Origin of the sequence: Streptomyces sp. NPDC007905, assembly GCF_042959345.1 — a bacterium.
In the GTDB taxonomy this organism is placed as follows: domain Bacteria; phylum Actinomycetota; class Actinomycetes; order Streptomycetales; family Streptomycetaceae; genus Streptomyces.
This window is the reverse complement of record NZ_JBIBKS010000011.1, coordinates 227,351-285,021: the sequence shown is the minus strand read 5'-3', so window position 1 is coordinate 285,021 and position 57,671 is coordinate 227,351. Positions and strand designations below refer to the sequence as shown.

The 57,671-nt window shown below is 71.0% G+C and carries 44 protein-coding genes, 2 pseudogenes and 1 riboswitch (2 of these 47 running past the window's edge); of the genes and pseudogenes, 22 read left to right on the top strand and 24 right to left on the bottom strand.

All coding sequences use genetic code 11. The features are described from left to right. Positions 1–893, bottom strand: part of the annotated coding region (locus tag ACFZDC_RS21680; protein WP_391326083.1) for a maltotransferase domain-containing protein (this coding region is incomplete at its 3' end). 156 nt of the annotated region lie to the left of the window's left edge; 893 of its 1,049 annotated nt are in view. A 337-nt stretch (positions 894–1,230) separates the two neighbouring features. Here ACFZDC_RS21680 and ACFZDC_RS21675 point away from each other — a divergent pair. Next, positions 1,231–3,849: an alpha-glucan family phosphorylase gene (locus ACFZDC_RS21675; RefSeq protein WP_391326081.1), complete on the top strand. Its 2,619-nt coding sequence runs from the start codon at positions 1,231–1,233 to the stop codon at positions 3,847–3,849. 80 nt (positions 3,850–3,929) lie between these two features. Here ACFZDC_RS21675 and ACFZDC_RS21670 read toward each other — a convergent pair whose 3' ends face one another. The 7 genes from ACFZDC_RS21670 to ACFZDC_RS21640 all read right to left on the bottom strand — a co-directional run bounded on the left by ACFZDC_RS21670 (position 3,930) and on the right by ACFZDC_RS21640 (position 16,063). Continuing rightward, entirely contained in the window at positions 3,930–4,451 is a 522-nt protein-coding gene (locus tag ACFZDC_RS21670) for a DUF1990 family protein (protein ID WP_391326079.1), read from the bottom strand. Between the two features lie 74 nt (positions 4,452–4,525). Beyond that, positions 4,526–6,184: a M4 family metallopeptidase gene (locus ACFZDC_RS21665; protein ID WP_391326077.1), complete on the bottom strand. Its 1,659-nt coding sequence runs from the start codon at positions 6,182–6,184 to the stop codon at positions 4,526–4,528. Between the two features lie 251 nt (positions 6,185–6,435). Next, the gene (locus ACFZDC_RS21660; protein WP_391326075.1) at positions 6,436–8,490 is read right to left on the bottom strand and encodes a M4 family metallopeptidase; all 2,055 of its coding nucleotides are present in this window, start codon (positions 8,488–8,490) and stop codon (positions 6,436–6,438) included. Positions 8,491–8,893: 403 nt separating this feature from the next. Further along, a complete protein-coding gene (locus tag ACFZDC_RS21655) occupies positions 8,894–10,660 on the bottom strand; it encodes an ABC transporter transmembrane domain-containing protein (RefSeq protein WP_391326072.1) in 1,767 nt (588 codons plus the stop codon). After that, positions 10,657–12,390 carry an ABC transporter transmembrane domain-containing protein gene (locus ACFZDC_RS21650; protein WP_391326070.1) on the bottom strand — a complete coding sequence of 578 codons (1,734 nt, stop codon included), beginning with the start codon at positions 12,388–12,390 and terminating at the stop codon, positions 10,657–10,659. Before ACFZDC_RS21650 ends, ACFZDC_RS21655 begins: the two co-directional genes overlap by 4 nt. Positions 12,391–12,413: 23 nt before the next feature. After that, positions 12,414–14,270, bottom strand: coding sequence for an ABC transporter transmembrane domain-containing protein (locus tag ACFZDC_RS21645; RefSeq protein ID WP_391326068.1), 1,857 nt, complete (start codon positions 14,268–14,270; stop codon positions 12,414–12,416). Further along, on the bottom strand, positions 14,267–16,063 hold the full coding sequence (locus tag ACFZDC_RS21640) for an ABC transporter transmembrane domain-containing protein (protein WP_391326066.1): 1,797 nt from the start codon (positions 16,061–16,063) through the stop codon (positions 14,267–14,269). Before ACFZDC_RS21640 ends, ACFZDC_RS21645 begins: the two co-directional genes overlap by 4 nt. Positions 16,064–16,390: 327 nt before the next feature. Between ACFZDC_RS21640 and ACFZDC_RS21635 the strand changes: the two genes are divergently transcribed. Further along, on the top strand, positions 16,391–17,569 hold the full coding sequence (locus ACFZDC_RS21635) for a CapA family protein (protein WP_391326064.1): 1,179 nt from the start codon (positions 16,391–16,393) through the stop codon (positions 17,567–17,569). Positions 17,570–17,618: 49 nt separating this feature from the next. On the opposite strand, the gene ACFZDC_RS21630 is transcribed toward ACFZDC_RS21635, so the two are convergent. The 5 genes and pseudogenes from ACFZDC_RS21630 to glgX form a co-directional block, all read right to left on the bottom strand. Then, complete coding sequence (locus tag ACFZDC_RS21630; RefSeq protein ID WP_391326062.1) at positions 17,619–18,863, bottom strand: hypothetical protein; 1,245 nt, start codon at positions 18,861–18,863, stop codon at positions 17,619–17,621. A gap of 23 nt (positions 18,864–18,886) precedes the next feature. Next, positions 18,887–19,669: pseudogene (locus ACFZDC_RS21625) on the bottom strand (dolichyl-phosphate beta-glucosyltransferase); the annotation flags it as partial. An 89-nt stretch (positions 19,670–19,758) separates the two neighbouring features. After that, on the bottom strand, positions 19,759–20,295 hold the full coding sequence (locus tag ACFZDC_RS21620; RefSeq protein ID WP_391326060.1) for a hypothetical protein: 537 nt from the start codon (positions 20,293–20,295) through the stop codon (positions 19,759–19,761). Between the two features lie 11 nt (positions 20,296–20,306). After that, positions 20,307–20,813 carry a SigE family RNA polymerase sigma factor gene (locus ACFZDC_RS21615; protein ID WP_391326058.1) on the bottom strand — a complete coding sequence of 169 codons (507 nt, stop codon included), beginning with the start codon at positions 20,811–20,813 and terminating at the stop codon, positions 20,307–20,309. Between the two features lie 112 nt (positions 20,814–20,925). Further along, complete coding sequence (glgX, locus tag ACFZDC_RS21610; RefSeq protein ID WP_391326056.1) at positions 20,926–23,172, bottom strand: glycogen debranching protein GlgX; 2,247 nt, start codon at positions 23,170–23,172, stop codon at positions 20,926–20,928. A gap of 405 nt (positions 23,173–23,577) precedes the next feature. On the opposite strand from glgX, the gene ACFZDC_RS21605 reads away from it, so the two are divergent. From ACFZDC_RS21605 to ACFZDC_RS21580, 6 genes are all read left to right on the top strand, one after another. After that, complete coding sequence (locus tag ACFZDC_RS21605) at positions 23,578–24,801, top strand: Ig-like domain-containing protein (RefSeq protein ID WP_391326054.1); 1,224 nt, start codon at positions 23,578–23,580, stop codon at positions 24,799–24,801. Positions 24,802–24,959: 158 nt separating this feature from the next. Then, complete coding sequence (locus tag ACFZDC_RS21600; protein ID WP_391326053.1) at positions 24,960–26,201, top strand: Ig-like domain-containing protein; 1,242 nt, start codon at positions 24,960–24,962, stop codon at positions 26,199–26,201. A 193-nt stretch (positions 26,202–26,394) separates the two neighbouring features. Beyond that, positions 26,395–27,162: an enoyl-CoA hydratase-related protein gene (locus tag ACFZDC_RS21595; RefSeq protein WP_391326051.1), complete on the top strand. Its 768-nt coding sequence runs from the start codon at positions 26,395–26,397 to the stop codon at positions 27,160–27,162. Positions 27,163–27,450: 288 nt separating this feature from the next. Next, positions 27,451–27,954 carry an ATP-binding protein gene (locus ACFZDC_RS21590; RefSeq protein WP_391326049.1) on the top strand — a complete coding sequence of 168 codons (504 nt, stop codon included), beginning with the start codon at positions 27,451–27,453 and terminating at the stop codon, positions 27,952–27,954. A gap of 104 nt (positions 27,955–28,058) precedes the next feature. Next, the gene (locus ACFZDC_RS21585; RefSeq protein ID WP_391326047.1) at positions 28,059–28,856 is read left to right on the top strand and encodes a polysaccharide deacetylase family protein; all 798 of its coding nucleotides are present in this window, start codon (positions 28,059–28,061) and stop codon (positions 28,854–28,856) included. Next, positions 28,856–30,043: a hypothetical protein gene (locus ACFZDC_RS21580; RefSeq protein ID WP_391326045.1), complete on the top strand. Its 1,188-nt coding sequence runs from the start codon at positions 28,856–28,858 to the stop codon at positions 30,041–30,043. The genes ACFZDC_RS21585 and ACFZDC_RS21580 overlap by 1 nt, the downstream gene beginning before the upstream one ends. Here the strand turns inward: ACFZDC_RS21580 and ACFZDC_RS21575 are convergent. After that, positions 30,014–30,691 (bottom strand): GNAT family N-acetyltransferase, encoded by a 678-nt coding sequence (locus tag ACFZDC_RS21575; protein ID WP_391326043.1) that lies wholly within the window; start codon positions 30,689–30,691, stop codon positions 30,014–30,016. The two genes, ACFZDC_RS21580 and ACFZDC_RS21575, sit on opposite strands and share 30 nt — an antisense overlap. Before the next feature lie 49 nt (positions 30,692–30,740). On the opposite strand from ACFZDC_RS21575, the pseudogene ACFZDC_RS21570 reads away from it, so the two are divergent. From ACFZDC_RS21570 to ACFZDC_RS21560, 3 genes and pseudogenes are all read left to right on the top strand, one after another. Beyond that, positions 30,741–31,428: pseudogene (locus ACFZDC_RS21570) on the top strand (MerR family transcriptional regulator). A 60-nt stretch (positions 31,429–31,488) separates the two neighbouring features. Continuing rightward, positions 31,489–31,701: an EF-hand domain-containing protein gene (locus tag ACFZDC_RS21565; protein WP_391326041.1), complete on the top strand. Its 213-nt coding sequence runs from the start codon at positions 31,489–31,491 to the stop codon at positions 31,699–31,701. A 350-nt stretch (positions 31,702–32,051) separates the two neighbouring features. Then, entirely contained in the window at positions 32,052–32,714 is a 663-nt protein-coding gene (locus ACFZDC_RS21560) for an NAD(P)-binding domain-containing protein (protein WP_391326040.1), read from the top strand. A 13-nt stretch (positions 32,715–32,727) separates the two neighbouring features. Here ACFZDC_RS21560 and ACFZDC_RS21555 read toward each other — a convergent pair whose 3' ends face one another. The 8 genes from ACFZDC_RS21555 to gcvT all read right to left on the bottom strand — a co-directional run bounded on the left by ACFZDC_RS21555 (position 32,728) and on the right by gcvT (position 43,292). After that, positions 32,728–33,282 (bottom strand): GH25 family lysozyme, encoded by a 555-nt coding sequence (locus ACFZDC_RS21555; RefSeq protein WP_391326038.1) that lies wholly within the window; start codon positions 33,280–33,282, stop codon positions 32,728–32,730. 91 nt (positions 33,283–33,373) lie between these two features. Next, the gene (locus tag ACFZDC_RS21550; RefSeq protein WP_391326036.1) at positions 33,374–34,405 is read right to left on the bottom strand and encodes a Ca2+-dependent phosphoinositide-specific phospholipase C; all 1,032 of its coding nucleotides are present in this window, start codon (positions 34,403–34,405) and stop codon (positions 33,374–33,376) included. Between the two features lie 227 nt (positions 34,406–34,632). Further along, on the bottom strand, positions 34,633–35,931 hold the full coding sequence (locus ACFZDC_RS21545; RefSeq protein ID WP_391326034.1) for a hypothetical protein: 1,299 nt from the start codon (positions 35,929–35,931) through the stop codon (positions 34,633–34,635). Next, on the bottom strand, positions 35,928–38,756 hold the full coding sequence (locus tag ACFZDC_RS21540) for an SNF2-related protein (protein ID WP_391326032.1): 2,829 nt from the start codon (positions 38,754–38,756) through the stop codon (positions 35,928–35,930). The genes ACFZDC_RS21545 and ACFZDC_RS21540 overlap by 4 nt, the downstream gene beginning before the upstream one ends. Positions 38,757–38,909: 153 nt before the next feature. After that, positions 38,910–40,277, bottom strand: a complete 1,368-nt coding sequence (locus ACFZDC_RS21535) for an L-serine ammonia-lyase (protein ID WP_391326030.1) — start codon at positions 40,275–40,277, stop codon at positions 38,910–38,912. Positions 40,278–40,392: 115 nt separating this feature from the next. Next, positions 40,393–41,658: a serine hydroxymethyltransferase gene (gene glyA, locus ACFZDC_RS21530; protein ID WP_391326029.1), complete on the bottom strand. Its 1,266-nt coding sequence runs from the start codon at positions 41,656–41,658 to the stop codon at positions 40,393–40,395. Positions 41,659–41,672: 14 nt separating this feature from the next. Next, on the bottom strand, positions 41,673–42,050 hold the full coding sequence (gcvH, locus tag ACFZDC_RS21525) for a glycine cleavage system protein GcvH (RefSeq protein ID WP_391326027.1): 378 nt from the start codon (positions 42,048–42,050) through the stop codon (positions 41,673–41,675). A 114-nt stretch (positions 42,051–42,164) separates the two neighbouring features. Further along, the gene (gene gcvT, locus ACFZDC_RS21520; protein WP_391326025.1) at positions 42,165–43,292 is read right to left on the bottom strand and encodes a glycine cleavage system aminomethyltransferase GcvT; all 1,128 of its coding nucleotides are present in this window, start codon (positions 43,290–43,292) and stop codon (positions 42,165–42,167) included. Positions 43,293–43,451: 159 nt separating this feature from the next. Beyond that, positions 43,452–43,549, bottom strand: a riboswitch (glycine riboswitch). Positions 43,550–43,718: 169 nt separating this feature from the next. Here gcvT and ACFZDC_RS21515 point away from each other — a divergent pair. From ACFZDC_RS21515 to ACFZDC_RS21505, 3 genes are all read left to right on the top strand, one after another. Continuing rightward, positions 43,719–44,387 carry an AAA family ATPase gene (locus tag ACFZDC_RS21515; protein WP_391326023.1) on the top strand — a complete coding sequence of 223 codons (669 nt, stop codon included), beginning with the start codon at positions 43,719–43,721 and terminating at the stop codon, positions 44,385–44,387. A gap of 73 nt (positions 44,388–44,460) precedes the next feature. Next, on the top strand, positions 44,461–45,252 hold the full coding sequence (locus ACFZDC_RS21510) for an enhanced serine sensitivity protein SseB C-terminal domain-containing protein (RefSeq protein WP_391326021.1): 792 nt from the start codon (positions 44,461–44,463) through the stop codon (positions 45,250–45,252). A gap of 201 nt (positions 45,253–45,453) precedes the next feature. After that, positions 45,454–46,215 (top strand): enhanced serine sensitivity protein SseB C-terminal domain-containing protein, encoded by a 762-nt coding sequence (locus ACFZDC_RS21505; RefSeq protein ID WP_391326098.1) that lies wholly within the window; start codon positions 45,454–45,456, stop codon positions 46,213–46,215. An 84-nt stretch (positions 46,216–46,299) separates the two neighbouring features. Here ACFZDC_RS21505 and ACFZDC_RS21500 read toward each other — a convergent pair whose 3' ends face one another. Next, the gene (locus tag ACFZDC_RS21500; protein WP_391326019.1) at positions 46,300–46,863 is read right to left on the bottom strand and encodes a hypothetical protein; all 564 of its coding nucleotides are present in this window, start codon (positions 46,861–46,863) and stop codon (positions 46,300–46,302) included. A 595-nt stretch (positions 46,864–47,458) separates the two neighbouring features. Between ACFZDC_RS21500 and ACFZDC_RS21495 the strand changes: the two genes are divergently transcribed. From ACFZDC_RS21495 to ACFZDC_RS21465, 7 genes are all read left to right on the top strand, one after another. Further along, a complete protein-coding gene (locus tag ACFZDC_RS21495; RefSeq protein WP_391326018.1) occupies positions 47,459–48,466 on the top strand; it encodes an ABC transporter permease subunit in 1,008 nt (335 codons plus the stop codon). 69 nt (positions 48,467–48,535) lie between these two features. Beyond that, positions 48,536–50,332: an ABC transporter substrate-binding protein gene (locus tag ACFZDC_RS21490; RefSeq protein ID WP_391326016.1), complete on the top strand. Its 1,797-nt coding sequence runs from the start codon at positions 48,536–48,538 to the stop codon at positions 50,330–50,332. 110 nt (positions 50,333–50,442) lie between these two features. Beyond that, complete coding sequence (locus tag ACFZDC_RS21485; protein WP_391326014.1) at positions 50,443–51,438, top strand: ABC transporter permease subunit; 996 nt, start codon at positions 50,443–50,445, stop codon at positions 51,436–51,438. Next, positions 51,438–52,535, top strand: a complete 1,098-nt coding sequence (locus tag ACFZDC_RS21480; RefSeq protein WP_391326012.1) for an oligopeptide/dipeptide ABC transporter ATP-binding protein — start codon at positions 51,438–51,440, stop codon at positions 52,533–52,535. The genes ACFZDC_RS21485 and ACFZDC_RS21480 overlap by 1 nt, the downstream gene beginning before the upstream one ends. A gap of 23 nt (positions 52,536–52,558) precedes the next feature. Beyond that, the gene (locus ACFZDC_RS21475) at positions 52,559–53,860 is read left to right on the top strand and encodes a dipeptide ABC transporter ATP-binding protein (protein WP_391326010.1); all 1,302 of its coding nucleotides are present in this window, start codon (positions 52,559–52,561) and stop codon (positions 53,858–53,860) included. Between the two features lie 99 nt (positions 53,861–53,959). Beyond that, complete coding sequence (locus ACFZDC_RS21470) at positions 53,960–55,351, top strand: M1 family aminopeptidase (RefSeq protein ID WP_391326007.1); 1,392 nt, start codon at positions 53,960–53,962, stop codon at positions 55,349–55,351. Positions 55,352–55,380: 29 nt separating this feature from the next. Next, complete coding sequence (locus ACFZDC_RS21465; RefSeq protein ID WP_391326005.1) at positions 55,381–56,079, top strand: TRIC cation channel family protein; 699 nt, start codon at positions 55,381–55,383, stop codon at positions 56,077–56,079. On the opposite strand, the gene ACFZDC_RS21460 is transcribed toward ACFZDC_RS21465, so the two are convergent. Beyond that, entirely contained in the window at positions 55,967–57,226 is a 1,260-nt protein-coding gene (locus ACFZDC_RS21460; RefSeq protein WP_391326003.1) for an alpha/beta hydrolase-fold protein, read from the bottom strand. The two genes, ACFZDC_RS21465 and ACFZDC_RS21460, sit on opposite strands and share 113 nt — an antisense overlap. Before the next feature lie 174 nt (positions 57,227–57,400). Between ACFZDC_RS21460 and ACFZDC_RS21455 the strand changes: the two genes are divergently transcribed. Beyond that, positions 57,401–57,671 carry the start of an acyl-CoA thioesterase domain-containing protein gene (locus ACFZDC_RS21455; RefSeq protein WP_391326001.1) on the top strand. 590 nt of this gene lie beyond the right edge of the window, so 271 of the gene's 861 nt are visible here — the first part of the coding sequence; it begins with the start codon at positions 57,401–57,403; its stop codon lies off the right edge, out of view.

Sequence of the window (57,671 nt, the reverse complement as noted above, 5' to 3'; positions counted from 1 at the left end):
CGGCCCTTGCGGAAGGTCGTGCCGATCGGATGGACCGGGGGCAGGTAGACGACGTCGAAGCCCATCTCCGCGATGGCCGGCAGCCGCCGGGCGGCGGTCCGGAACGTGCCGTGCGGCCGCTCGGCCGTGCCCTCCGAGCGCGGGAAGAACTCGTACCAGGAGCCGTACAGGGCGCGTTCCCGCTCCACCAGCAGCGGCATCGCCTCGGAGGCGGTGACCAACTCCCGCAGCGGGAAACGGGCCAGTACCTCGTCCACCTCCGGTGACAGTGCCGCAGCGAGTCGCCAGGCGGCCGGGCGGTCCTCGTCCCGCAGCGCGTCAGCGGCCTCCCGTACGACCTCCCGCTGCTCCTCCGGGACCCCGGCGGCCGCGCGCTCGTACAGTCGTGCGCCCTCCTCCAGGACCAGGCCGGTGTCGATGCCCGCCGGGATCTTGATCTGCGCGTGGTGCCGCCAGGTGGAGACCGGGTCCGACCAGGCCTCCACCGTGTAGGTCCAGTGGCCGGGTTCGTCCGCCGTGACGGTGGCGCCCCAGCGGTCGGTGCCCGGGACCAGTTCGCGCATCGGGGTCCAGGGACCGGGGCGGCCCTGCGGATCGCGGAGCACGACGTTCGCGGCGACGGCGTCGTGCCCCTCCCGGAACACGGTGGCCGAGACCTCGAACGACTCCCCGGCCACGGACTTGGCGGGCCTGCGCCCGTGCTGGACCACGGGGCGTACGTCGAGGACGGGAATACGGCCGACGGCGGTGGTCTCGGCCGGGGCGGGGTGCTGCCGGGGCGGTGCCGGGTCGAGGACGTCCTCCACCGGCCTTCCCGTTTTCTTACCCGATGCTTTCTTTCCGGCTGTCCTGCTGCTTGTCGGAGGTGCTGACGAGTGGTGCGTGGCGGGCATGACCGCTCCTGTCCGCGTCAACGAGGGTGTGGGCGGATGGATATGGGGAGGTGGGTCCTGCGGAAGAGCTGTGGTACGGCTGTGGGGTCACCGAAGGAGCCTTCCCACCCTGTTCGGGTGGGCAATCCGGCACTTTGTTAACTACTCACGCGTATGTCTACGTGCAAGACCGGCCCCTTTTCCAAGTGCCCCCCACCATGACCTCCACGCCTCCGCCGCGCCCCGACACCCGCCCCCGGTAAGTCCCCACCGACCCCCCGGTAACCACTACCGTCGACACTGACGACGAGACGTACAGCGCCGTACGTCTCACCCCGTAACGCGTCCGAGGTGGAATGTGAAGGCGATCCGTCGGTTCACCGTCCGTCCCGTTCTCCCCGAACCCCTCCGGCCGCTGAGCGACCTGGCGCGCAATCTGCGCTGGTCCTGGCATGCGGAAACGCGCGACCTGTTCCAGTCCGTCGACCCCGAACGCTGGGCCGCCGCCGAAGGCGACCCGGTGCGGCTGCTGGGCGGGGTACGCCCGGGCCGGCTCGCCGAGCTGGCCGGGGACCGGCGGTTCCTGCGCCGGCTGACGGCGGTCGCCGACGACCTCAACGACTATGTGACCGGAGACCGTTGGTACCAGCACCAGGGCGAGGGGCTGCCCGCCGCCGTCGCCTACTTCTCCCCGGAGTTCGGCATCACGGCCGCGCTGCCCCAGTACTCCGGCGGCCTCGGCATCCTCGCCGGCGACCATCTCAAGGCGGCCAGCGACCTCGGGGTCCCGCTGATCGGTGTCGGACTGCTCTACCGGCACGGGTACTTCCGCCAGACCCTGTCCCGGGACGGCTGGCAGCAGGAGCACTATCCGGTGCTCGATCCGTATGAGCTGCCCGTCAGCCTGCTGAAGGAGGCCGACGGCACCCCGGCCCAGGTCTCCCTCGCCCTGCCCGGCGCAAAGGCGCTGCACGCCCGGATCTGGCTGGCGCAGGTGGGCCGGGTGCCGCTGCTGATGCTCGACTCGGACGTGGAGGAGAACGACCTCGGCGAACGCGGGGTGACCGACCGGCTGTACGGCGGCGGCAGCGAGCACCGGCTGCTGCAGGAGATGCTGCTGGGGATAGGGGGTGTCCGGGCCGTGCGGACGTACTGCCGGCTCACCGGGCACCCGGGGCCCGAGGTGTTCCACACCAACGAGGGGCACGCGGGCTTCCTCGGGCTGGAGCGGATCGCCGAACTGTGCGAGCAGGGCCTGGACTTCGACTCGGCGCTGGAAGCCGTACGGGGCGGGACCGTGTTCACGACGCACACCCCCGTGCCGGCCGGCATCGACCGGTTCGACCGGGAGCTGGTCGCCCGGCACTTCGGCCCGGACGCAGAACTCCCGCGCATCGACGTGCAGCGGATCCTGGCGCTGGGCATGGAGACGTACCCGGGCGGCGAGCCGAACCTGTTCAACATGGCCGTGATGGGGCTCAGGCTGGCCCAGCGGGCGAACGGAGTGTCGCTGCTGCACGGGCAGGTCAGCCGGGAGATGTTCGCGGGGCTGTGGCCGGGATTCGACGCCGAGGAGGTGCCGATCACCTCCGTGACCAACGGGGTGCACGCCCCGACCTGGGTCGCCCCCGAGGTGCTGCGGCTCGGCGCCCGGCAGATCGGCTCCCAGCGGGCCGAGGACGCGCTGACCGTCGGCGGCTTTGAGCGCTGGGACTCGGTCGCGGAGATCCCGGACCAGGAGATCTGGGAGCTGCGCCGCACCCTGCGCGAACAGCTGGTGCTGGAGGTACGCGAGCGGCTGCGGGCCTCCTGGCGGCAACGGGGCGCCGGGAACGCGGAGCTGGGCTGGATCGACGGGGTGCTCGACCCCGACGTCCTGACCATCGGGTTCGCGCGGCGCGTGCCGTCGTACAAGCGGCTCACGCTGATGCTGCGGGACCGGGACCGGCTGATGGAACTGCTGCTGCACCCGCAGCGGCCGATCCAGATCGTCGTGGCGGGCAAGGCGCACCCGGCGGACGACGGAGGCAAGCGGCTCGTCCAGGAGCTGGTGCGGTTCACCGACGATCCGCGGGTACGGCACCGGGTCGTCTTCCTGCCCGACTACGGCATGGCGATGGCGCAGAAGCTCTACCCGGGCTGCGACGTCTGGCTGAACAACCCCCTGCGCCCGCTGGAGGCCTGTGGCACCTCCGGGATGAAGGCCGCGCTCAACGGGTGCCTCAACCTCTCGGTGCTCGACGGCTGGTGGGACGAGTGGTTCCAGCCGGACTTCGGCTGGGCCATCCCGACCGCGGACGGTGCGGGCACCGATCCGGACCGCCGCGACGACATCGAGGCCGCGGCCCTGTACGACCTGTTGGAACAGCGGGTGACTCCGCGGTTCTACGAGCGCGGGCGGGACGGGCTGCCCGACCGCTGGATCGAGATGGTCCGGCAGACCCTCAGCCTGCTGGGCCCGAAGGTGCTGGCGGGCCGCATGGTCCGTGAGTACGTCGACCGCCTGTACGCCCCCGCCGCCCTGTCCCACCGCGCGCTGACCCCGGACACGGCCCGTGAACTGGCCGCCTGGAAGGCCAGGGTGCGTGCCGCCTGGGCCGGAGTGAGTGTCGACCACGTCGAGACGACGGCGGCGACGACCACGGCGGAACTCGGCACGACCGTGGGGTTGCGGGTCCGGGTGGGGCTGGGCGAGCTGGGACCGGACGACGTCGAGGTGCAGGCGGTGTCGGGCCGTGTCGACTCCGAGGACCGCATCACGGACGCGACGACGGTCCCCCTGAAGCCGGTGGGTGCCCCCGACCTGGAGGGCCGCCTGCTCTACGAGGGGCCCCTCTCTCTGGACCGCACCGGCCCCTACGGCTACACGGTCCGCATCCTCCCGGCCCACCGCCACCTCGCCTCGGGCGCGGAACCGGGGCTCGTGACCGTGCCCTCGGAGGAGGTGGTCGGGGGGGCGGGCGTGCTGCTGCGGTAGGAGCGGGGCGTGCCGGCTTCAGGGGTCGAGGTTCGTGGGCCGGACGCGTCCGGGCGCCGTCGCGCGGCGCCCGGGCGTGCTCACGCGTCGTCCAGCCCCGCGCACAGGTGCCTCAGCACCACCCCGCACCGTCGGGCGTAGGCGTGCTGCAGGCCCCGGGTGGCGGCGCCGCCCGCCTTCGCGTACCACTTGGCCGCCCGGCTGAAGGCCGCCACCGTCAGCCAGACGGTGCCGTCGCCCGTGCGGTCGACCACGAAGGCCTCCTCGCCGCACTCGGGGTGGCCTTCCAGGGTGCCGTAGGCCCAGCCGGCGCGTCGGGGTTCCTCGAGGGTCCAGACGACCCGGCAGGGTGCCGTGACCAGGCCGGCCAGGGTGACCGTGACCTCGGCGCCGGGGGCCGCGCGGTCGGCCGTGGCGTGGATGCCCACGCCCAGCGCGCGGTGCATCTCCCAGGTGAGGACCGCCTCGGCGGCCCGGCGGAAGACCTCGGGGCCCTCGCCGAGACGCGTGCGCACGAACAGCGGGTGGAAGCCGGACGGGCAGAACGTCAGGTCGTCGCGGGTCGCGCCGACCGGCTCGTAGGTGAAGGGCGCCGGGGACATGGGTCACAAGAGTAGGACGGCACCCGGGGAGCCTTCCGCCCGGGTACCGCCCTACTCGATCCGGCTGCCGGGGACTAGCTGACGTTGACCGCCGACCAGGCCGCCGCGACCGCGTTGTACTCGGTGCTGCCGGAGCCGTACAGCGCCGACGCCGCGTTCAGCGTCGCCGTGCGGGCTGCCTTGTAGTTGGTGGTGGACGTCATGTACGTCGTCAGCGCCTTGTACCAGATCTGCAGCGCCTTGGCGCGGCCGATGCCGGTGACCGTGGAGCCGTTGGAGGTCGGGGAGTTGTACGAGACCCCGTTGATCGTCTTGGAACCGCTGCCCTCCGACAGGAGGTAGAAGAAGTGGTTCGCGACGCCGGACGAGTAGTGGACGTCCTTGGTGCCGACGGAGGAGGACCAGTAGTCGGCGGAGCCGCCGTCCTTGCTGGGCTTGTCCATGTAACGCAGCGGGGTGCCGTCCCCGTTGATGTCGATCCTCTCGCCGATGAGGTAGTCACCGGGGTCGGAGGCGTTGTTGGCGTAGAACTCCACGCCGGTGCCGAAGATGTCCGAGGTGGCCTCGTTCAGACCGCCGGACTCGCCGGAGTAGTTCAGGCCCGCCGTGTTCGAGGTGACGCCGTGGCTCATCTCGTGGCCGGCCACGTCCAGCGAGGTCAGCGGGTGCGTGTTGCTCTCGCCGTCGCCGTAGGTCATGCAGAAGCAGCTGTCGTCCCAGAACGCGTTGACGTAGGAGCTGCCGTAGTGGACGCGCGAGTAGGCGCCGACGCCGTTGTTCTTGATGCCGCTGCGGCCGAAGGTGTTCTTGTAGAAGTCCCAGGTCTCCTGCGCGCCGTAGGCGGCGTCGGCGGCGGCGGTCTGGTCGGTGGTCGAGCTGGAGGCGGTGCCGGTGCCCCAGACGTTGTCCGAGTCGGTGAACAGGGTGCCGGTGCCCGAGGTTCCGTGCTTCAGGTTGTACGTCTTGTGGCCGCCGCGCGCGGTGTCGTACAGCTGGTAGGTCGAGCCCGACAGGGTGGTGTTCAGGCTGACGCTGCCCGAGTACAGCGTCTTGCCGGTGCCGGTCGCGTTCTCGATGCCCTGGTACTCGAAGAGCTTCTTGCCGGTGGCGGCGTCGGTGATGACGTGCAGCTGGTTCGGGGTGCCGTCGTCCTGCAGGCCGCCGACGACGGTCTCGTAGGCGAGGACGGGCTTGCCGGAGCCGGCCCAGATCACCTTGCGCGCGCCGTCCGCGGCGGACTTGGCGGAGCCCAGGGTCCTGGCGGCGCTCACGGCCTGCTTCTCCGCCGTGGCGGCGGTGATCTGCGGCTTGAGCGAGGCCACCTTGACGGCCGACTTGGTCGCCTTGGTGACGCCCTCGGTCTTCCCGGACTTGGCGGTGTGGACGACCAGGTCGCCGCCGAGCACCGGCAGGCCCGCGTAGGTGCGCTCGTAGCGGGTGTGGACGGTGCCGTCGACGTCCTTGACGACGTCCTTGACGACCAGCTTCTCCTTGGCCCCGAGGCCTATCTGCCCTGCGGTCCGGGCCGCGTCGGCCTGTGCCTGCTGGATCAGGGTGGTGCGGGCCGCGGCGGACAGCGTGGTCGGGGCGGCGGCCGGTGTCCTGGCGGCGGCCTCGGCCGGGGTCTGGGCACTGGCGCTGGTGGTGAGGCCGGTGGAGAGCAGGGCTCCGGCGGCGACAGCGGTGGCGATGGCCAGCGTGGTGCGCTTGTGACGCGCGTAGAGGGGGCTCACAGAAGCTCCTTCTTGTGGGGGAGTCCGGGCAGCGTGGGGTTACTGACCGGAACGTGTGGCGTTGCGAAGTTGCTGTGCTGCTGCGGCGGGTGAAGGAAGAGTGGCATCAGGGGCGCGTACATGTCAGGACCCTGAAGTGATGTTGGCCGAAACCCAACTGTCTGGTTAACGTTTCAGGCATGTGAACAGGCGCCGCCGGAGGGTGTCGAACCCCCCGACGGCGCCCTGGTTCCGAGCCTGTGGCGTGCGGTTTACGGGAACGTCAGCTTCCAGCTGTTGATCGTGCCGACGTCCTGCGCGGCCTGGTCCTGGACCTTCAACTTCCAGGGGCCATTGGCCGATTCGGAGGAAGCGTTGACCGTGTAGGTCTGCTTGACGTTGTCCGCCGAGTCGGAGGAGGAGAAGTTCTTCAGGCGGTACGAGGTGCCCGACGGGCCGACCAGATCGATCACCAGGTCACCCCGCCAGGTGTGCGTGATGTCCACGCTCACCTGAAGGTTGCTTGGCGCGTTTCCGCTCCTGCCGGAGACCGTGATGGACGAGGTCACCGCGGGCCCGTTGTCCGGGATGGACACCGGCGTGGTGTTCTCGTACGACGTCCCGCCGCCCCCGCCACCGCCGGAGCGCGAACCGACCGCGACGGCCGCCCAGGCGTCCTGCACCGCCTTGTACTCGGCGCTGGTGGTGCCGTACAGCTCGCCGGCCGCCGCGAGGGTGCCGGTGCGGGCGCCCGCGTAGTTGGTGGTGGACGTCCACTTGGTGGTCAGCGCCCGATACCAGATCTGCAGGGCCTTGTCGCGGCCGATGCCGGTGACCGGAAGGCCGTCCGCGGTGGGCGAGTTGTAGCTGACGCCGTTGATGACCTTGGCGCCGCTGCCCTCGCTCAGCAGGTAGAAGAAGTGGTTGGCGGGGCCGGAGGAGTAGTGCACGTCGAGGCCGCCGAGCCCCGAGTACCAGCTGTCCTTGGACGCGCCGTCCTTGCTGGGCTTGTCCATGTAGCGCAGCGGGGTGCCGTCGCCGTTGATGTCGATCTTCTCGCCGATGAGGTAGTCGCCGACGTCCGAGCTGTTGTTGGCGTAGAACTCCACGCCCGTGCCCATGATGTCGGAGGTCGCCTCGTTCAGGCCGCCGGACTCACCGCTGTAGTCGAGCCCCGCGGTGTTGGAGGTGACGCCGTGGCTCATCTCGTGCCCCGCGACGTCGAGGGAGGTCAGCGGGTCGGCGTTGCCGGAACCGTCGCCGTAGGTCATGCAGAAGCAGCTGTCGTCCCAGAAGGCGTTCACGTACGAGTTGCCGTAGTGCACGCGCGAGTAGGCGCCGACGCCGTTGTTCTTGATGCCGCTGCGGCCGAAGGCGTTCTTGTAGAAGTCCCAGGTGACCGCGGCGCCGTAGTGGGCGTCCGCGCCCGCCGTGGCGGCGTTGGACGTGGTGCCGTTGCCCCAGGTGTCGTTGGTCTGGGAGAACAGCGTGCCGGTGCCCGAGGTGCCGTGGTTCAGGTTGTACGTCTTGTGGCCGCCGCGCGCCCCGTCGGTCAGGGTGTAGTTCGACCCCGACTGGGTCGTGGTGAGCGTGACCTGGCCGCTGTACTGCGTGTTGCCGATGCCGGTCCTGATGCCCTGGTACTCGAAGAGCTTCTTGCCGGTGTCGGCGTCGGTGATGACGTGCAGCTGGTTCGGGGTGCCGTCGTCCTGCAGGCCGCCGACGACGGTCTCGTAGGCGAGGGCGGGCTTGCCGGAGCCGGCCCAGATCACCTTGCGCACGCTGTCCGCGGCGGACTTGGCGGAGCCGAGGGCCTTGGCCCGCTGCACGGCCTGCTTCTCGGCCGAGGCCTTCGACACGGCCGGGGTGAGGTCGGCGACCTTCAGCGAGGCGTTGCCGGCCTTGATGACGCTCTTGACCGCGCCCGACTTGGCGGTGTCGACGACGAGGTCGCCGCCGAGCACCGGCAGGCCCGCGTACGTCCGCTCGTAGCGGGTGTGCAGGGTGCCGTCCGCGTCCTTGACGACGTCGTGGACGACCAGCTTCTCCTCGGCCCCGAGGCCTATGGACCGCGCCGTCGCGGCCTTCTCGGCGTCCGCGTGCCGTATCAGCTCGGCGCGCTGCGAGGGCGAGAGCTTGAGGGCCACGTGGGCGGGATTCACCTTGCCGGCCTGCGGCTTGGCGGCCGGTGCGGCGCTGGCGGCGCCCGACTGCACGGCGGCGGCGATCAGGGCGGCGACGCCGGCGAGGGCGACGGTGGCGGTGCGGCGGTGCGGCGTGGAGCGCTGTGCTGTGTGGGAGGTGCGTCTGCGAGAGGTGCTGCTCACACTGACTCCTTCTGCGTGACCGCGGGTCGCGCGGCCAGGGGAGACCGGACGGTGGGTTGGGACGTCCGGGCAGAACAGGGCGTTACGCGGAACCACGTGCAGGTGCGGAGCCGGCTCACGCGAGCGTGCGCAAGCTGTGGGGTTGCTGTGAGTCGGCCGTGGGAAGAGTGGCAGGGGATCACGGCGTCTGTCAGGACCGCGTCACAAATTTGGCCGGAAATCGTTCGTTGACCGGTTGTTCATGTTCGGTATGCGAACTGTTGGTGGGTGGCCCGTTCGCGCCGCACGAGTGGCCTTGCATGCACAGCGCTCGAACCCAAGGGAGTACGGGCACGCGCCTGGTCCATGTGCCGGACCAGGCGTGCGAGAACCACACGCCGAGGAGCGGGGCCGACGGCGGACCTCAGGCCCCCTCGGACGCCTCGCCGTGCCAGGTCCGCCACAGGGCCGCGTACGCTCCGCCCGCCGCCACCAGCTCCTCGTGCGTGCCCAGTTCCGTCAGCCGGCCGTTCTCCATCACCGCCACCCGGTCCGCGTCGTGGGCCGTGTGGAGACGGTGGGCGATGGCGATGACCGTACGGCCCTCCAGGACCGCGGCCAGAGCACGTTCGGTGTGGCGGGCCGTGGTGGGGTCGAGCAGGGCGGTGGCCTCGTCGAGGATGAGGGTGTGCGGGTTGGCCAGGACGACCCGGGCCAGGGCCAGTTGCTGGGCCTGCGAGCCGTCGGTGGGGTGACCGTCGGGGCCCAGGGCGGTGTCGAGGGCGGACGGGAGGGCCCGGACCCAGTCGTCGGCGCCCACGGCGGCAAGGGCCGCCCACAAGTCGGCGTCGGCGGCGGTGGGTTCGGCGATCAGCAGGTTGTCACGGACCGTGCCGAGGAAGACGTGGTGTTCCTGGGTGACCAGGACGACCTGGCGGCGCAGCAGTTCCGGTTCCAGCGCGGCGACCGGTACGCCGCCGACCGTCACCGTGCCCGTCCCGGGGGTGTCGACGCCCGCGAGCAGCCTGCTCAATGTCGTCTTCCCGGCGCCGGACGGGCCGACCACGGCCAGGCGTTCGCCGGGACGCACCGTCAGGTTCACCCCGCGCAGCACCTCGCCGCCGCGCTCGTAGGCGTACCGCACCCCGCACACGTCGATCCGGTCGTCGGCCGGTTCCGGACAGCTGCCCTCCGCCTCGGCCCTCGGTGCCCGTGCCAGACCCTCGACCCGGGCGAACGAGGCGCCGCTGCTCTGCAGTTGCTCCACCCGCATCAGGATCTGGTCCAACGGTTCGGTGAACTGACGCAGGTACAGGGCCGCGGCCACCACCGCGCCCACCCCGACCGCACCCCGCGCGTGCAGCCACCCGCCGAGCAGCAGCACCCCCACCACGGGGACGGTGTACGTGACCTCGACCGCGGGGAAGAACACGGTCCGCAGCCGGAGCGTGTAGAAGCGGGTTCCGCGGGACCGCTCCAGCGCGTCCCGGCTCGCCGCGATCCGCCGCCGCCGGAGCCGGAAGGCCTCGACCGTGCGCGCCCCGGCCGCCGTCGCCGCGACGATCTCGGCGACCTGCGAGGTGGCCGCCCCCTCGGCGAGGTAACCGTCCCGGGCCCTGCGCAGATACCAGCGCAGCGCCAGCCAGATCGGGGTGAGGCACAGCACCCCGAACAGGCCCAGCAGCGGATCGAGCGCGAACACCGCGCCGAGCACGAACAGCGCCTGCACCGTGCACACCAGCAGCTCCGGGCCGACGTCCCGCAGTGTGGTGCCGACGGTGCCGACGTCGGCCGTGCCGCGCGCGGTCAGATCGCCGGTGCCGGCCCGCTCGACCGTCGAGGCGGGCAGCGCCAGCACCCGGTCGACGTACTCCTCGCGCACCCGGGCCAGCGTCCGCTCCCCGAACCGGTGCCCGCCATAGCGCGCCCAGCGCGCCAGCAGGAGTTGCGCCAGCGAGCAGAGCAGGATCCACAGCGCCAGCCGGTCCACCGCCCCGGCCCCGTGTCCCGCCCGCACGTCGTCGACGATCCGGCCGACCAGCCACGGCCCGGCGAGACCCGCCCCGGCCGACAGCGCGTTGAGCGCCAGCGCGGCGGCGAACGCCCGCCCGTCGGCCCGCACCAGCCGTACGGTCGCCCGCCGCACCGCGGCCCGGTCCGCGACCGGCAGCAGCCCCCTGTCCGTCGTCACCGTACGGCCTCCTCGGCGTCCACAGCGTCCACAGCGTCTTCGGTGTCTCGCGCCACCAGGGCCCGGTAACCCGGCTCCCGCGCCAGCAGCCGCCGGTGCGGGCCGCTCGCCGCCACCTTGCCGTCGACCAGGAACAGCACTGTGTCCGCGCGGTCCAGCACCAGCGGGGAGGTGCTCGTCACCAGCGTCGTACGGCCCTGCCGCGCCGCCCGCAGCCGCTCGGCGACCGTGGCCTCCGTGTGCGCGTCCAGCGCCGAGGTCGGCTCGACCGCGAGCAGCACCTCCGGGTCGGCCAGCAGCGCCCGCACCAGCCGGATCCGCTGCCGCTGCCCGCCGGAGAGGCTGCGGCCCTGCCCGGCCACGGCCGAGTCCATCCCGTCCGGCAGCCCGCGCACGACGTCCTCGGCTGCGGCCGCGTACACCGCACGGCGCAGCGCGGCCTCGTCGGCCCGGTGCTCGGCGGCCACGACCTCCCTCAGCGGCCCGGCGAACAGGTCCGCCTCGTTGTCCGCGACCAGGATCCGGGCCCGTACGTCGGGCAGCGGGACCGCGTCGAGCCGTACCCCGCCCCAGGTGGCGTCGGTGGGCCCGTACCGGCCCAGGCGGTCGACCACGGCGGCGGCCTCGGCGGGACGGCCGGCGGCCAGCGCGACAAGGCCGCCGGGCGCCACCCGCACCCCGGACGCCGGGTCGTGCAGCTCGGCAGGGCCGTCCGGGGCGGCCAGCGTGCCCTCGTCCGGCTCGGGCTCCAGGCGCAGCAGCCGCACGACCCGGCGGGCGGCCACCACCCCGCGGTTCAGCTCGTAGGCCATCTGCACGACGAACGCCACCGGCCCGATCAGCACCGCCACATAGCCGTACACCGACACCAGCTCACCCACGCTGATGGCGCCCTGGGCCGCCAGCCGGGCCGCGAGCCAGGTCACCACGGCCAGGAACAGCGTGGGCAGGCCCACCCCGAGCGCCTGCACCCAGCTGGCCACCGCGCCCACCCGGTAGCCCTGCTCGCGCAGCCGCTGCGAGTCCGTGCGGAAGGCGTCGGCGAACAGCCCCTTGCCGCCGAGGCCGTTGAGGACGCGCAGCCCGCCCGCGAGGTCCCCGATGCGGGCCGCCAGCACGCCCTGCCGCTCCCGGTACTCGCTCTCGGCACCCTGCAGCCGCAGCGTCAGCGGTCCGGTGAGCAGCGCGATCACCGGCACCCCGAGCAGCACCACGGCGGCGAGCGGTGCGGAGACGGACAGCAGCAGCGCGGCCACCACCACGTACACCGCGATCGAGCCGACCCCGGGGCCCACCACGGTCAACGCCTGGGCGAGGGTCTGCACGTCACCGACCCCGATCGTGACGACCTCCCCGGCCCCGGCCCGCCGGGACAGCACGGCCCCCAGCCGGGCCGCGTGCGCCACCACCAGTTTGACCGTGCGGAAGTTGGCGTCCATGCGCACCCGGGTCATCGTGCGGTGCCGCAGGATGCTCAGCCAGGCGGTGACGGCCCCGACCACGAACATCGTCACGGTCCACCGGGTCAGCACGCCCAGCCGTCCCGGTACCAGCCCGTCGTCCACCGCCCGGGCCATCATGTACGGCTGCGCGGCCATCAGCACCAGCCACACGCTGCCCAGCAGCGCGCCGGCCAGCGACCGGACCGGCTGGCGCAGCACCAGCCACCACAGGTAGTGCCATCCTCCGCGTGTGTCGGGCGTGCCCGGGTCCTCGTACGCGTCGATCACCGTTGCCCCCGTCCCTTCGGTTCCTAGGCCAGACTGTCCCGCCACGCCCGGTGCAGATCCGCGAACCTGCCCGTGCCCGCGAGGAGTTCGTCCGGGCGGCCGTCCTCGACGATCCGGCCGTGCTCCATGACCAGCACCCGGTCGGCGATCTCCACGGTGGACAGCCGGTGGGCGATCACCACGGCGGTACGGCCCCGCAGCACCGTCGACATCGCCTGCTGAACGGCCCGTTCCCCGGGGATGTCCAGGGAGCTGGTCGCCTCGTCCAGGATCAGCACCGCTGGGTCGGCCAGCAACGCGCGTGCGAACGCGACCAGTTGACGCTGCCCGGCCGAGATACGGCCGCCGCGCTTGCGTACGTCGGTGTCGTACCCGTCGGGCAGCGCGCTGATGAACTCGTGCGCGCCGATGGCCTTCGCGGCCCGCTCGATCTCCTCGCGGGTGGCGTCGGGCCGGCCGATCGCGATGTTGTCCGCGACCGTGCCCGAGAACAGGAACGCCTCCTGCGTCACCATGACCACCCCGCGCCGCAGTTCGGGCATCGCCAGCTCGCGCAGGTCCACGCCGTCCAGCAGCACGCGCCCGTCGGAGGGGTCGTAGAAGCGGGCCAGCAGCTTGGCCAGGGTCGACTTGCCCGCGCCCGTGGAGCCGACCACGGCGACGGTCTGCCCGGCCGGAAGCGTCAGGTCGAAGCGGGGCAGCACCTCGCCGCCGGTGCGGTAGGCGAAGCGGACTGCGTCGAAGACGACCTCGCGGCCCGGGAACCCGCTCTTCGACGGCGGGAGTTCGCCGGGAGCCGCCGGCTCCGGCACGGACGGCGTCTGCGCCAGCAACCCGGCGATCTTCTCCAGGGAGGCGGCCGCCGACTGGTAGGAGTTCAGGAACATGCCGAGCCGGTCGATCGGGTCGTACAGCCGCCGCAGATACAGCACCGCCGCCGCCAGCACACCCAGGGCGAGCGAGCCGGACGCCACCCGGGAGGCGCCCCACAGCACGATCCCCGCGACCGCCGTGTTGGCCACCAGCCGGGATCCGACGACGTACCGTGCCATCTCCAGCATCGCGTCACCGTTCGTCCGTTCGTGCCGCCCGTTGAGCACGGCGAACTCGGCGTCGTTCGCGGCCTCCCGGCGGAACGCGCGCACCGGCCGGATGCCGTTCATCGTCTCCACGAACTTCACGATCACCGCCGCGATCGCCGTTGACCGCGCGCGGTACACCCGTCCCGCGCGCCGCTGGTACACCCGGACGAGCAGGTACAACGGCACGAAGGAGGCCACCGCCACCACGCCGAGGCCGAGATCCAGCCACAGCAGCATCGCCGAGATGTAGACGAAGGACAGCACGACGGTCACCAGTTCCTGCAGCCCCTCGTTGAGGAGCTCGCGCAGCGACTCGACGTCCGTCGTGGAGCGGGAGATCAGCCGGCCGGAGGTGTAGCGCTCGTGGAAGTCGACGCTCAGCGCCTGCGCGTGCCGGAAGATGCGGCCGCGCAGGTCCAGCAGCACGTCCTGGCTCACCCGGGCGGAGGCCTCGATGAACGCGAACTGCAGCCCGCCGGAGAGCAGCGCGCACAGCAGATAGCCCACGGCGACCGCGACCAGCGGCCCGTGGTCGTGGTCCCGGAACGCGGGTACCGCGTTGTCGATGGCGTAGGCCACCAGCAGCGGGGTCGCCTGCACCGCCGCCTGCTGGAACAGCAGGAGGAGCGTGGTGAGGGCGACCCGGGCCTTCATGGGCGCGAGCAGCGAGCGCAGCAGGGACGCGGTGGCGCCGGGCGGGGTGGGCAGGACGTCGCGGTCGAAGGGGTCGCCGGAGTCCTGGGGGCGGGAGAGCCGATCGTCGTCCGTGGCCGGGGCGGCGGTCGTCGTCGTGGTCATCGCTCGTCCTCGTGGTCGCGGTGTTCGCCGGGTTCGCCGGACATCAGGTGTGCGTACTCGGCGTTGGTGCGCAGCAGTTCCTGGTGGGTGCCGACGGCGGTGATCCGGCCGCCCGAGAGCAGGGCGACCCGGTCGGCGAGCAGCACCGTGGACGGGCGGTGGGCCACGATCAGCGCGGTGGTGTCCGCGAGGACCTGCCGCAGCGCGGCCTCCACGGCGGCCTCCGTGTGTACGTCCAGAGCGGACAGCGGGTCGTCCAGCACGAGGAACCGCGGCCGGCCGACGACCGCGCGGGCCAGCGCGAGGCGTTGACGCTGGCCGCCGGACAGGCTCAGGCCCTGCTCGCCGACCTGGGTGCCGGTGCCCTGCGGGAGCGTGTGCGCGAACTCGGCCTGCGCCACGGCAAGGGCCCGGTCGAGGTCCGCTTCGCCGGCGTCGTCCGCCGCCCCCATGAGCACGTTCTCGCCGACGCCGGCCGAGAACAGGGTGGGTTCCTCGAAGGCGACGGCGACCTTGGTGCGGAGCTCCTCCCGGGACATCGCGGTGATGTCCACTCCGTCCAGGGTGATGTGACCGGAGGTGACCTCGTGGAGGCGGGGGACGAGGGCGGTGAGGGTCGTCTTCCCGCTGCCGGTGGCTCCGACGAGGGCCATGGACTCGCCGGGGCGGATGTGGAGGTCGATGCGGTCGAGGAGGGGCGGGGAGCCGGGTGGGGCGTCGGGGTACCGGAATCGGACGTTCTCGAACCGGAGTCCGGGCACCCGTTCGGGGCCGGCGGAGTCCGCGCTCACGTCGGTACTCTCCGGATCCTCGTCCATCACCTCGAAGTACCGCTCCGTGGCCGTGGCCGCCTCCTGGCTCATCGCCAGCAGGAAGCCGATGGAGTCGACGGGCCACCGCAGTGCGAGCGCCGTGCTCAGGAAGGCGACCAGCGTGCCCGTCGACAGGGCGCCGTCGGCCACCCGCAGGGCGCCCAGCACCAGCGCCGCCCCGATCGCCACCTCGGGCAGCGTCACGATGACGCCCCAGATCGCCGCCAGCAGCCGCGCCTTGCGCAGCTCCGTGCCGCGCAGCGTGCCCGACAGCTCCCGGAACGCGTGTGCCTGGCTGCGGTGCCGGCCGAAGCCCTTGATGATGCGGATGCCGAGCACGCTCTCCTCGACCACCGTCGTCAGGTCCCCGACCTGGTCCTGCGCACGCCGCGCCACCTCGGCGTAACGCCGCTCGAAGACCACGCAGGTCCACATCACCGGGACGGCCGGCCCGAGGATGACCAGGCCGAGCACCCAGTCCTGCATCAGCATGATCACCACACCGACGAGGATCGTCACCCCGTTGACCATCAGGAAGGTCAGCGGGAAGGCGAGGAACATGCGCAGCAGCATCAGGTCGGTGGTGCCCCGGGAGAGCAACTGGCCGGACGCCCACCGGTCGTGGAAGGCCACCGGCAGCCGTTGCAGCCGGCGGTAGAGCCCCGCTCGCATCTGCGCCTCGACGTGCGACAGGGGCCGGGCCACCAGCCAGCGCCGTATGCCGAACAGGACCGCCTCGGCGATGCCGAGCAGCAGCAGGTACAGCGCTCCGAGCCAGACCCCGGCCGAATCCCGGTGGGCGACCGGCCCGTCGACCATCCACTTCAGGACGAGCGGGATCACCAGTCCCGTACAGGAGGCGACGACCGCGACGAACGCGGCCGTGAACAGGCGGGCCCGCACGGGGCGGACGTACGGCCACAGCCGCAGCAGGGTGCGTACGGCGGAGCGGTCCTGGGTGGTTGCACGTGTCGTGGCCATCATCGCGAGCCTACGGATCCGCACTGACAACGCCCACCGAGTTTTGGCCGGACCCCGGTCGGTCGGTGGTCCTACGACCAGCGTGTTCGAGGGGCTGGACCGGGAGTCCTGGTGTGGCCGGGCGGGCGGGCCGAACGGTGACGGCGTTCCGTCCAGTTCCGCGATCATGAAGAAGGTCTCGACGGCCGGCTACGACGCCGGGACGGGAAAGACAGCTGCCGCGTCTTCCGGCTGCGGGTACCGCGCGCAGGGGAATGCGAGGCGTCGGGAACACGCCGGTGGATGACCCTGCGTGAAGGATGGGTGCCTGCTTCGTAGCATGAGCCGATGATCAGGTCCAGCGGACAGTGTCCTCAGCAGCGGCGCGAGCGGCAGAAGGCGGTGCGCCGTCACCGCCTGTTCGCCCTCGGCCTGGTCGGGACCGGTGTGGTGGTCGTTGCGGCGTTCGTGTTCCGTGTCGGCTCCGAGGGCGCGGCCTCCATCGGCTCCGCCCAGGCCCCTCAACGGACGACCGGGATCACGGCGTCCGGTGCACCGGCGGCGCCGCGTCCCGCAGGCGACGTGCGGATCGCTGCCGTGGGGGACATCGTGATGGGCTCGCTGCCGGACGACCTGCCGCCGGATGGCGGCGCCTCATTCTTCGACTCTGTCGACGACCTGCTCACCGGCGACGTGGTGCTCGGGAACCTGGAGGGCACACTCACCACCGGCGGCTCCAGCAAGTGCGAGGACAACGACAGCCCGAACTGCTTCGCGTTCCGCGCCCCGCCGTCCTACGGCCGCTGGTTCAAGAAGGCCGGGTTCACGGTCATGAACGTGGCGAACAATCACGTCGACGACTTCGGGGCGCAGGGGCGGCGCGAGACGTTCGCCGCCCTGCGCTCCGTGGGCCTGCCGTTCACCGGCCGCCTGGGCCAGATCACCATCCAGCGGGTACACGGCATCCGGGTCGCCCTGATCGGGTTCGCTCCCGACCGAGGGGCGAACGACCTCACGGACATCCCCGCCGCAAAACGACTCACCGCCCGCGCCGCAACGATGGCGGACATCGTGGTCGTCACGATGCACGCCGGCGCGGAGGGCTCGGACCGCACCCATGTGGAACCCGGCACCGAGTACTTCCTCGGCGAGAACCGCGGCGACAGCTACCGCTTCAGCCGTGCGGTGATCGACGCCGGCGCCGACCTGGTCGTGGGCAGCGGCCCGCACGTGATACGGGGAATGGAGTTCTACAAGGACCGGCTGATCGCCTACAGCCTGGGCAACTTCGGCGCCTACAAGGTGCTCGGCCTCGGCGGCACACTCTCGACCGGCGGCGTGCTGCAAGTCACCCTCCGCGCCGACGGCAGCTACGTGTCCGGGCGTCTGCGCCCGACCCAGATGGTGGAGCCCGGCACGCCGGAGCCGGGCGGCGAGGCGATCGACCTCGTCTCCAGCGTGGCGGAGGAGGACTTCGGTTCGCACGCCGCCCACATCACGGCGGACGGGACGATCCAGCGCCCGTAGTCGGGCACGGAACGCCCTCTCGGGACGGCCGTACTCACGTCGCCGGCCCTTACGGCACCCCGAGTTCGAACAGCGCGTACCCCGCGTACGAGCCGGAGGCCAGGGCGGCGATGCCGAGGACCGTGCACAGCACGCGCGGACTGAGCCGGCGCATCGCGACGGCCAGGGGGATGAACAGCGGGAAACAAGGGAGCAGGTAGCGCGAGACGTTGGCGAAGATCTGCTGGCTGCCGAGGACCAGGACGAGGGTCAGCACGGTGTGGACGACCAGCACCGCCGGTGGCCGCAGCCGCAGCAGCAGCGGGACGAGGGCGAAGGCCAGCAGGACGACCCCGACGCCGATGACGTCCGCGAAGGGGAACGCCGACAGGTACGTGAAGTGGCCCACCGGTACGGACGTCAGCACGTCGAGGGTCTGCTCGCCGTAGTCGAAGCTGTGCGCCCACGCGCCCGACTGGAGCGTGAAGTAGCCACCGTAGTCGCCCATCCGGTGGCCCACCCAGCCCAGGTAGCCGAGCAGGCCCAGCGGGGCCAGGGCCAGGGCGAGCAGCGGGCGCAGGACGCCGTCGCGGCGGTCGCGCAGCGCGCACAGCGCGGCCACGCCGAGCGCGGCGATCAGCGCCGCGGCCGTGGGGCGGTTGAGACCGGCCGCGAAGGTGAGGACCCCGGCCGTGAGCCAGCGGCGGGTCATGACGGCGTAGCAGACCCAGGCGGCGAGGGCGACGTAGAGGGAGTCGGAGTAGACCGCCCACTCCACCCCGGAGCCGGGCCACACCGCCCACAGCCCGGCCGCGGCGAGACCGGCACGCCGGCCGCCGAACCGGTCGGCGACGGCGTGGATCCCGAGGGCGGCCACGAAGGAGGCGGTGATCGAGACCAGCAGCCCGGCCCCGTACGGGCCGAGGCCGGTCACCTCCGATGTCATCCGCATCAGCGCCGGGTAGAGCGGGAAGAAGGCCGCCGAGTTGCCCTCCAGGGTGATCAGGCCGGTGGCGCCGGGGATGTGGACGAGTTTCGGGTCGTAGCCGTGCAGCGCGATCTGCTGATACCACCAGCCGTCCCAGGTGGCCAGCACGTCCCACGCGTGCGCTCCGCCACCGAAGCGGGGCTGCTTGGTGCGGAAGTCCCCTGCCGAGTGCAGCAGATACATGAAGGAGCAGAAGCCCGCGAGCTTCAGGGCGCCGTAGAAGGCGAGGACCGGGCCGTGACGGCGGGCGGCGGCACGCAGGCGCTCATGGGGGCCGGGCGCGCCCGCGGGGGCGGGTGCCGGTATGCGGTTCAGGGTCGCGCTCACCAGGCGGCCGATCCGGTACGGCGGCGGGCCAGTTCCCGGCGCATCCGGGCGATCCCGCGCAGGTCGGCCAGCGCGGTGGCGAGGATGTCGACCCGGCTGTCGGGGTCGTCCACCCAGTCCACGGGCACCTCGTGGATCCGCAGCCCCGCCCGCTCGGCGCGCACCAGCAACTCGGTGTCGAAGAACCACTCCCCGTCCCGCACCAGCGGCAGCAGCCGTTCGGCGACATCGCGCCGCACCGCCTTGAACCCGCACTGCGCGTCGGAGAAGCCGACGGCGAGTGTGCAGCGCAGCAGGACGTTGTAGCAGCGGGAGACGACCTCCCGCTTCGGGCCGCGCACCACCCGGGCGCCGGGGGCGAGGCGGGTGCCGATGGCCAGGTCGGAGTGGCCCGATATCAGCGGCGCGACGAGCGGCAGCAGCGCCGCGAGCCCGGTGGACAGGTCCACGTCGGTGTAGGCCAGCACGGGCGCCCGCGAGCCGGACCAGGCAGCGCGCAGCGCCCGCCCGCGCCCCTTCTCGGCCAGCCGCAGCCACTCCACCTCGGCCAGCTCGTCCGTGAGCCCGGCGGCGATGCGCGGGGTGCGGTCGGTGCTGGCGTTGTCGGCGACGGTGATCCGGAACGGGTAGGGGAAGGTGTCCCGCAGGTGCGCGTGCAGCCGCCGGACGTTCGGCTCCAGGTCCGTCTCCTCGTTGAACACCGGTACGGCCACGTCCAGGACGGGTTCCCCGTGGTGGGTGGTCAGGGGCACGCGCCTCGGCAGGGGCGACCTGGCCGGTGTCGTACGACCCGGGCGGAGATTCATCACGTAAGTCCCTTGTGTTCTCGTGCGTGAGGCGCACTGAAGGAAGGCGCGGCGATGACGTGCCGGGGGGAGAGGGGGAGGGCGGTCCGCTATCCGGTCGGATCGGCTGCCGAGGACGGGGTGTACGACGGATCGGCCGGCGGGCTCTCGGAGTCCGTGGGCGGCGGTGGCGAGGTGGCCGTGCCCCGGGAGGGGGCGGTGGCGGTGGCCGTGGCCGTGCCGGTGGGCGGTGCGCCGGAGGCAGGGTCGGAACTCCCCGACGTCCCGGGGGGTACGGAGGTCTCCGTGGTCCCGCCCGGGTTCGGCGACCGCGTCGCCGACGAACTGGGCGGCGGGCTCGGCGAGTCGTCCGGGGAGGGCGGCACGGTCGGGGTCGGCGCCGGGCTGACGGCGGGCCGCGGGTGGGGCGCGCTCGGCTGGTCGGTGCCCGGTGTGTGCGGCCACAGGAACAGTCCGAGGCCGAGCCCGGCGACCGCCAGGACGGAACCGGCGGCCCGGCGCGCCGCCCGCACCCGGCGCCGGGTGCGCACGCCCGCGTACAGCCGCTCCCGGTGCCCGGTCTCGAAGGGGCTGTGCTCCTGGGCGGTGTGCATCAGCTGCGTCAGCTGCCGCTCGAAGTGATCCATGGCTTCTTTCCTCACCTCACCGGCTCGATGACGTCGGCCAGGAGCCGGCGCAGCCGGGCCACCCCGCGCGCGGCATGGGACCGGGCCGTGCCCACCGGGCAGCCGAGGATCTCCGCGACCTGCCGGTCCGGCAGGTCCTGGTAGTAGCGCAGCACGACGGCGGCCCGCTGCTGCGGGCTCAGTTGCGCGAGCGCCGTCTCCAGCCGGGAGCGCTCCGCGACGGCCGCGGACATGTCGCCGGCCGCCGCCACCTCGGGCAGCTCCTCTACGGGCCGCTCGCCCCACCAGCGCCGGCGGGCCGAGCGGGCCGCGGCCCGGGCCAGCACCTTGCGCACATACGGCTCCGGCGCCTCGTCGGCGACCTTGGGCCAGACGAACCACAGCTTGACCAAGGACTCCTGCAACAGGTCCTCGGCCCGATGCCGATCCCCTCCGGTGAGCAGACGGGCCAGATGGAACAACACCGACCAGCGGGCCGCCACGAACGCGTCGTACTCACCGGCCCGAGCCTGCTCCATCCCCACGGTCCCCGTCCTCGCCGGCTGTCTACACAAGGGGAAAGGCCCTGGGCTCCCGCCCGCGCTGCACTCGGCGAGCGTGATCCGCGTCACGCACAGATGTCACACAGGGTCAGCCGACCCGCAGCAGCAGCACGGCCCGCCCCGGAACCGTGATCTGCGTACCCGCCGGGTGGACCGTACCCGGCGCCCCGGCCTGGTCCTCGCGGGAGGTGTCGACCACGACCTCGTAGCGCTCCGCCCAGGGCGGCCCCGGCAGGACGAAGCGCACCGGGCGGTCGCCCGCGTGCAGCACGGCGAGGAAGCTGTCGTCCAGGATGGGCGCGCCCCGCTCGTCCCGGCCCGGGATGTCCCGTCCGGACAGATACATGCCAAGCGTGGCGGCGGGTGCGTACCAGTCTCCCTCGGTCATCTCCGCGCCCCGGGAGGTGAACCAGGCCAGGTCCCGCAGTCCGTCCGCCGAGTGGGCGCGGCCGGAGAAGAAGGCGCGCCGGCGCAGCACCGGGTGCCGGTGGCGCAGGGCGATCAGCCGGGAGGTCAGGTCGAACAGGGGGCGCCAGGCCGGGTCGTCCAGCAGGGACCAGTCCAGCCAGCCGATCTCGTTGTCCTGGCAGTAGGCGTTGTTGTTGCCCCGCTGGGTGCGGCCGAGTTCGTCGCCGGCGACCAGCATGGGCACGCCGGTGGACAGCAGCAGGGTCGTCAGCAGGTTCCTGAGCTGCCTGCGCCGCAGGGCCCGTACCCGCTCGTCGTCGCTCTCGCCCTCCACCCCGCAGTTCCAGGAGCGGTTGTCGTTCGTGCCGTCCCGGTTGTTCTCGCCGTTGGCCTCGTTGTGCTTGGTCCCGTACGTCACCAGGTCGCGCAGGGTGAAACCGTCGTGCGCGGTGACGAAGTTGACGGAGGCGTAGGGGCGGCGGCCGCCCCAGGCGTACAGGTCGCTGGAGCCGGACAGGCGGTAGCCCATCTCCCGCACGTCGGGCAGCGCGCGGCGCCAGAAGTCGCGTACGGCATCGCGGTAGCGGTCGTTCCACTCCGTCCACAGCGGTGGGAAGGCGCCCACCTGGTAGCCGCCCGAGCCGATGTCCCACGGTTCGGCGATCAGCTTCACCCGGCGCAGCACCGGGTCCTGGGCGATGACCGCGAGGAAGGGGGACAGCATGTCGACGTCGTGCATCGAGCGGGCGAGCGCGGCCGCCAGGTCGAAGCGGAAGCCGTCCACGCCCATTTCGGTCACCCAGTAGCGCAGCGAGTCCGTGATCAGGCGCAGCACCTGGGGCTGGACGACGTGCAGGGTGTTGCCGCAGCCGGTGTAGTCGGCGTAGCGGCGGGCGTCGTTCTGGAGGCGGTAGTAGCCGCGGTTGTCGATGCCCTTCAGGGAGAGGGTCGGCCCCAGCTCGCCCGCCTCCGCCGTGTGGTTGTAGACCACGTCGAGGATGACCTCGATGCCGGCCGCGTGCAGCGCGCGGACCATCCGCTTGAACTCGCCGACCTGCCCGCCCGTCGTCCCGGAGGCCGCGTAGGCCGCGTGCGGGGCGAAGTAGCCGATGGAGTTGTAGCCCCAGTAGTTCCTCAGGCCGCGACGCAGCAGGTGGTCCTCGTGGGCGAACTGGTGGACGGGGAGCAGTTCCACTGCCGTGACGCCCAGCTGCACCAGGTGCTCTATCGCCGCCGGGTGCGCCAGGCCGGCGTACGTGCCGCGCAGGTCCTCCGGGATGCCGGGGTGCAGCTTGGTGAAGCCGCGCACGTGCAGCTCGTAGATCACCGAGTCCGCCCAGGGCGTCTTGGGGCGGCGGTCGTCCTCCCAGTCGTCGTCATCGTCGACGACGACGCCCTTGGGGACGTACGGCGCCGAGTCCCGGTCGTCACGCACGGTGTCGGCGACGTGCTGTTCCGGCCAGTCCCGGACGTGCCCGTACACCTCGGGAGGCAGGCCGAACTCCCCGTCCACCGCCCGGGCGTACGGGTCGAGCAGCAGTTTGGCCGGGTTCCAGCGGGCGCCGGTCCACGGGTCCCAGCGGCCGTCCACGCGGTAGCCGTAGCGCTGCCCGGGCATCACGCCCGGCACGAATCCGTGCCAGATCTCGTGCGTCAGTTCGGTCAGCGGGACCTGCGTCTCCCGGCCCCGCTCGTCGAAAAGGCACAGCCGGACCCCCTCCGCCCCGGCCGCCCACAACGCGAAGTTGGTGCCCGCGACCCCGTCCGGGCCGACCCGGAACCGGGCCCCCAGCGGAGTCGGCGCCCCCGGCCACACGGACGGGGCCGGCGGCATGGCGCGGCGGGCGCCGCTCACCACGGTGGCCGGGTGCCCGCTCTCGGCGGCCCGCCCCTCGGCCAGTGCCCGCTGCTCGGCTGCGCTCGTCACCTCTCGGCCCCTCTTTCGGTGGCTTGCCCCGGGGCGCGGCCGGCCGTGCCGAACGGCCGAGGGTGCCCTTCGGCACGCTCGGCCGCGCGGTACGGCTGCGCCCCGACGGCCAGGGGGGTTTCTTCCGGATCCTGCCGGCGTCGCGGGGGCCGGCACGCACATCCGCGGCGTAGCCGTCGGTCGCCGACGCCCCGCGTCGACTCCCTCCTCCGCCGTGCGGCTGCACGCACCAGCCCCCGCTCGGGCAGGCCGACCAGCTCTGCTCCTTTCGGGCGACCTGATCCAGAAGACACCCCCCTGACACGGGCGCGTCGGCTCCCCTTCGCGTCGTCCTCCCCACTGTTCTGCCCAGCCCGGGCGTCGCACTCACGTTTCCCCGGGGCGGGCACGGTCGTTGAGCTTCCCGTGAGGCACGTACAAGGACGCGCACGGCGCGCGGGCGCCGCGTTGGCCGCGGCACTGACATGGGCGGCACTGCTGGCCGGCTGCACCTCGGGCGGTTCCGGCGGACTGGACATCGACCGGGTCCTGGGCAAACCCCCTTCCCCCCAGGACGTCATCCGGGTCACCCCGGACGACGGCGGCAAGGACATCCGCCCGGGGGCGCGGCTGCGGGTGCGGGTGCCCGCCGGCCGCCTGGAGAAGGTGAGCGTCGTCAGATCCCAGGACGCCCAGGACTCCCCGGTTCCCGGGCACATCAGCACCGACGGGCTGACGTGGGAACCGGACGACAAACGGCTGGCACTGGCCGCCAAGTACACCGTCGACGCGGTCGCGCTGGACGCCCACGGCCGCCGCTCGGCCCGGCACACCACCTTCACCACCTACGTCCCCGAGGAGCGGTTCATCGGCTACGTCACCCCAGAGAACCGTTCCACCGTCGGCACCGGAATGATCGTCTCCCTCTCCTTCAACCGGGAGATCGTGAACCGCGCCGCCGTCGAACGCGCCGTACGGGTCACCGCGAAACCACCCGTGGAGATCCGCCCGCACTGGTTCGGCAACAACCGCCTGGACTTCCGCCCCGAGCGCTACTGGAAGCCCGGCACCGAGGTCACCGTCGACCTCGGCCTCAGGGACGTCGCGGGCGCGCCCGGCGTCTACGGACTGCAGGCCAAGACGTTCACCTTCACCGTCGGCCGCAGCCAGGTCTCCCTGGTCGACGCGGCCCGGCACATGATGGAGGTGCGGCGCGACGGCCGGCTGCTGACCACCGTGCCGATCACCGCGGGTGCCCCGAAGCACCCCACCTACAACGGGAAGATGGTGGTGATGGAGATGCTCGAGGTCACCCGCATGAACAGCCAGACGGTCGGCTTCGGCGGCGAGTACGACATCCCCGACGTCCCGCACGCCATGAGACTCACCGACTCCGGCACCTTCCTGCACGGCAACTACTGGTCCCCGGACTCCCCCGGGCACGTCAACGTCAGCCATGGCTGCGTGGGCCTGAGGGACGTCAAGGGCGGCAGCTCGGACACTCCGGCGGGCTGGTTCTTCGACCGCAGCCTGATCGGAGACGTGGTCGAGGTCGTCAACAGCAAGGACAAAACGGTCTCTCCCGACAACGGGCTCGGAGGGTGGAACATGGCGTGGAAGGAGTGGAAAGCGGGCAGTGCGCTCAAGTGACCCGGTGTGGGGCGGGGTTGCCGGTGCCGGTGGCCAGTTGAAGTTGCGACGGAACGGTGACCTTCGCCTGACACCTTGCTCAAAACCCTGCGGTTACCATGCGCACACCAAATGTGGTGGGGAGCGGGCCTGACCTGGTCCGGCGAGGGGAGAGCGACTTGAACGTGCGGCCGATATCGGGGGTGGCGTCGGCGGGGGGCCGGGGGAGGGGCCGCAAGGGGCTGGGGCTCATAGCCGGCGCCCTGTTGCTGTCGCTCACCGCGTGCGGCGGGGGCGGTGACTCGGGGTCCGGGTCCGGGGACGGAAAGGCCAAGGGCTCGGATACGCAGCAGGGCAAGCAGTCGACGGCCGCCGTCAGCATCTCGCCCAAGTCCGGTGCCACGGGCGTCGACACCAGCGGTGCCCTGAAGGTGAACGTCACCAAGGGCAAGCTGACCGAGGTCACCGTCAAGGACGCCAAGGGTGCGACGGTCGACGGCGCCATGTCCGGCGGCGGTGCCTCCTGGACGCCGTCGACCCACCTGGCCGCCGGCACCAAGTACACCGTGCACGCGGTCGCCAAGGACTCCGAGGGCCGTGAGGCCGCCGAGGACTCCAGCTTCACCACGCTGACCCCCAAGAACACCTTCGTCGGCTACTTCACCCCCGAGGACGGCTCCACCGTCGGCGTCGGCATGCCGTTCTCCATACGCTTCACCCGGGGCATCACCCACCCCGAGGACGTCGAGAAGGCCGTCAGTATCAAGACCGAGCCGGCCGTCGACGTCGAGGGCCACTGGTTCGGCAACGACCGCCTGGACTTCCGCCCCGAGAAGTACTGGAAGGACGGCACGAAGGTCACCGTCGACCTCAACCTCGACGGCGTCGAGGGCCGCGACGGCGTGTACGGCAAGCAGCGCAAGACGGTGAAGTTCACCATCGGCCGCAACCAGGTCTCCTACGTCGACGCCAAGAAGCACACGATGAAGGTCACCCAGGACGGCAAGGTCATCAAGACCATCCCGGTCACCACCGGCAAGCCCGGCTACGACACCTGGAACGGCCAGATGGTCATGAGTGAGAAGCTCACCGTGACCCGCATGAACGGCGAGACCGTCGGCTACGGCGGCGAGTACGACATCAAGGACGTCCCGCACGCCATCCGCCTCACCAACTCCGGCACCTTCATCCACGGCAACTACTGGGGCGGCGGCGCCTTCGGCAACTACAACGCCAGCCATGGCTGCGTCGGTCTGCGCGACGTGCGCGGCGGCCACGACAGCGGTGTCCCGGCCGCCTGGTTCTTCAACCACTCGATCATCGGCGACGTGGTGGTCGTCAAGCACTCCCACGACCGCACCGTGGACCCGGCCAACGGGCTCAACGGCTGGAACATGTCCTGGGCCGACTGGAAGAAGTGAGCTCCGGCCGACGAACGGGCCCGGTGCGCGTGAGGCTGTATTTTCCGGGGGGAACCCCCCAGACCTCCCGCGCACCGGGCCTGCTCCCGTTGGTCCCCGTGCTGTGCCTGCCGGGGGCAACCCCCAGACCCCCGGCCGAATGTGACCGACCGCACCGGGCCCGCTCCCGTTAGTCCCCGTTAACCTGCACCCCATGACCGTGAATCTCGAAGTCGCCGAAGGCGTCGGAACCCTGCGTCTCGACCGCCCTCCGATGAACGCGCTGGACGTCGCCACGCAGGACCGGCTGAAGGAACTCGCCGAGGAGGCCACGCGCCGCGAGGACGTGCGCGCTGTGGTGATCTACGGCGGCGAGCGGGTGTTCGCGGCGGGCGCGGACATCAAGGAGATGCAGGCCATGGACCACACCGCGATGGTCCTGCGCGCCCGCGCCCTGCAGGACTCCTTCACCGCCGTGGCCCGTATCCCCAAGCCCGTCGTCGCGGCCGTCACCGGGTACGCGCTCGGCGGCGGCTGCGAACTGGCCCTGTGCGCGGACTATCGCATCGCCGCCGAGAACGCCAAGCTGGGCCAGCCCGAGATCCTGCTGGGTCTCATCCCGGGCGCCGGCGGCACCCAGCGTCTGTCCCGGCTGATCGGTCCCTCCAAGGCCAAGGACCTGATCTTCACGGGCCGCCAGGTGAGGGCCGACGAGGCCCTCGCGCTCGGCCTGGTGGACCGGGTCGTCCCGGCCGCCGAGGTGTACGAGCAGGCGCACGCCTGGGCCGCGCGGCTCGCCCAGGGACCTGCGATCGCGCTGCGCGCGGCGAAGGAGTCCATCGACACCGGTCTGGAGACCGACATCGACACCGGGCTCGCCGTCGAGCGGAACTGGTTCGCGGGCCTGTTCGCCACCGAGGACCGTGAGCGGGGCATGCGCAGCTTCGTCGAGGAGGGGCCGGGCAAGGCCAAGTTCCTCTGAGCGTCACCCGGGCAACTCCCCGCAGGCGGCGTGCTGTTGACGCACCGTCCGATCCGAGTCCCTCGATGGGGCGGTTTACGGAAGCCTTAAGGCAACCTTAAGCCTGCCTCGTCGAGGGACTCTGTCCATTGCCCGGAAGTGAGCCGTCGTCGCAGGTCGGTCGGGCTGTTCCGAACCCTGGCATGCTGGCGGCATATGCCGATCGGCAGGAGCGTGAAGGGGGCGTGCGGGGGGCGCATTCCCCCGGAACGGCCACGGAGACCGCTCCGGACGGCCATCATGGGGGGCATGGCGGGGCTGGAGGGCATCGAACAGCCGCGGGGACACAGCCGTGCGGCCGCGGCGCGCTGGTCGCCCGCGGTCGAGGACGAACGGGCGCTCAAGGCACTCGAACTGTTCGGAAACCCGACGGAGGCGGAGGTGCCGCTGCCGTCCCGCCCGGAGTCCGCGGCCACCGCGCGCCGACTGGCCCAGGTCGTCGTGCTGCGTCATTGGGGGCTGACCCCCAAGATGACCGAGGACGCGGTCTTACTCGTTTCCGAACTCGTCGGCAACGCCGTACGGCACACCGGGGCCCGGGTCTTCGGCCTCCGGATGCGCCGCCGTCGCGGCTGGATCCGGGTCGAGGTCCGGGATCCCTCGCGCGGGCTGCCCTGTCTGATGCCGGTTCAGGAGATGGACGTCAGCGGCCGGGGCCTGTTCCTGGTGGACAAGCTCTCCGACCGCTGGGGCGTCGACCTCCTGCCCCGGGGAAAGACCACCTGGTTCGAGATGAGAGTCGCCGACCGATAGCGCCGATAACGCCGATAGTGCCGATGGCGGCGCGGCGACCCGAAAACCTCCGTAGATCGGGCCAATCGACGGTTTTCTTACCTCTCGCCCCTTAAATGGTGCGGGTGACCACGACCAACCGACGCGGGGTGCTGCGCGTGGGTGCCGGGCTCGTCGCCGGGGGCGCGCTCGCCGCCGGGTGCGAAGCCGGCCAGGACGCCCCGCCCGCCGCCGCGACCTCCGCGTCCGTCCCGACCGCTCCCGCGTCCGGCCATCCCGCGGCCACCGCCCACACCGCCCCCGCCCCCCGCGCCTATCCCGGGCAGCCCGCCCAGATCACCCACGGCCCGCGCACCCGCCCCCAGGTCGCCCTCACCTTCCACGGGCAGGGCGATCCCGGCCTCGCCGAGTCCCTGCTCCGCACGGCCGAACAGCGCGGCGCCCGGCTCACGGTGCTCGCCGTCGGCACCTGGCTGGACGAACACCCGGCGTTCGCCCGTCGCATCCTCGACGGCGGCCACGACCTCGGCAACCACACCCAGCGGCACGTCTCCGTCAACGCCATGGGCGAGACCGAGGCCCGCGAGGAGATCACCGGCTGCGCCGAACGCCTGAAGCGGCTCACCGGATCCATCGGCACCTGGTTCCGCCCCTCCCGATCCCCGACCGCCTCCCCGCTGGTCACCCGGCTCGCCCGCGCCGCGGGCTACCCGCACGTGCTGTCGTACGACGTCGACTCGCTCGACTACACCCGCCCCGGCGCCGACGCCATCACCCGCAAGGTCCTCGCCGAAGTGCGCAGCGGATCGGTGGTGAGCCTGCACTTCGGCTATCCCGACACGGTCGCCGCCCTTCCCGCCGTACTCCACGAACTCGACCAGCGCCGCCTGCGCGCGGTCACCACCACGGAGCTGCTGAGCTGATGCAATCCACACGAGCCGCCCGCCTCCTGGCCGCCGGTGCCGCCCTCACCGCCCTGACGCTGCTGTCCGCCTGCGGCGGCGGCGCCCAGCACCGCGAGAACGAGGCCATCGGCAGCAAGGCGCCGGTCCGGCCGCAGCCGAAGAAGCAGCGGATGAGCGTGTTGCCCGGGATGCCCCCGGTGCAGGACCCGGCCGACCTCTACGCCGCCGACCGCCCCAACCAGCTCTCGCCCGTCGTCAAGGACTTCCCGTCCCGGGTCTACGTCCCGAACACCAACTCCGACACCGTCACCGTCATCGACCCCGGGACCTACCGCATCATCGAGACCCTCCCGGTCGGCCGGCAGCCCCAGCACGTGGTGCCGTCCTGGGACCTGAAGACCCTCTGGGTCAACAACGACCTCGGCAACAGCCTCACCCCCATCGACCCGAGGACCGGGAAGGCCGGCAAGGCGGTCGACGTGCACGACCCCTACAACCTGTACTTCACACCCGACGGCAAGTACGCCGTCGTCATGGCCTCCAAGGACCGTCAGCTCGTCTTCCGGGACGCGCACACCATGAAGGTCGTCAAGACGGTGCCCGTCAGCTGCTACGGCGTCAATCACGCCGACTTCTCGATCGACGGCCGGTACTTCATCGTGTCCTGCGAGTTCAGCGGCGAACTGCTCAAGGTCGACACGGCCAGGATGGAGGTCCTCGCCCAGCAGAAGCTGCCGGTCCACGGCGCCATGCCGCAGGACGTCAAGATCTCCCCGGACGGCAAGCTGTTCTACATCGCCGACATGATGGCCGACGGCCTGTGGATCCTGAACGGGGACACCTTCGCCGAGCCGAGGTTCCTCGTCACCGGCAAGGGCGCCCACGGGCTGTACATCAGCCGGGACTCCCGCCAGATGTACATCTCCAACCGGGGTGAGGGCACCATCTCCCTCTTCGACTTCACCCAGAACCGGCTCACCAAGAAGTGGCACCTGCCCGGCGGCGGCAGCCCCGACATGGGCGGGGTCTCCGCCGACGGCAAGGTGCTGTGGCTCTCCGGCCGCTACAACTCCGAGGTGTACGCCATCGACACCCGCACCGGCACCGAACTGGCCCGCATCAGGGTCGGCAGCGGCCCGCACGGCCTCGCCGTCTACCCGCAGCCGGGCCGCTACTCACTGGGGCACACCGGCATCTTCCGCTGAACCGGGGCCGGTCGACGCGCGACCGAGCAGCAGCGCCTCCGCGCCCACCGCCTGGTAACCGGCCGCCTGGAACGCCCGTACGCTGCGGGCGTTCCCCGGCGAGACCTGCGCCCACAGCGGCTCCGGCGCCAGATGCCGGGCCGCCGTCACCAGCGCCCGGCCCAGCCCCCGGTGCCGTACGCCCTCGTCCACCTCGACGGACACCTCCAGTCGGCCGCCGATTCCGCGGCCCATGACCAGCACGGCGCCGTCCGCCGTCCACGCCCGCACCTCGTCCCGCCGGCCGAGGGCGTAGCGGATCCGCGGATGACCGGGGTCCTCGATCTCCCGCAGCGCGAGCGGCGGCTCGCCGGGCAGGGGCGAGCCGACCAGCATCGCGTCGACGGTCTCGGCCCTGCGCCCGGTCCGCGCCATGAAGGCGGCGAGGAAGGCGGGGTTCATCGTCGCGGCGAGCGGGTCGCAGTCCACGGCGTCCAGGGCCTCGTACACCCACCGCGGATCCTCGTCCGTGAAGACGACGGAGTGCGCGGTGAACGAGATCACCCCCGCGTCCCGGTGACAGTGCTGCGGCACGACCGTCGTACGGCCGTCCGCCGGCGGGAAGGCGCCCCGCGCCGCCGCGTCGAGAATGTCCCGCAAGGTCTCCACAACCGCGCCCCTTGAGTCTCCACCGACGGGAAGGACCAGAGTCGCAGACATGATCGACGACGGCACCGGACTTTTCACCATCGGCGAGATGGCGCGGGCCACCGGTCTGACGGTTCGCACCATCCGTTACTGGTCCGACGAGGGCATGCTGCCCCCGGTCGGCCGGCGGCTACCGGCTCTACGACGCCGCTTGCGTGGGCCGCCTGGAGCTGATCCGCACCCTGCGCGAGCTGGGGCTGGGGCTGGGCCTGGAGGACGTGCACAGGGTGCCGGCCGGTGAGCGGACCGTGGCCGAGGTCGCCGCCACCCATGTGGCGGCGCCGGACGCGCAGATCAGGTCGCTGAAGGTGACCAGGGCGGTGCTGTCGTCCGCGGCACGGCGTGGTTCGAGCGCGGAGGAGATGACGCGCACGATGATCGAGTACAACACCGCCGACCGGCGCCCCGACATCCCGGCGGGCGCCTCGGCGATGTTCTTCCGCCGGCTGATCGAGCCGGACGGCGGCGCGCGGGAGCGGGGCGTGGCGCCCGGGTCGCCCGAGGCGGACTCCGTACTGACCGAACTGCTCGGGGAGGGCACCGACCGGGCCGCGGTGCTGCGGCGCATCGATCGGGGCAACGAGGGCGCCCGCTACCGTGAGTTGGCGGCCGTCATCAAGGGGGAGGCGGAGCCCCCGAAGTACCACGAGGAGTTCGCCTGGGTGGTCGCCGCGCTCCACGCTCGGCCGGGCCGTTAATCTGACCAGCGTCAGTACGCCAGCACGGCACGAGAAAACACGAACAAAAGGGGCGGATCGGTGGCGGACATCGAGGAAGCACGCAGGCAGTTCCAGCGGATCGACGTGGACGGTGACGGATTCATCACCGCCGCCGAGTTCAAGTCCTCCCTGGCCCAGCAGGGTGACTGGAACGTCACCGAGACGGTGGCCGAGGCCATCATCAAGACCCGCGACCTCAACGGCGACAAGGTGCTGTCGTTCGACGAGTTCTGGGCCTACCTGAACAAGTGACCTGACGGAAGGGGGTGCCCGTCCCGTGCGGGCGGGCACCCCCTTCGTCATGCGCTCCGCGAGGAGCCCGAACGCGCGCTGGACCTGCTGCGGCAGGGCGGCAGACCGAGGGGCGGCAGAACTTGGCCGAGCCCCGCCGGCCGGATCGGGCAGCCGCCGGGCGCGGCGGTCCGCCACGCCCGGCCGGACGAACGGTCCCTCCTGCCTCGCCGCCGGTTTCCGAGGGCCGTCACCCGGTTGCCGCAGCGCCCGGAATAGACCCCGTGCCTCCGGGGTTGCCGTCGAGAAGAGACGCATGCACGCGCATCCATCGCTTGTGTCACTCACGCATCGACCCGGAAAGGCCAGTCATGAAGATCGGCATCATCGGCGCGGGCAACATCGGCGGCAACCTCACCCGGCGGCTGACCGCCCTCGGCCACGACGTGTCCGTGGCCAACTCGCGGGGTCCCGAGACCCTGAAGGAACTGGCCGAGGAGACCGGCGCGACCGCGGTCCCGGCGGCGGAGGCCGCCAAGGACGCGCAGGTCGTCGTGGTCACCGTCCCGCTGAAGCGGGTCCCCGACCTCCCGTCCGGCCTGCTCGACGGCGCCGCCGAGGACGTCGCCGTGATCGACACCGGCAACTACTACCCGCAGCAGCGGGACGGCCGGATCGCCGCGATCGAGGACGAGGGCCTGACCGAGAGCCGCTGGACGCAGCGGCACCTCGGACACCCCGTGATCAAGGCCTTCAACGGCACCTACGCCCAGGACATCCTGGAGCGTCCCCGGCCGGCCGGCGATCCCGAGCGCATGGCCCTGCCGGTGGCCGGTGACGACGAGGCCGCCAAGCGGGTCGTCCGTGACCTCATCGACGAGCTCGGCTTCGACACGGTCGACGCGGGCGGCATCGACGACTCCTGGCGCCAGCAGCCGGGCACTCCGGTGTACGGCCTGCGCGCCGGCCTGGAGGCCGTGAAGAATGCGCTGACGGCGGCCTCCCCGGAACGGCCCGCGGACTTCCGGGCGTAGGGACCGCGCGGCACTAGGACGTGGCCCACTCGCGCAGAGCCGTCTTGTCGGCGAAGTCGGCCACGTCCTTGTCGTGCGGGTCGCTGCTGTACTGGTGGAAGCGCCACTTGGCCTTGATGCGGGGGTGGCCCGCGCTCACGTAGTCGGCTATCCAGAGGCCGTCACCGGCGTACGAGGTGACGTCGACGTTCAGCCAGTACTCCCGGTTGGCGTACAGGAGGACCTTGTTGTGCGGGCGGAGCTCCTTGACCGTCCGGATGAACAGGTCCTTCTCCGCGTTGCTTGCGTGCGTGCCGTCGCTGGTCGTCTCCCAGTCGACGACGAGCAGGTCGCCCGCCTTCTCGGGGGCGTGCCCGACGAAGTACTCGGCCTGGGCGGCGATATGGCCCGGCCACAGGAAGTGGTAGAAGCCGACGACGAGTCCGGCGTCGCGGCCCGTCCTGGTCTGCGCGGCGAGTTTCGGGTTGACGTACGAACGCCCCTCCGTCGCCTTGATGAAGACGAAGGAGAGGCCGTCCGTGTCGTAGGAGGAGGACTGGAACGCGCTGACGTCAATGCCATGGAGCATGGGGGACTCCCTGCGTGTCAGTGGGGATGACAGGAGTTGACTGATGTATGCCCCACCTCGGCACCGGCGATCCGCGCGCGTACCCGGAACGTCAGCCTCGGGTCGTCACCGAACCCAGCACCGACGCCGACTTGGACGACCAGTCGGAGGTGATGAGGCTCGCGTGGTCCTTGGCCAGCAGGGCCAGCCGGTCGGCGACTTCGGCGTCCGTGGGGTTGGCGGAGGAGATCGCCGGAGACACGCCGTCGGCGCCCGTCGTGATCAGGATGTAGTGGTTGGCGGAGTAGAACGAGGTGTCGTAGCCGTTGTTCACGTATGTCGCCGCGTCACCGTCGAAGAACACGAACCAGGGGCGGATCGAGGCGTCGTAACGGCTGGTGCGCGGGTCGGCGTTGGCGGCACCGAGTACCGCGGGAAAGGCCTGCGCCTGGCCGATGCTCCCGGCCGCGTACAGGTCGCGTAGATGGTCGCCGTACTCCTCGTCCGTCCAGTAGTGGTCGAACGGGTTGGACTGTTCGACCGTGCCCGGGATCAGCTCGAAGAGGAACTTGCCCCTGAGGGAGTCGCGGGAGGGCCAGGCGTTGGCCTTCGCCGCCGCGTCCAGGGAGGAGTACGTCCCGCCCAGCAGGTCGGCCGGCTTGTACACGCTGCTGCCGAGCTTCCGCGACACGAGCGTGTCGAACTCGTCCGGGCCGAGGTTCGTCCTGCTGTTGAAGCCGACCTTCATCTCGACCTTGAACACGATCGGCGGGTGGTCGGGGTGGAGCTGGTTCCAGGCCGCGATGTTGTCCAGGCAGCTGCCCAGATCCTGGTTGCGGCTCTTGCTGTACAGCTCGCCCGGGGTCTTCGCGGCCTCGCAGTTGTTGTTGTCGCCGAGCGGGTTGCTGTGGCTCACCCGCCACCGGTGGGTGATGCTGTCCACGTACACGTCGAGCTCCAGCAGTGAGGCACCGGAGTCCAACGCCTGGGCGAAGTAGGTGTACTTGGCCTTGTCGTACGCGTTGTGCGTCCCGATCGCCGTCGTCTCGGAGAACTTCGGCGACGCCGCGTGGGCGTTTCCCGGTACGGCCACCATCATCCCGGCCACGCCCAGCAGCGCCGCCAGTCGTCTCACCGCACGCATCACTCAACTCCCCTGACTCGTCGTCGACTTGGCGGAAGACTAGGGGTTGTTGATTACTGCCCGGTAGCCCCTGGGGGGACGACGGGGGTACGGCATCGAATCCGGCCGGAAGTGGACGTGGTCCGCTTCCGGCCGGGCGGTCGTCCGACGGGCATGGGGACGGCGGCCGGTCCGGACCCCTGGGAAGGGGCCGGGTCGGCCGCCGTCGGTGTGGCGGTGAGGCCGTCTCAGCCGCCGAGGAGTTCGGCGAGCGCCAGGGCCGGGTCGTGGACCGGCGGACCGGCCGGCCACCAGGTGCCGGACCGCTCCTGGTAGGGGTACCAGCGGCCGTCGCGCCCGTACCGCAGTTGCAGTCCGCGGCCGGTCAGCGTCCAGCGGTTGCCGCCGACGACGAGTTCGGGCAGCTCGTCGTCCTCCCAGCCCGCCGAAAGTGACGTCCGTACCCTTGCGGCGTCGGCTTGCGGGGGCTCCCACGACTGTTCGAGGACCTCGAGTCCGGCGGCGCCGCCGAACCGCCAGGCCTCGACCGCCCGGTCCAGTTCGTCCGGCCTGCCGCAGGAGTCCCGCAGCCGCCGGAGCACCCGCGGGTCGGGGTGGGTGGCGGCGATCCGCACGGTGTCCTGCCACGTGTCCAGCGGCCGGGGCGGCGCACCGGCCGCTCCCAGGGCGTACGCGAGCAGTTCACGCGCGCGTACGGCCGCGTCGGCGACGAGTCGTTCCAACGGATCCGCCTCGATGCCGGTGACGGACCCGGCGTCCGGATCAGGCGGCTCGGGCAGGGGCGGGAGGGCGGGCAGCCGGGCGACGGGGCGTGCGTACGCCGCGGCGGCAGGGATTCCTCCGACGGCCGCGGTGGCCTGGCCGCCCGGGTGCTCCTCGTCCTCTTCTGTGTGCTGCGTCTCTTCCGTGTCCTGCGTGTCGTCGGCGGCATCGGTCATGGCCCGCAGGAGAAGGACGGACTTCAACTCCTCCAGCGCCTGCCCCCACTCCCGGCCGCGCACCAGCAGCAGCACCTGCGGCTCCGCGTCGAGCAGCCAGGAGAACTGGTAGCCGAGCGCCACCGCGTGCGCACACGGATGGTCCGGCTCGTCGCAGTCGCAGTCCGGTTCGAGCTCGCCGTAGCCGGGCAGCAGCCCCAGCCGGGCGTCCTCGGCCGCTTCCAGCAGATCGGGCGGGAGCTCCCCGGCGAGCACCGCCTCCGTCTGCGCCGGCCGGTCCGCGGTCCGTTCCCACAGCGCGTCCCACTGGTCGTCGTCCAGCTCCGGGAGTTGGAAGCCGACGGTGTACGGCTCGTCCTCACCGCTGTACCACTGCGCCGTGACGCGCCCCGGAGCGACCGTCAGGGGGCCGAGCCGCCCGGAGCGCGCGAAGGCCCGTCCCTTCTTGAGGGGTTCCTGCTCGGGCCAACCCTCCTCCATCGACTCGACCCATGCCCTGCCCCACCAGGACTGGCCCCGGGCACGCCCGCCCCTGCGCGGCGGGAAGGCGGCGAAGCCCCGGGCCCGGTCCTCGTGCGAGTCGCTCATTCCCCGCTCCTCAGCTCGACCAGCTTCGCCAGCTCGTCGTTCCCGAGTCGGCCCAGCGCCTGCTCACCGGCGCCGACGACCGCGTCCGCGAGCTCCCGCTTGGCCTCCATCAGCGCCGCGATGCGGTCCTCCACCGTGCCTTCCGCGATCATCCTGTGCACCTGCACCGGCCGGGTCTGGCCGATGCGGTACGCCCGGTCGGTGGCCTGCGCCTCGACGGCCGGGTTCCACCAGCGGTCGTAGTGCACGACATGGTCGGCCCGGGTCAGGTTGAGACCGGTTCCCGCCGCCTTCAACGACAGCAGGAAGACAGGCACTTCGCCGTCCTGGAAGCGGCGGACCATCTCCTCGCGCCTGGCCACGGGCGTCCCGCCGTGCAGCAGCTGTGCGGGAACGCCTCGTTCCCGCAGATGCCGCTCCAGCAACCGGGCCATGGCGACGTACTGGGTGAAGACCAGGGCCGCGCCGTCCTCCGCCAGGATCGTGTCCAGCAGTTCGTCCAGCAGCGCGAGCTTGCCGGAACGGCCGGCCAGCTTCGGCTCGTCCTCCTTGAGGAACTGGGCGGGGTGGTTGCAGATCTGCTTCAGGCTGGTGAGCAGCTTGAGCACCAGGCCGCTGCGGGCGATTCCCCCGCTCGACCCGATCTCGGCCATGACGGAGCGCACCTGCTGCTCGTAGAGGGCGGTCTGCTCCGCGGTGAGCGGCACCGGACGGTCCGTCTCGGTCTTGGGCGGCAGCTCGGGCGCCACCCCCGGGTCGGACTTGCGGCGGCGGAGCAGGAAGGGCCGGACGAGCTGGGCGAGGCGCCGGGCGCTGGGGCTGCCCGTGCCGGTGTCCCCGCTGCCGGAACCGGTTCGCTCGGCCTCGATCGGGGCGATCCAGCGGCGGCGGAAGTGGCCGTGGCTGCCGAGCAGTCCGGGTGTGGTCCAGTCGAGCACGGCCCACAGTTCGGAGAGGCTGTTCTCCACGGGGGTGCCGGTCAGCGCGATCCTGGCGTCCGCCGGGATCAGCCGCAGCGCCCTGGCCGTGGCGGAGGACGCGTTCTTGACGTGCTGGGCCTCGTCGGCGACGACCATGCCCCAGGACTGCCCGCCGAGCCGCTCGGTCTCCAGGCGCATCGTGCCGTAGGTGGTGAGGACGAAGCCGCTGTCCACGCCTTCGAGGGTGCGGCCGGTGCCGTGGAAGCGGCGCACGGGCGTGCCGGGGGCGAACCTGCGGACCTCCCGCTCCCAGTTGCCGAGCAGCGACGCCGGGCACACCACGAGCGTGGGGCCGCGGCTGCCCTCGTGCTCCTGGCGGAACAGATGGAGCGCGATGAGCTGGATCGTCTTGCCCAGGCCCATGTCGTCGGCCAGGCAGCCACCCAGGCCGAGCGAGGTCATCCGGGCCAGCCGGCCCAGGCCGCGCAGTTGGTAGTCGCGCAGGGTCGCCGCGAGCGCGGCCGGCTGCTCGACGGACATGTCACCTGCGGTGTCGGCGAGCAGGGAGCGCACGGCGAGCAGCCAGGGGCTGTCGGCGACCGGCACCTGCTCGCCGCCGATCTCCGCGTACCCGGTGAGGGCGACGGCCAGCGTCCCGACGGCGGTGAGCGGTTCGAGCGCGCGCTCCCGGGCCTTGCGGGCGAGCTCGGGGCCGGCGAACACCCAGTGGCCGCGCACCCGTACCAGCGGCCGCCCCGCCCCGGCGACGGCCGCCGTCTCCTCCTCGGTGAGCGGCCCGCCGTCGAGGCAGAGCTGCCACCGCAGGTCGACGGTGCCGTCGCCGCCGAGGAAGGAGCGCAGGTCGGAGGGCGGGGTGCGATCCGCGCCGGCCACAGCCCGTGCGGTCAACCGGCGCTCCACCTCCTCGGGCCATCGCACATCGACGCCGTGCGCCCGCAACCGGGCCGCGGCACCGCCCAGCAGCAGGCCGAACTCCTCGTCCGTCAGGACGAGTTCCCGTGGCACGGGCAGCAGCCGCGACAGCGGCTCCCACACCGTGGCGGCGCGGCGCACGGCGCGGACCGTCTCGGACTGGGCCTGCGGGCCCAGCGCGTGCGGGGCGCCGTCGAAGAGTTCCCCGGCCGTCAGGACCACAGTCGGGTCGGCGAGATCGGACACGAGGGGCACGACCCGTCCGACGGGCTCGCCGTCCTCCCCGGGCACCAGCCGCACGGCCAGCGAGACCCGCACGCCGGAGTCGATGCCGACCGCGATCTCCTCCGCCCAGGTCCGTAGCTGCGGCACATGCTGGGGCTCGGCCGCGGCGAACGCGGCACGGCCGGTGGCCGCCTCGGCGGCCGCGGTGCGCGGCAGGGTGTCGGCGACCGCGTCGAGGAAGGCGCGCAGCGCCCCGTCCGGTTCCGGCAGCAGCGCACGCCCGGGCGACGCGGGCAGGGCGAGCGCCTCCGGTGGCGCCGCGGCGGCCAGTTCGCGCAGCCGCACCACGTCCTCCGGATCGAGCGGGCCCGCCCGCCAGGCGTCGTAGCCACCGGCCGAGACGCCCGGCAACAGCCGCTCGCGCGCGGCGAGATGGAGCGCGAGCGCGGCGGCGGCCCCCCAGAAGGCCGCCGCCGGATGAACGGCCTCGCCGTCGGCACCGCCGCTGTACCGGCGCCGGGCCAGGGCCAGTACCGGCAGCGCGTCGGCGACGGACAGCCAGGACACGGGGACCGCGCGTAATCCGCCCTCGGTGGCGAGCTCCACCTCCGCCGTGACGCCGTGGGGCGGACCCGGGGGTCCCGCGCCCTCGGGATCCCAGAAGGCCATACGTCCCGCACGTGCCGGATCACCCGGCTCGAAGGCGACCGCACACCGCGCCAGCCGTCCGGCGTGCTCGGGCGTCATCCACACCACAGGTCCCGCCTTCCGTAGTCAAACTTGACTACTGCTCGTCGGGAAAGCTAACGCCTGCTCAGTGGATCAGTCAAACGTGATGGGTGGGCACCTCGTGGCCGTGGGCATCGCCGACCTGCGATCCAGGCCATGACCTCGGCCTGCTCAGCACTCGATGATGTTCACCGCGAGCCCGCCCCGCGCCGTCTCCTTGTACTTGACGCTCATGTCGGCGCCGGTGTCCTTCATGGTCTTGATGACCTTGTCCAGGGACACCTTGTGCGAGCCGTCGCCGCGCATCGCCATCTTCGCGGCCGTGACCGCCTTGACCGCGGCCATGCCGTTGCGCTCGATGCAGGGGATCTGGACCAGACCGCCGACCGGGTCGCAGGTGAGGCCGAGGTTGTGCTCCATGCCGATCTCGGCGGCGTTCTCCACCTGCTCGGGAGATCCGCCGAGCACCTCGGCGAGGGCGCCGGCGGCCATGGAACAGGCCGAGCCGACCTCGCCCTGGCAGCCGACCTCGGCGCCGGATATGGAGGCGTTCTCCTTGAAGAGCATGCCGATGGCGCCCGCCGCCAGGAGGAAGCGGACCACTCCGTCCTCGTCCGCGCCGGGCACGAAGTTGATGTAGTAGTGCAGGACCGCCGGGATGATGCCGGCCGCGCCGTTCGTGGGGGCCGTGACCACGCGGCCGCCGGCCGCGTTCTCCTCGTTCACCGCCATCGCGTAGAGCGTGATCCACTCCATCGCGTGTGCCAGCGGGTCTCCCTCGGCGCGCAGCTGGCGGGCCGAGACGGCCGCACGGCGGCGGACCTTCAGACCGCCGGGCAGGATGCCCTCGCGGGACATGCCGCGCTGGACGCACTCGCGCATCACGCGCCAGATCTCCAGCAGCCCCGCCCGGATCTCCTCCTCCGTGCGCCAGGCCCGCTCGTTCTCCAGCATGAGCGAGGAGATGGACAGGCCCGTCTCCTTCGTGAGGCGCAGCAGCTCGTCCCCGGTGCGGAAGGGGTACTTCAGCACCGTGTCGTCCAGCTTGATGCGGTCCGCGCCGACCGCGTCCTCGTCCACGACGAAACCGCCGCCGACCGAGTAGTACGTCTTGGAGAGCAGTTCCGCGCCCGCGGCGTCGTACGCCCAGAGCGTCATGCCGTTGGCGTGGTACGGGAGCGCCTTGCGGCGGTGCAGTATCAGCTCGTCGTCGAAGGAGAAGGTGATCTCGTGCTCGCCGAGGACCGAGATCCGGCCCGCCTCCTTGATCGCCGCCACCCGCTCGTCGGCCGTCTCCACGTCCACCGTGCGCGGCGAGGCGCCCTCCAGGCCGAGCAGCACCGCCTTCGGGGTGCCATGGCCGTGGCCGGTCGCGCCGAGCGAGCCGTACAGCTCGCAGCGCAGCGACGCGACGGAGCCGAGGACGTCCTCGTTGCGCAGGCGCAGGGCGAACATGCGCGCCGCGCGCATCGGGCCGACCGTGTGCGAACTCGACGGGCCGATGCCGATCGAGAACAGGTCGAAGACCGAGATGGCCACGGGGACTCCTCAAGACGGGGGTGGTGCGAAGGGGGGTGTGGTGCGGGGATGGGCACCCGCCCGGCACCGCGCACACCTTCCTGTTCCAGTGTGCGCGCTGCCGGGCGTCAGGGACTTACTTGTTCAGACCCGGGTACAGCGGGTGCTTGTCGGCGAGCGTCTTCACGCGCGCCTTCAGGGCCTCCGCGTCGTAGGACGGCTTCAGGGCCTGCGCGATCACGTCCGCGACCTCGGCGAAGTCCTCGGCCGTGAAGCCGCGGGTCGCCAGGGCGGGCGTGCCGATCCGCAGGCCCGACGTGACCATCGGTGGGCGCGGGTCGTCCGGGACCGCGTTGCGGTTGACCGTGATGCCGACCTCGTGGAGGCGGTCCTCGGCCTGCTGCCCGTCCAGCTCGGACTCGCGCAGGTCCACCAGGATCAGGTGCACGTCCGTGCCGCCGGAGAGCACGTTCACACCGGCCTCGCGGGCGTCGGCCGCCGTCAGCCGCTCGGCGAGGATCCGCGCGCCCTCCACCGTACGGCGCTGGCGCTCCTTGAAGTCCTCGCTCGCCGCGACCTTGAAGGAGACCGCCTTCGCCGCGATCACGTGCTCCAGGGGACCGCCCTGGAAGCCCGGGAAGACGGACGAGTTCAGCTTCTTCGCGAAGTCCTTCTTGGCGAGGATGATGCCGCCGCGCGGGCCGCCGAGGGTCTTGTGGGTCGTGGAGGTGACCACGTCCGCGTGCTCGACCGGGTTCGGGTGCAGCCCGGCCGCGACCAGGCCCGCGAAGTGGGCCATGTCGACCCACAGGAAGGCCTCGACCTCGTCGGCGATCCGGCGGAACTCGGCGAAGTCCAGCTGCCGCGGGTACGCCGACCACCCCGCGATGATCACCTTCGGGCGGTGCTCCTTGGCGAGCCTCTCGACTTCGGCCATGTCGACCAGGCCGGTCTCGACGTCCACGTGGTAGGCGACCACGTTGAACTGCTTGCCGGAGAAGTTCAGCCGCATTCCGTGGGTCAGGTGGCCGCCGTGCGCCAGGTCCAGGCCGAGGATGGTGTCCCCGGGCTGGGCCAGCGCGAAGAGGGCCGCCTGGTTCGCGGAGGCTCCGGAGTGGGGCTGCACGTTGGCGTACTCGGCGCCGAACAGCTCCTTGACCCGGTCGATGGCGATCTGCTCGGCGACGTCGACGTGCTCGCAGCCGCCGTAGTAGCGGCGGCCCGGGTAGCCCTCGGCGTACTTGTTCGTCAGGACCGAGCCCTGGGCCTCCATCACCGCGAGCGGCGCGAAGTTCTCGGAGGCGATCATCTCCAGCGTGGACTGCTGGCGGCCGAGCTCGGCGTCGACCGCGGCCGCGATCTCCGGGTCCAGCTCGTGCAGGGACGTGTTCAGGACAGTCATACGGCTACGACTCCTCAGCCGGCGGTGTGGGCGGCGTACTCGTCGGTGGAGAGCAGATCGGCCGGCTCGTCGGTGACGCGTACCTTGAACAGCCAGCCGCCCTCGAAGGGGGCGGAGTTCACCAGCGACGGGTCGTTGACGACGTCCTCGTTGATCTCGGTGACCTCACCGGTGACCGGCGAGTACAGGTCCGAGACCGACTTGGTCGACTCCAGCTCACCGCAGGTCTCGCCCGCTTCCACGGTGGAGCCGACCTCGGGGAGCTGGGCGTAGACCACATCGCCGAGCGCGTTGGCCGCGAACTCGGTGATGCCGACCGTCGCGACGCCGTCCTCGGCGGCCGACAGCCACTCGTGCTCCTTGCTGTAGCGCAGCTGCTGGGGGTTGCTCATGGCCTGAATTCTCCTGTACGCGGGGGAGTGCTGGTGAATGAGGGACTGCTGGAACTGCTGAGGAGCAGCTGAATGTGCGCAGGGTCACGTCCTCGGACGGACCGCGCCCAGTGTCTACTTCTGGCGCTTGTAGAACGGGAGCGCCACGACCTCGTACGGCTCGTGGCTACCCCGGATGTCCACACCGACGCCCTCGGTGCCGGGGGCCGCGTGCGCCGCGTCGACGTACGCCATGGCGATCGGCTTGCCCAGGGTGGGGGAGGGGGCGCCGGAGGTGACCTCGCCGATCACCTGGCCGCCCGCGACGACGGCGTACCCGGCACGCGGGACACGACGGCCCTGGGCGACGAGGCCGACGAGGACGCGGGGCGGCTCGGAAGCGGCGCGCTCGGCGGCGCGCCGGAGCGCCTCGCGGCCCACGAAGTCGCCGTCCTTCTCGAACTTCACCACCCGGCCGAGTCCGGCGTCGAACGGCGTCAGGGAGGTGCTCAGCTCGTGCCCGTACAACGGCATGCCCGCCTCGAGGCGCAAGGTGTCCCGGCAGGACAGGCCGCACGGCACCAGGCCGACGCCCTCGCCCGCCTCGGTCAGCGCCCGCCACAGCTCCACGGCGTGCTCCGGCTTCACGAACAGCTCGAAGCCGTCCTCGCCGGTGTAGCCGGTGCGGGCGATCAGCGCGGGGACGCCGGCGACCGTGCCGGGCAGGCCCGCGTAGTACTTCAGGCCGTCCAGGTCGGCGTCCGTGAGGGCCTTCAGGATGCCGGGGGCCTCGGGGCCCTGGACCGCGATCAGCGCGTAGGCGTCCCGGTCGTCGCGCACCTCGGCGTCGAAGCCCCCGGCGCGCTCGGCCAGCGCGTCCAGCACCACCTGGGCATTGGAGGCGTTGGCCACGACCATGTACTCGGTCTCGGCGAGCCGGTAGACGATCAGGTCGTCCAGGATGCCGCCGTCGGCCTGGCAGATCATGGTGTAGCGGGCGCGCCCGACGCCGACGGAGGCGATGTTGCCGACCAGGGCGTGGTTCAGGAAGGCGGCCGCCTCGGCGCCGGTCACCGTGATCTCGCCCATGTGCGAGAGGTCGAAGAGGCCGGCCTTGGTGCGCACCGCGAGGTGCTCGTCGCGCTCGGAGCCGTAGCGCAGGGGCATGTCCCAGCCGGCGAAGTCGGTCATCGTCGCACCGAGCGAGCGATGCAGGGCATCCAGCGCGGTGTGGCGCAGTCCAGTGGGTTCGGTACTGCTCATCGGTCGGTCGTCTCCCAGGGCAGGCATGGGGCGGGCGAGGAACGTTCCTCCCCATCTGTCATCGGAACCTGAGAGGTTCGCCATGATCCCCGCGAGGAGTGGTCACGGCTTGCACCTTGGGTGGAGCCACTGTCACAGCGGCCCGCTTTTCAGATGTGCCTCGCCCGCGCGGTAACGGGGCCTGAGAGATTCAAGGGAGGGACTTGCTCCTTCGGCGCCCCAGCGAACGTGGCTGGGGACTCTCCCGCGCGGATTCAAACGGCCGGTATGCAGTTGGCGGCCACATCATTGCACGCCACGACACCACCCGTCAGGGCCGCATCTGTAACCGAGCTGTGGCAGTACGCGCATCGAACCGCGGGACACGGCGCATTACCTTCTCTTTACAGGGGCATGGGGTCTCCGAGCCCCCAGGGGAGGACCACGGTGAACAGGACCACGGCCTACGCCGCCACCACCGGCATCGCGGTGCCGAAGCAGGCCTCCGCCCCGGCCCGCGAGCGCTGCGCCGCCCGCCCGGCCCCGCTCGTGCGCGACCTGCGCGACCGTGCCGGCCACAGTCCGCACGCCCTGCTCTTCGGCCCCCGCGACCTGGTGGTGATCACCGGCCTGCCCGGCAGCGGCAAGTCCACCCTGATGCGCCGCGCGGTCCCCGGCCACCGGGTCGACTCCCAGGACACCCGCGACCGCTGGGACGCCCGGGTGCCCCGCTTCCTCCCGTACGCGCTCTACCGCCCGCTGGTGCGCCTCGCCCACTACGCCGGACTGCGCCGCACCCTCGGCACCGGCGAGGGGGTCGTCGTCCACGACTGCGGCACCCAGGCCTGGGTGCGCGCCTGGCTGGCCCGCGAGGCCCGCCGCCGTGGCGGCACCCTGCACCTGCTCCTCCTCGACGTCCCGCCCGAGACCGCCCGGGAGGGCCAGCGCGAGCGCGGCCGCGGAGTGTCCCGGTACGCCTTTCGCCGCCACCGCCGTACGACCACCCGGCTGCTGCGCGCGGTGGAGCGGGGCGAGCTGCCCGCCGGCTGCGGCTCGGTGGTGCTGCTGGACCGGGACGCGGCAGACGTCCTGCACCGCGTCGCCTTCGCGGGCTGACCGGGCCCGGCACTGTCACCGGCACCCGCTAGCCTTTCGATCCACAGCATGGTTCCCAGCAGGCGGTAGGCAGATGGACTTCCCGGCGGACTTTCCCGCGGACTTCCCGGCACAGACGCATCCCCACCCGCACGGCGGTTGGCCCGGCAACGAGCTGGAGGAGGTGCTCTCGGCCTCCCTCGGCACGCCCTCCGCGGGCGGCCGGATCATCGAGGTCCTGGGCCGGAGCTTCGTCTGGATCCCCCTGCCCAACGGCGGCGGCCCGCACAGCGGCCCGCTGGACCTGCCCACCCTGGAGATCGAGGGCCAGGTGTACGTCCCGGTCTTCAGCTCGGAGGAACAGCTCCGCCAGGCGACCGGCTCCCACATGTCGTACACGATCGCCCCGGCGGTGGAGTTCGCCCGCGGCCTGCCCCCGCAGGCCGGGATCGCCGTGAACCCCGGCGGCGTGGTGGGCGTACCGCTCCCCCCGGAGGCGGTGGCCGAACTCTGCCGCGCGGGCCGCACCCCCCTGGACGGTCCCAACACCGGCGGCCGGGTCCGCCTCTTCGAGCCCGACTGGCAGGACGACCCCGTCGACTTCCTCTCCGCGGCCTCCGCCGAGTTCGCCGGGACCGGTGTGGTCCTCACCGCCCGCCGCTGCCTCGCCGCCATCGAGACGGCCGACCCGGTCATGTTCGTCGGCGTGGAACTCTCCCAGTGGGAGGGCGACCTGCGAGCCCTCCCGCTGGAAGCCCTCGGCAAGGCCCTCGGCAAAGTCCCGGTCAAGTGGCCGGTCAACCTCGTCCTGCTCGACGTGGCCCAGGACCCGGTGGCCGACTGGCTGAAGACGAACGTCCGCCCCTTCTACCAGTACGGCCAGTAGCTTCCCCACGACGGGAAGCCGCTGCGGGGCAGCCGACCCAGGGGCGCGGGGAGCTGAGCGACAGGCCACGACGCACCCGCACCCGCGCACTGACACGAGGACCCGAGCCACTCGGCGCTTAAGCTGTTTCCAAACGCGGGGCAACTCCCAGAAGGGCCGGTACGACAGGTGAGCGCGAGCCACAGCGGCAGCGTCGAGCACATGCTGCGCCAGGTCACCCCCGGGCGCTACGACGCCTACGAGGCACTGCTGCGCGCCCTCGCCACCCCCTCCTCCGGCCAGATCTGGATGCTCCTGTGGCACGGCCAGGCCGGCTCCCCCGACGCCCAGTACGGAAACATGGAGGTCGAGGGCTTCGGCTACGCCCCCTGTGTGACCTCCGCGCAGGAACTCTCGGCGAGCGGCTGGAACCGCTCCTACGAAGTGGTCGACGGGCTGGACGTCGCCCGCACCCTCTACCCCGACCACTACGGCCTCTGGCTCAACCCGCACGCCCCGGGCGGCGGTGTCGGCATCCCCTGGCCGGACCTGCGCCGTATCGCCACCGGCCTGGACCGCCAGCCCGCCGGCCCCCTGCGCCTGTCGGAACCCGGCGTCGAGGTCTCCGCGTTCTACGCCCTGCTCACGCAGAACGCCCACCGCACCCCCGCCCTGCGCTCGCTGCGCCGCGCCTGGGTGCAGCCCGCGCTCGGGGCGCCGTACCTCGCCATCGGCCTGGACGTGTACGACACCTCGCCGGCCGCGGTCGACTCGGTGCGCGCGATGATGCAGCAGTCCGTCGGCGCGGTACCGGAGGGGCTGCCGGTGTCCACGGTCGCGATGACCGATGACTACGACCCGGTCGTGATGTGGATGCGGGCCAACGCACGCCCCTTCTACGACCGCGAGGCCCACGTGGCCGCGCCCCAGCCCCAGGCCCCGGCCGCCGGGTACGGCTATCCGCCGGTTCACGGCGGCTTCTGAAAGCACGGCGGCTTCTGAAAGCACTGTGTCCGCCGCTCGATCGAGAGGCGGACACAGTCGTGTCACTCGGCGGCGGTCACCAGGTCACGGCTTCGGCGTGCACGGGTGCTTCGAGACGCACTCGGCGTAGACGAGCTTCGCGGTGATGGCGTGGAACACGCCGTAGTCCTTGTCGACGACGGTCGAGCAATGCGGACCGTAGTGAGCCTTTTCGATGTGGAACTTCTGGAATTCCACCTTGGGTGTTGCGTAGCCGTAGTGCTTTCCGGGCACATTGACGTCGTCCTCCACCGAAATTCCCGTGGTGTTCGACTTGGATACGTTGTACCCGCCGTCCCCCTTGATTTCAGCCAGGGCGAACTTCACGGTCAGGCCGCCGCCGAAGGTCCAGCCGGAAGTCCGCGACTGGGTGACGCTGAGGGTGTACTTGAGTACCGAGGCCGACGGGCTGGCGTTGTACTTGCCCACGGTGTCGCCCGACGTCTGGTAGTACCGGCCGCCCACGGGGTCGATGTCGTAGAAGTGCCCCGTGCCGCAGTTGTTCGGGTGCATGTCGGAGGCGGAGGCCGCGGCCGGCACCGAGAGGGAAGCGCCGACCAGGAGGGCCGTGGTGGCCACCGCTCGGCCGGTCAATCCGATAAGCGTCATGTTTGTTCCCCGTCTTCTTCTGTTGTTTGGTCTGTTGTGGTCGGGGGTATTCGACTCACTTCCTGCTTGCCGATCGCCCAGGCGAGAAAGGAAGTTACTCGGGCGGCGGGGTGGCTACAAGAGAAATCAGCAACGAGCCGGTTGTCATGCTCAAGGAATCCTCAACTGTTTTTTAGCCTGGCGTAGTTGGACCTGACTCGATGTCCCTATTGCCCACCCTGTGCCGACGGAAAAAAGTGCCCACAGCGACACAAGGGCCGCACAGCGGCTGATCCGTGTGATGACCGTCACGGGGGGGGTGACGACGCCGAAGGGTGTGGATGGGATGGTTTGCGGTGAATGGTCGGCAATTGTCGGAGTTCGATCCCCGTAACTCGCCGTCCGCATAACGTGAAACCGCAGCTTGCATCACGGTTGCGCATCCATTCACCGCCAAGGCTGGCGGCTGATCGCGCAGGCGTTGAAGACTCCCCCTTCAAGGGGTGCGAATCCCCCTTCAAGGGGCCTGCGGCCCCTGCGTACGACGGACTGATTGATGCCGCTACCAGCGGCAAGTGCAGGCCGGCTACCGCCGGTTGAGAGGGGTCCCTGCCTAATGACGGCACCATTGCACGAGCCGACCGCGGAAGCGCCCCCGAGCGCGGCCGAGGAAGCGGCGCTTGCCGCCGCCGGAGCGGAGGCTGTCCAGGGTCGTTCGCTCGGCCGGATCGCCTGGGAGCGCCTGAAGCGGGACAAGCTCGCCCTCACGGGCGGCATCGTCGTGCTCGTCCTCATTCTGGTCGCCGTGCTCGCGCCGGTGATCATCAGCCTGGTCGGGCAGGATCCGGACGCCTACCACGAGAGCCTGATCGACCCGCTGTTCGGCACCCCCAAGGGCTCGCTGGGCGGCATCAGCGGCGACCACCTGCTGGGCGTCGAGCCGGTCAACGGCCGCGACATCTTCGCGCGCATCCTCTACGGCGCCCAGATCTCCCTCCTGGTCGGCTTCCTGTCCGCCGTGGTCGCGGTGGTCCTGGGTACCGTCCTGGGCATCCTTGCGGGCTTCTTCGGCGGCTGGGTGGACTCGAGCATCAGCCGCGTCATGGACGGTCTGCTCGCCTTCCCGCAGCTGCTGTTCACCATCGCCCTGGTCTCCGTCATTCCGAACTCCCTGCTCGGCCTGACCGGATCCAACGTGCGTGTGCTCGTGATGATCGTGGTCATCGGCTTCTTCGGCTGGCCCTACATCGGACGCGTGGTGCGCGGGCAGACCCTCTCTCTGCGTGAGCGCGAGTACGTCGAGGCCGCCCGATCACTGGGCGCCGGGCGCTTCTACATCCTGTTCAAGGAACTGCTGCCCAACCTCGTTGCGCCGATCATCGTGTACACGACGATGATGATCCCCACCAATATCCTCACTGAAGCGGCACTCAGCTTCCTGGGCGTGGGCGTCAAGCCGCCCACGGCCTCCTGGGGGCAGATGCTTTCGAGCGCGATCGACTACTACGAGTCGGACCCCATGTACATGGTGGTCCCCGGCGTGGCGATCTTCATCACGGTTCTTGCCTTCAACCTCTTCGGCGACGGCGTGCGGGACGCGCTGGACCCGAAGGGTTCTCGCTGAACTGGCGTACCTCAAGTGTCCCGTGGCACCAACACGGGGTCTCTCATCGAATCCGGAGGATCCGAGATCGTGACTACCCAACGCACCTCAGGGCGGCGGAAGCAGGCCCTGGCCGCTGCTGCCGCGGTGGCTGCGCTGCTCACCACGGCGGCGTGCGGCGGCGGCGACAGCGACGGCGACAAGGGCTCGAAGACCGGCGCGGCCGGCTTCGACGCGGCCAACAACAAGGTCGCCCAGGCCTCCCTCGCCAAGAAGGGCGGCACGCTGCGGTTCGGTGGAGCCCAGGACGCCGACTCGTGGGACACCACGCGCGGTTACTACGGCTTCATGTGGAACTTCGCGCGCTACTACAGCCGCCAGCTCGTCACGAACAAGCCCGAGCCCGGCAAGGCCGGCGCCGAGCTGACCCCGGACCTCGCCACCGGGCTCGCCAAGGTCACCAACGACGGCAAGACCTACACGTACACCCTGCGTGACGGCGTCACCTGGGAAGACGGCAAGCCGATCACCTCGAAGGACATCAAGTACGGCATCGAGCGCGTCTGGGCGCAGGACGTGCTGTCCGGTGGCCCGACGTACCTGAAGGACGTCCTCGACCCCAAGGGCGCGTACAAGGGTCCCTACAAGGACACCTCCAAGGACAAGCTGGGTCTGAAGGCGATCGACACGCCGAACGACAAGACCATCGTCTTCCACCTGCCGAAGGCCAACTCGGACTTCCAGGAGATGCTGGCCCTGATCTCGGCGTCCCCGGTCCGCCAGGACAAGGACACCAAGTCCAAGTACGCCCTGCACCCGTTCTCCTCGGGCCCGTACAAGTTCGAGTCCTACAGCCCTGGCAAGGACCTGACCCTGGTCCGCAACGACCAGTGGAAGCAGGCCTCGGACCCGATCCGCAAGGCGTACCCGGACAAGATCACCGTCCAGTTCTTCTCGGACGCCAACCAGCTGGACCAGCGCCTGCTCAACGGTGACCTGGACCTGGACATCAACCAGACCGGCATGTCGCCGCAGGGCCGCACCACCGCCCTGAAGGAGCACAAGGCCAATCTGGACAACCCGGTCTCCGGCTACATCCGCTACGCGGTCTTCCCGCAGAGCGTGAAGCCGTTCGACAACATCGAGTGCCGCAAGGCCGTCATCCTCGGCGCGGACCACGTGTCGCTGCAGACCGCCCGTGGTGGCCCGGTCGCCGGTGGCGACATCGGCACCAACATGCTCCCGCCGTCCGTCCCGGGTGCCGAGGGCCAGAAGTACGACCCGTACGAGCTCTCCGGCGCCAACAAGAGCGGCAACGCCGCCAAGGCCAAGGAAGCGCTGAAGGCCTGCGGCAAGCCGAAGGGCTTCTCCACCACCATCGCCGTCCGTAACAACAAGCCGGTCGAGGTGGCCACGGCCCAGTCCCTGCAGGCGTCGCTGAAGAAGATCGGCATCACCGCGCAGATCGACCAGTACGACGGTTCGCAGACCACCGGCATCATCGGCAGCCCCTCGAACGTGAAGAAGAAGGGCTACGGCATCATCATCATGGGCTGGGGCCCGGACTTCCCGTCCGTCCAGGGCTTCGGTCTGCCGCTGTGGGACAGCAAGTACATCGCGCAGAGCGGTAACAACAACTACGCGTTGATCAAGGACAAGAAGATCGACGGTCTGTTCGACGACTACGTCAACACCCTGAGCGACAGCGGTAAGACCAAGGTCGCCACGGAGATCAACCACAAGGTCATGGAGGGCGCGTACTACCTGCCCTTCGTCTTCGAGAAGTTCATCAACTGGCGCGGCGACAACCTGGCGAACGTGTACACCACCGACGGCTACAGCGGTACGTACGACTTCGTCAACCTCGGTCTGAAGTCCGCGAAGTAAATCCGGCACACCCGCCGTACGGCACGAAAGGCAGGTGAAGGCCGGCGCGGCGTGACCGCGGGCCACCGGAAGACCTCTGGTGGCCCGCGGTCCGCGGCGGGCCGTAAGCTGTGCTCGCTTACCTCATCAGGCGGCTTTTCGCCGCCGCAGTGATGCTCGTGGTCATCATCATGGTGGTCTTCGGCATCTTCTTCCTCGTCCCCAAGTGGGCGGGCGTGGACATCGCCACGAGCTTCGTGGGCAAGCAGGCCGACCCGGCCGCCGTCGAAGCGGTGCGTGTGAAGCTGGGGCTCGGCGACCCGATCTACGTTCAGGTCTGGGATTTCTTCAAGGGCATCTTCGCGGGCCGCACCTATGCGGCCGGCGGTGACGTCACCCACTGCGCCGCGCCGTGCTTCGGCTACTCCTTCCGCAGCGAGCAGGCCGTCTGGCCGGTGCTGACCGACCGCTTCCCGGTGACCCTGGGTCTCGCGCTCGGCGCCGCCGTGCTGTGGCTGGTCGTTGGTGTCTCGGCGGGTGTGCTCTCCGCGCTCAAGCGGGGCAGCCTCTGGGACCGCGGCGCGATGGTCGTCGCGCTGTCGGGTGTCTCCCTCCCCATCTACTTCACCGGCATGCTCTCCCTGGCGGTCTTCGCCTTCGGCCTGAAGTGGATCGACGCGAAGTACGTGCCGCTCAGCGACAGCTTCACCGGCTATCTCGGTGGCATGATCCTCCCCTGGATCACCCTCGCGTTCCTCTACGCGGCGATGTACGCCCGGATCACCCGCGCCACCATGCTGGAGATCCTCGGCGAGGACTACATCCGCACGGCACGCGCGAAGGGCCTCAAGGAGCAGGTCGTCATCGGCAAACACGCCATGCGCTCCACGATGACGCCCATCCTGACCATGCTCGGCATGGACCTCGGTGCCCTGATCGGCGGCGCCATCCTGACGGAGTCGACGTTCAACCTGCCCGGTCTCGGCCGCGCCGTGCTCGACGCCATCAAGAACCAGGACCTGCCCATCATCCTGGGCGTCACCCTGATCACTTCTCTCGCGGTGCTGATCGCCAACCTCGTGGTGGACATCCTGTACGCCGTGATCGACCCCCGAGTGAGGCTCTGATGACCGAACTCAGCAAGACGGGAGCTGCCGTGGGCGAGCCCACCTCCGCCTCGGCCACCCCGACCTCCTTCCTGGAAGTGCGCGACCTGAAGGTGCACTTCCCGACCGACGACGGCCTGGTCAAGTCCGTCGACGGCCTCAGCTTCAAGCTGGAGAAGGGCAAGACCCTCGGCATCGTGGGCGAGTCGGGCTCCGGCAAGTCGGTGACCTCGCTCGGCATCATGGGCCTGCACACCGCCGGCCAGTACGGCAAGCGCAAGGCCCAGATCTCCGGCGAGATCTGGCTGGACGGCACCGAACTGCTGTCCGCCGACCCGGACCACGTGCGCAAGCTGCGCGGCCGCCGGATGGCGATGATCTTCCAGGACCCGCTGTCCGCGCTGCACCCCTACTACACGATCGGCCAGCAGATCGTGGAGGCGTACCGGATCCACCACGACGTCGACAAGAAGACCGCCCGCCGCCGGGCGGTCGAGATGCTGGACCGCGTGGGCATCCCGCAGCCGGACAAGCGGGTGGACAACTACCCGCACGAGTTCTCCGGCGGTATGCGTCAGCGCGCGATGATCGCGATGTCGCTGGTCAACAACCCCGAACTGCTCATCGCGGACGAGCCGACGACCGCTCTGGACGTGACCGTCCAGGCGCAGATCCTCGACCTGATCCGTGATCTGCAGAAGGAGTTCGGCTCCGCGGTCATCGTCATCACCCACGACCTCGGCGTCGTCGCCGAGCTGGCCGACGACATCCTGGTGATGTACGGCGGCCGCTGCGTCGAGCGGGGCCCGGCCGAGAAGGTGTTCTACGAGCCCCGGCACCCCTACACCTGGGGCCTGCTCGGCTCGATGCCGCGCCTGGACCGCGAGCAGCAGGAGCGCCTGATTCCGGTCAAGGGCTCCCCGCCCTCCCTGATCAACGTCCCGTCGGGCTGTGCCTTCAATCCGCGCTGCCCGTACGCCGACGTTCCGAAGGACAACGTCACCCGCACGGTGCGCCCCGAGCTGACCGAGGTCGGCAGCCAGCACTGGGCCGCCTGCCACATGACGCGGGAGCAGCGGGAGCGTATCTGGACCGAAGAGATTGCGCCGAAGCTGTGAGTGAGAACGCGGAAGACAAAGCAGTGAGCATCCCTGCACAGAGCGACGGCACCGAGGCCGAGGCCTCCGGTGCGGTTACCCTCACCGAGCACGCCGCTCCCGGCGAGACCCTGCTGAAGGTGACCGGCCTGAAGAAGCACTTCCCCATCAAGAAGGGGTTGCTCCAGCGGCAGGTCGGCGCGGTGCACGCGGTCGACGGCATCGATTTCGAGGTCAAGGCCGGTGAGACGCTCGGCGTCGTGGGCGAGTCGGGCTGCGGCAAGTCGACGATGGGCCGGCTGATCACCCGGCTGCTCGAACCGACCGCGGGGAAGATCGAGTTCGAGGGCAAGGACATCACGCACCTCGGCGTCGGCGGGATGCGCCCGCTGCGCCGGGATGTGCAGATGATCTTCCAGGACCCGTACTCGTCGCTGAACCCGCGCCACACCATCGGCACGATCGTCGGCGCTCCCTTCAAGCTCCAGGGAGTCGAGCCCGAGGGCGGCATCAAGAAGGAAGTGCAGCGGCTGCTGTCGGTCGTGGGTCTCAACCCCGAGCACTACAACCGGTACCCGCACGAGTTCTCCGGCGGTCAGCGCCAGCGCATCGGCATCGCCCGCGCGCTCGCGCTCAACCCGAAGCTCGTCGTCGCGGACGAGCCGGTGTCCGCGCTGGACGTGTCGATCCAGGCGCAGGTCGTCAACCTGCTCGACGACCTCCAGCAGGAGCTCGGCCTGACCTACGTGATCATCGCGCACGACCTCTCGGTCGTCCGGCACGTCTCGGACCGGATCGCGGTGATGTACCTCGGCAAGATCGTGGAGCTGGCCGACCGGGACTCGCTGTACAAGGCGCCCATGCACCCGTACACCAGGGCGCTGATGTCGGCCGTTCCGATCCCGGACCCGAAGCGCAAGAGCGCGAAGAGCGAGCGCATCCTGCTCAAGGGCGACGTGCCCTCGCCGATCTCCCCGCCGAGCGGCTGCCGCTTCCACACCCGTTGCTGGAAGGCGACGGAGATCTGCAAGACGACCGAGCCGCTGCTCGTGGAGCTGAAGCCCGGTCAGCGGGTCGCCTGCCACCACCCGGAGAACTTCGCCGACCAGGCGCCCCAGGACACGGTCCTGCTCTCGGCGGCGAAGGAGGCGTCGGAGCTGGTGCCGGACTCGGTGCTGGAGGAGTCGGCCGCGGAGGAGTCGTCTGCGGAGGAGTCGTCTGCGGAGGAGCCGGCCGCGGAGGCCACCGAGGATGCTCCCGTGAAGGCGGCTGCCGAGGAGAGCGCCGCCGAGGATGCTTCCGACGAGGCGTCCGCGGACCAGTCCCAGGAGTCAACCGACAAGTAGCACATGACAACTGGGCAAAGTCATGTACATGCCCGAGCGGGAGAGTGCAGAGTCGTCCGTGTCCGACCACTGATCGGTACACGCTCGAAAGGGACGACCATGGCACTCTCCCGTTCGGCACGCTTAGGGGCTGTCGCCACCGCGGCGGCCTCCTTCCTGGCAGTCGCCGCCTGCCCCGCCCCCACCGCAGGCGCACCCGGCATCGGCGACCGCTACTTCCCCCGGCTCGGCAACGGCGGCTTCGACGCCCGCCACTACGCCCTGGACATCGCCTACGCCCCGGACACCGGCCGCCTGGACGGCCGTACGACCCTCACCGCGCGCGCCACCCAGAACCTCTCCTCCTTCGACCTCGACCTGCAGCGCCTGGAGATCACGAAGGTCGAGGTCAACGGCAGACGCGCCGCGTTCACCCGCGACGGCGACGAGGTCACCGTCACCCCGCGCGGCACCCTGCCCAAGGGGCGCGACTTCACCGTCACCGTCACCTACGGCGGCATACCCGAACCCCTCGGCGGCCCCATCGTCTTCGGCTCCAAGTACGGCTGGATGAAGACCGGTGACGGCGTCTTCGTCGCCTGCGAGCCCAACGCCGCCTCCACCTGGTTCCCCTCCAGCGACCACCCCGCCGACAAGGCCACCTACGACATCCGGATCAGGGCGCCCAGGGGCCTGACCGGCGTCTCCAACGGCCGGCTCGTGTCGACGTACGACAGGGGCGGCTCGACGTACACGCACTGGCGGGAGAGCCGGCCGATGGCCACGTATCTCGCGACCGCCACCGTCGGGAGGTTCGACGTGCGCACCGGCCGCACCCCGGGCGGCATCCCGATCTACGTCGCCATCGACCCCGTGCTGAAGAACAGCAACGACGTCGACGTGTACGCCGTCACCGCCGCCGCCACCGACTACTGGTCGCAGGTCTTCGGCCCGTACCCCTTCGAGGAGACCGGCGCCATCGTCGACGACATGCCCGAGGCGGGGTTCTCCCTGGAGGTGCAGAGCAAGCCCGCCTACTCGGCCGTGCGCAGCGAGACGACCATCGTGCACGAGCTGGCCCACCAGTGGTTCGGCGACTCGGTGAGCGTGGCCCGCTGGAAGGACGTCTGGCTCAACGAGGGCTTCGCCACCTACGCCCAGTGGCTGTGGGCGGAACACCAGGGCACCCGTTCGGCCCACGACTCCTTCCTCGCCGCCTACGACGCCCGCCCCGCCGACTCCTCCTTCTGGCAGATCGAGGTGGCCGACCCGCGGCGCGACACGATGTTCGCCTCCGCCGTCTACCAGCGCGGCGCGATGACGCTCCAGGCGCTGAGGGAGCGGATCGGCGACCGGGCGTTTTTCGAACTGCTGCCCGCCTGGACCCGGCTCCACCGCTACGGCAACGCGGACACGGCCGACTTCATCCGCCTCGCCGAGCGGATCAGCGGCCGGCAGCTGGACGACCTCTTCGACACCTGGCTCTTCACAACAGGGAGGCCCACCCTGTGAGCCTGGCTTTGTAAGGTTCACGTCCCCTGATGGGTGAGAATGGCAGGGTGCAGCTGCAACAACTCTTCAGTCCCTCCGTCCAGCACACGCTCGATGTCATCGGCATCTTCGTGTTCGCGATCTCCGGCGCGCTGCTCGCCGTCCGGAAGAACTTCGACGTGTTCGGCATCGCCGTGCTCGCCGAGGTCACCGCGCTGGGCGGAGGACTGTTCCGCGACGTGGTCATCGGGGCCGTACCCCCGGCCGCCTTCACGGACCTCGGGTACTTCCTCACCCCCCTGCTCGCGACGATCGTGGTCTTCTTCCTGCATCCGCACGTCGAGCGGATCCAGGCGGCGGTCCTGGTCTTCGACGCGGCCGGCCTCGGCCTGTTCGCCGTGAGCGGTACGACGAAGGCCTACAGCTACGGCCTCAACCTGACCGCGTCCGCGACCCTGGGGCTGGCCACGGCGGTCGGCGGTGGCGTGCTCCGGGACGTGCTCGCCAACGAGGTGCCCTCGCTGCTGCGCTGGGACCGCGATCTGTACGCGGTCCCGGCGATCGTCGGCGCCACGATGGTGGTCCTGTGCATCCACTACGACGTCCTGACCCCGCTCACCAGCGGGCTCGCGGTCGTCACCGCCTTCGCCCTGCGTCTGCTGGCGATGAGGTTCCACTGGCGAGCGCCGCGCGCGTGGAACCGGCGCTCGACGGTGAGCGAGGAGGAGACCCGGCAGCGTTCCCGGTGAGAGACCCGTCCTCACCCCTGGCGCGGTTCTGGCCCATCTGCAGGGTCAGCCAGCGGAACACCGTCGGCACCTGAGGCCGCCACAGCGCCATGGTGTGGCCGCCGGCGCTGCGCGGCAGGAACACCACGTGCACGGTCGTCGGCGCCCTGGCGATGGACTCCAGCGCCACGCCCGCCTGGTAGCCGTCACCGGACTCGCCGGAGACGTACAGCGCGATGCGGGGCGGCACAGCCGTCTTCTTCAGAAGCAGGTACGGGTTGTTCTCGGCGCGCAGCGCGGGGTTCTGCGAGGCCAGCGAGTTGCGCTCGCCGATCGGGTCGTTGTAGCCGGACATGCTCACCGCGGCCCGGTAGCGGTCCGGGTGCGCCACGGCGAGCTTGACCGCGCAGTGCGCGCCCGCCGAGTACCCGGCCACCGCCCAGCCCTGCGGCGCCGGCTGGGCCCGGAAGTTGTCCGTGACCATCTTCGGCACGTCGATACTGAGCCAGCTGTCGGCGTTGACCTGCCCCGGGATGTTGGCGCAGCCGGTGTCCACGCCCGCCAGCAGGTTGGTGCGCGGGGCGACCAGGATGAAGGGCGCCACCTGGCCGCTCCTCATCAGCGGCAGCAGCTGCTCGTGGGCCTTCAGCGACCCGAACCAGGCCTTCGCCGAGCCCGGATAGCCGGGGAGCATTTCCACCACCGGGAACTTCTTGTTGCGGTAGGCCGGCTCGCCGTACTGGGGCGGCAGCCAGACGTAGACCTCGGCGTTCACTCCCGAGACCCGGCCCTTGAGCTGGGTGACGCGCACTCCGCCGGCCGCGCGCATACCGGGCCCGTCGGCCGCCCTGAAGGCCTGCCTGACCTTGGGCAACCGTTTCAGCGCTATACCGCCGGTGCCGTCCCGGCCGAGGTTGGCGGCCTCCTGGACGTGGTTGCCGGTGCCGAGCAGGTCGGCCCAGTTGTCGTACAGGTTGTTCTGGTTGTTCACCAGCACGAAGACCAGCGTGACGGCCGTGCCCTGGGTGAACAGCAGCATCAGCACCCGGGCGGCGACGCGCAGGGGCTGGGGCCCGCGCATCCGCGACCAGAGCGCGAGCGGCAGTATGAGGGCGACGACGGACAGCACGATCGTCGTGCAGAGGAACGGAGTCCCGGTGAGGCTCATGTCCCCATAGAGGCGAATCCCGCGTCCGGGGTTGTGGACGTGTCCGGGCACTTACCTAGAAATTGCCGGGTTCTCACCCGCAGGCGTGATCTCGCCGACGGGACGGACGGCTCTCGGTCCTCCGGCCGTCAGCAAAAGCTACCGCTTAGTAATTTCCTGTTGTACCGTTCATCCATGGCAGAAGCAGCTACCGCACCCGCCGGGCGTGCCGTGATCGGCGACAGCGAGTTCGACCGCGACACCGCGGTCACCCGGCGCGAGCCCGGGGTCTACGACATCGACCTCTCCGCCGGCTGGACCATCATCAACGCCGTCAACGGCGGCTACCTGCTGGCCGTCCTCGGCCGGGCCCTCGCGGACACCCTCCCGCACCCGGACCCCTTCACCGTCTCGGCGCACTACCTGACGGCCTCGCAGCCGGGTCCGGCGGTGGTCCGCACCCAGA

What these genes read in the sequence shown, in the direction of transcription:
- ACFZDC_RS21670 (WP_391326079.1), bottom strand. Translation starts at nt 4,451, where the DNA reads ATGTCCCCGGCGCCCTTCACCTACGAGCCGGTCGGCGCGACCCGCGAC.
- ACFZDC_RS21645 (WP_391326068.1), bottom strand. Translation starts at nt 14,270, where the DNA reads ATGACCACGACGACGACCGCCGCCCCGGCCACGGACGACGATCGGCTC.
- ACFZDC_RS21640 (WP_391326066.1), bottom strand. Translation starts at nt 16,063, where the DNA reads ATGGCCACGACACGTGCAACCACCCAGGACCGCTCCGCCGTACGCACC.
- ACFZDC_RS21635 (WP_391326064.1), top strand. Translation starts at nt 16,391, where the DNA reads ATGATCAGGTCCAGCGGACAGTGTCCTCAGCAGCGGCGCGAGCGGCAG.
- ACFZDC_RS21620 (WP_391326060.1), bottom strand. Translation starts at nt 20,295, where the DNA reads ATGGATCACTTCGAGCGGCAGCTGACGCAGCTGATGCACACCGCCCAG.
- ACFZDC_RS21615 (WP_391326058.1), bottom strand. Translation starts at nt 20,813, where the DNA reads ATGGAGCAGGCTCGGGCCGGTGAGTACGACGCGTTCGTGGCGGCCCGC.
- ACFZDC_RS21595 (WP_391326051.1), top strand. Translation starts at nt 26,395, where the DNA reads ATGACCGTGAATCTCGAAGTCGCCGAAGGCGTCGGAACCCTGCGTCTC.
- ACFZDC_RS21590 (WP_391326049.1), top strand. Translation starts at nt 27,451, where the DNA reads ATGGCGGGGCTGGAGGGCATCGAACAGCCGCGGGGACACAGCCGTGCG.
- ACFZDC_RS21580 (WP_391326045.1), top strand. Translation starts at nt 28,856, where the DNA reads ATGCAATCCACACGAGCCGCCCGCCTCCTGGCCGCCGGTGCCGCCCTC.
- ACFZDC_RS21560 (WP_391326040.1), top strand. Translation starts at nt 32,052, where the DNA reads ATGAAGATCGGCATCATCGGCGCGGGCAACATCGGCGGCAACCTCACC.
- ACFZDC_RS21555 (WP_391326038.1), bottom strand. Translation starts at nt 33,282, where the DNA reads ATGCTCCATGGCATTGACGTCAGCGCGTTCCAGTCCTCCTCCTACGAC.
- ACFZDC_RS21550 (WP_391326036.1), bottom strand. Translation starts at nt 34,405, where the DNA reads ATGCGTGCGGTGAGACGACTGGCGGCGCTGCTGGGCGTGGCCGGGATG.
- ACFZDC_RS21545 (WP_391326034.1), bottom strand. Translation starts at nt 35,931, where the DNA reads ATGAGCGACTCGCACGAGGACCGGGCCCGGGGCTTCGCCGCCTTCCCG.
- ACFZDC_RS21540 (WP_391326032.1), bottom strand. Translation starts at nt 38,756, where the DNA reads ATGACGCCCGAGCACGCCGGACGGCTGGCGCGGTGTGCGGTCGCCTTC.
- glyA (WP_391326029.1), bottom strand. Translation starts at nt 41,658, where the DNA reads ATGACTGTCCTGAACACGTCCCTGCACGAGCTGGACCCGGAGATCGCG.
- gcvH (WP_391326027.1), bottom strand. Translation starts at nt 42,050, where the DNA reads ATGAGCAACCCCCAGCAGCTGCGCTACAGCAAGGAGCACGAGTGGCTG.
- gcvT (WP_391326025.1), bottom strand. Translation starts at nt 43,292, where the DNA reads ATGAGCAGTACCGAACCCACTGGACTGCGCCACACCGCGCTGGATGCC.
- ACFZDC_RS21510 (WP_391326021.1), top strand. Translation starts at nt 44,461, where the DNA reads ATGGACTTCCCGGCGGACTTTCCCGCGGACTTCCCGGCACAGACGCAT.
- ACFZDC_RS21505 (WP_391326098.1), top strand. Translation starts at nt 45,454, where the DNA reads ATGCTGCGCCAGGTCACCCCCGGGCGCTACGACGCCTACGAGGCACTG.
- ACFZDC_RS21500 (WP_391326019.1), bottom strand. Translation starts at nt 46,863, where the DNA reads ATGACGCTTATCGGATTGACCGGCCGAGCGGTGGCCACCACGGCCCTC.
- ACFZDC_RS21495 (WP_391326018.1), top strand. Translation starts at nt 47,459, where the DNA reads ATGACGGCACCATTGCACGAGCCGACCGCGGAAGCGCCCCCGAGCGCG.
- ACFZDC_RS21480 (WP_391326012.1), top strand. Translation starts at nt 51,438, where the DNA reads ATGACCGAACTCAGCAAGACGGGAGCTGCCGTGGGCGAGCCCACCTCC.
- ACFZDC_RS21470 (WP_391326007.1), top strand. Translation starts at nt 53,960, where the DNA reads ATGGCACTCTCCCGTTCGGCACGCTTAGGGGCTGTCGCCACCGCGGCG.
- ACFZDC_RS21465 (WP_391326005.1), top strand. Translation starts at nt 55,381, where the DNA reads ATGGGTGAGAATGGCAGGGTGCAGCTGCAACAACTCTTCAGTCCCTCC.
- ACFZDC_RS21460 (WP_391326003.1), bottom strand. Translation starts at nt 57,226, where the DNA reads ATGAGCCTCACCGGGACTCCGTTCCTCTGCACGACGATCGTGCTGTCC.